Raw genomic sequence first — 57,671 nt, 5'->3', positions numbered from 1 at the left:
CGACCACCCGATTTCGTTCGCGTTGAAGGTCATGGGCAGATATCCGTTGTCGCGCAGCGCTGCGGTGAACTTGTCCAAAGTGGCCGCGCTGTCGGGCGTCGCCCCTTCCACCAGGTTCACCTTGCTGTTCCCCGGAACGTTCGGATCGGCGAGACGGGTGAGCACGTCGGTGAGGGCTTCCGGCGGAGGCAGAGGAGCGGTGGCCGGCGCAGCAACCTGGCTTGACGAGGCAGGTGGCAACGACGAGGTGACCGACGATCCAGTCTTCGGGTGAGGCGACGAACACGCCGCACTCCCGAGCGTCGCCACGGTGATGGCGGCGCTCAGCGCTACGCACAGTGGCCGGTTCATCCACTCGGTCGGCCGGCTAGGCGGCTCTGGCCGCTTCGCGGAGGAAGGGGGTCGCTAAGGTCGGGCCGATGGGTGGAACCGCGGTCGCACCGGCGGTTGGGGCTACGGCGGCGGCGCGGGCCGGGCCGGTGGCGAGGCTTTTTGCGGTCACGGCGGCCCTTTCGATCATCACGATTAGTGGCCGAGATTACCAGCGTGACGAAAATCTTAACTTTTCGTGGGTATTTGACTACGTACATGAGTCGGCAATCGCCGGTAGCTTTGAAGTATCCACCGCGCCAATTCGGAGCGGGAAAGGAGCGCAAGATGGGTAGCTCAGAGCGTTCTGAAGCTTTCGGATCCCCCCTCGGATCAGACGGGTCCAGCGGCGACGAGGCCGAGTTGGAGCAACTACGCCGCGAGGCCGCGATGTTGCGCGAGCAACTCGAGCAGACCGTAGGCTCGCATGGGGCCGCCCGCTCCGCGCGCGACGTGCATCAGCTCGAAGCGCGCATCGACTCCCTTGCGTCGCGGAACTCGAAGCTGATGGAGACCCTCAAAGAGGCCCGCCAGCAATTGCTGGCGCTGCGTGAGGAAGTCGATCGGCTGGGGCAGCCGCCCAGCGGCTACGGCGTCTTACTCGCCACCCACGAGGACGACACCGTCGACGTGTTCACGTCTGGTCGCAAGATGCGGCTGACCTGCTCGCCGAACATCGAAGTCCCGTTGCTGCGCAAGGGTCAGACGGTGCGCCTCAACGAGGCCCTGACCGTCGTGGAAGCCGGCACGTTCGAGTCGGTCGGCGAGATCTCCACGCTGCGTGAGCTCTTGGGCGACGGGCACCGGGCCCTGGTCGTCGGACATGCCGACGAAGAACGCATCGTGTGGCTCGCCGAGCCGCTGGTTGCCGAGAACCTGCCGGACGGCCACCCCGACGCGCTCAACGACGACACCCGGCCGCGCAAGCTGCGTCCGGGCGACTCGTTGCTGGTCGACACCAAGGCCGGGTATGCGTTCGAGCGCATTCCCAAGGCCGAGGTCGAGGACCTGGTGCTGGAAGAGGTGCCCGATGTCAGCTACCTGGACATCGGTGGCCTCACTCGCCAGATCGAGCAGATTCGCGACGCGGTGGAGCTGCCGTTCCTGCACAAGGAGCTGTACCGCGAGTACGCGCTGCGCCCACCCAAAGGTGTGCTGCTCTACGGTCCGCCCGGCTGCGGTAAGACGCTTATCGCCAAGGCCGTGGCGAATTCGCTGGCCAAGAAGATGGCCGAGGTGCGCGGCGACGACGCCCGCGAAGCCAAGTCCTACTTCTTGAACATCAAGGGTCCCGAGCTGCTCAACAAATTCGTCGGTGAGACCGAGCGGCACATCCGGCTGATCTTCCAGCGCGCCCGTGAGAAGGCGTCGGAAGGCACGCCGGTGATCGTGTTCTTCGACGAGATGGACTCGATTTTCCGGACCCGCGGCACCGGGGTGTCCTCGGACGTCGAGACGACCGTGGTTCCGCAGTTGCTCAGTGAGATCGACGGCGTGGAGGGACTCGAGAACGTCATCGTGATCGGCGCCTCCAACCGTGAGGACATGATCGACCCCGCCATCCTGCGGCCCGGACGCCTGGACGTGAAGATCAAGATCGAGCGGCCGGATGCCGAGGCGGCGCAAGACATTTTCTCGAAGTATCTGATTGAGTCGCTGCCGCTGCATGCGGACGACCTCGCCGAGTTCGACGGCGACCGCTCGGCATGCATCAAGGCGATGATCGAGAAGGTCGTCGAGCGGATGTACGCCGAGATCGATGACAACCGGTTCCTGGAGGTCACCTACGCCAACGGTGACAAGGAAGTCATGTACTTCAAGGACTTCAACTCCGGGGCGATGATCCAGAACGTCGTCGACCGCGCGAAGAAGAACGCGATCAAGTCCGTGCTGGAGACCGGTCAGCCCGGTCTGCGCATCCAGCACCTGCTGGACTCGATCGTCGACGAGTTCGCCGAGAACGAGGATCTGCCCAACACCACCAATCCCGATGACTGGGCGCGGATTTCGGGCAAGAAGGGGGAGCGGATCGTTTACATCCGCACCCTGGTCACCGGCAAGAGCTCAAGCGCGTCGCGGGCCATCGACACCGAATCAAACCTGGGTCAGTACCTGTAGGGGCCGGCAGCGCCGGTGGTCAGTCGGTCACCAGCGAATAGCTGTTGGTCAGGTTGTCCTGCAGCACGCTGGCGGCGCGCTGCGTTGTATCCACCCGCAATTCGTCGGTGAGCACGCGCGGTTGATAGGCCCAGCCGGCCGGCAGGTCGAGCCGGTCGGCAAGGCCCGGCAGGTCGGCGCGCGACAAAGTGGCGTCGGCGACCTGGCTCCAGGCCTGCATGACCCAGCGCTGGTTTTGGGGATCGATGAGTTCGTATACCTCTTGGCCGGCGTTGAAGACGAACACCGTGTGGCGGGAGACCCTGTTGGGGATGTAGGGCGCGGGGTTCATCGACGACAACAGGACGGTGGCCTGCTGGATCATCTCGATCCCGCCGAAAGATTTGGTGATCTGCGGGGCCTGGGCGATTTTCTCGATCGCGTTCATCAGCCAATACCGGGGACCGTTGAGCAGGGCTGCGGCCGCCCCGTGTTCGGTGGCGATGGCGTGGGCGTCCAGCGCCGACCACAGCTCCTGGGGACAGTCGTTCAGCGGGAAGGTGTTGTACACCGTCGCCTGCGGACCCGCCTCGCCAGGTGTTACCAGCAGCACCTCGCCATAGCGTTTCCCGGACAGGTCGAGTGCGTGCTTACCGACGGCGCGGCCGGATTCGGGGGCGGACACAGGGTGAAATTAGTCACTGGTGTGGGTGCCGTCAACACGACGGATGGTCACCCTGCGGCGCCGTGGTAGTGATTGCGCGCAACCAAGGTGGTGTCCAGGTCCTCGATCAACGGGTCGAGGAGCGTGGACCGTCGCGCGGCTGGAGCCGATCGGCCGGCTCGCCTGCGCCCCGCCGCGGGGGCCGCTCCGTCACCCGGCCTACGCTTGGGCCATGCAACGGATTATCGGGACGGAGGTCGAATACGGCATTTCATCGCCATCGGACCCGACAGCCAATCCGATCCTCACATCGACGCAGGCGGTTCTGGCTTACGCGGCAGCGGCGGGCATTCAGCGCGCCAAGCGCACCCGGTGGGACTACGAGGTGGAATCGCCGCTGCGGGATGCCCGCGGCTTCGACCTGAGCCGCTCGGCCGGCCCGCCCCCGGTGGTCGACGCCGACGAGGTCGGCGCGGCCAACATGATTTTGACCAACGGAGCGCGGCTGTACGTCGACCACGCGCACCCCGAATACTCCGCACCCGAGTGCACCGACCCGCTCGACGCGGTGATTTGGGACAAGGCCGGCGAGCGGGTGATGGAGGCCGCCGCACGCCACGTTGCCAGCGTGCCCGGAGCCGCGAAATTGCAGCTCTACAAGAACAACGTCGACGGCAAGGGCGCCTCCTACGGGTCACACGAAAACTACCTGATGTCGCGGCAGACACCGTTCTCGGCGATCATCGCCGGGCTGACCCCGTTTCTGGTCTCCCGGCAGGTGGTCACCGGCTCGGGCCGGGTCGGCATCGGGCCCTCGGGCGACGAGCCCGGGTTTCAGCTGTCGCAGCGCTCGGACTACATCGAGGTCGAGGTCGGACTCGAGACCACGCTCAAACGCGGCATCATCAACACCCGCGACGAACCACACGCCGATGCCGACCGGTACCGGCGGCTGCACGTCATCATCGGCGACGCCAACCTCGCCGAGACCTCGACCTATCTGAAACTGGGCACCACGGCGCTGGTGCTGGACCTGATCGAAGAGGGCCCGGCGCACGGCATAGATCTGAGCGACCTGGCGCTGGCGCGGCCGGTGCACGCGGTCCACGCAATCAGCCGCGACCCCTCGCTGCGCGCCGCGGTGGCCCTGGCCGACGGCCGCGAGCTGACCGGGCTTGCGCTGCAACGGGTTTACCACGATCGGGTGGCCAAGCTGGTTGACAGCCGCGACCCCGACCCGCGCGCGTCCGATGTCGTCGAGACCTGGGCGCACGTGCTCGACCAACTCGAGCGCGACCCGATGGAATGCGCCGAGATACTCGACTGGCCGGCCAAGCTGCGCCTGCTCGAAGGATTCCGGCAGCGCGAAAACCTGAGCTGGTCGGCGCCGCGGCTGCATCTGGTGGACCTGCAGTACTCCGACGTCCGGCTGGACAAGGGCCTGTACAACCGGCTCGTCGCGCGCGGTTCGATGAAGCGTTTGGTGACCGAACACCAGGTGCTCGAGGCGGTGGACAACCCGCCGACGGACACCCGTGCATACTTCCGCGGCGAATGCCTGCGCAGGTTCGGTGCCGACATCGCCGCGGCCAGCTGGGACTCCGTGATTTTCGACCTGGGCGGTGATTCCCTGGTCCGCATTCCAACGCTGGAGCCGCTGCGTGGTAGCAAGGCGCATGTCGGGGCGCTGCTGGACTCTGTAAACAGCGCCGCCGAACTGGTGGAACAACTCACCAGCTAGGTGCCGGTTAACCGCAGGATCGTCGGGGTCGACCGGTAGGCTAGGAAAGACCAACGGGCAGTGTGGCTTGATCGGTGAGTAAGCCATTCAAAGGGCCCACACAACGCAGGAGGCGGCGATGGCTCAGGAGCAGACCAAGCGTGGCGGTGGTGGCGGCGACGAAGACGACACCGCCAGCAGCACGGCCGCGGGCCAAGAGCGCCGGGAGAAGCTAGCCGAGGACACCGACGATCTGCTGGACGAGATCGACGACGTCCTCGAGGAGAACGCTGAGGACTTCGTTCGCGCGTATGTCCAAAAGGGCGGACAGTGACCTGGCCTTTCTCCAATCGCCTGTCCATCAATTCCGCACTACCGGGCCCGTCACTTCCGGGCAATTCCGCTATAGACCTCTCGTCGTTTGCTGACTTGTTGCGACGTCAGGCGCCGGAATTGCTGCCGGCAAGCCTGTCCGGCTCGCAATCGGGTGCCGCCACGGGGCAGCTGCCGCACGGCACCACCATCGTCGCGCTGAAGTACCCCGGTGGCGTGGTGCTCGCCGGCGATCGGCGTTCAACGCAGGGCAACATGATCGCCGGGCGCGATGTGAAGAAGGTGTACATCACCGACGACTACACCGCCACCGGCATCGCCGGTACCGCCGCCATCGCTGTGGAGTTCGCCCGCCTTTATGCGGTGGAACTCGAGCATTACGAGAAACTCGAAGGCGTGCCACTGACGTTCGCCGGCAAGGTGAACCGGCTGGCGATCATGGTGCGCGGAAATCTTGCGGCGGCGATGCAGGGTCTGATCGCCTTGCCGCTGCTGGTGGGCTACGACATCGACGCGCCCGACTCCGAAGGCGCCGGCCGCATCGTGTCTTTCGATGCCGCCGGCGGCTGGAACCTGGAAGAGGAGGGCTACCAGTCGGTGGGGTCGGGCTCGATCTTCGCGAAGTCGTCCATTAAGAAGTTGTACTCGCAGGTCACCGACGCCGATTCCGCGGTGCGTGTCGCGATCGAGGGGCTCTACGACGCGGCCGATGACGATTCCGCCACCGGCGGACCGGATCTGGTGCGGGGCATCTATCCCACCGCGGTCACCATCGGTGCCGAGGGCGCGCTGGAAGTGCCGGAGAGCCGCATCGCCGAATTGGCCCGCGAAGTGATCCAAAGCCGTTCGCGCGCTGACACTTTCGGTCCCGATGGTGGTGAGAAGTGAGCTTCCCCTATTTCATCTCACCCGAGCAGGCGATGCGCGAGCGCAGCGAGCTCGCGCGAAAGGGCATCGCTCGCGGCAAGAGCGTGGTCGCCCTGGTCTACGCCGGTGGCGTGCTCTTCGTCGCGGAGAATCCTTCACGGTCGTTGCAGAAGATCAGCGAACTCTACGATCGTGTCGGATTCGCGGCTGCCGGGAAGTTCAACGAATTCGACAACTTGCGCCGCGGCGGAATCCAATTCGCCGACACCCGCGGCTACGCCTACGACCGTCGCGACGTGACGGGCCGCCAACTGGCCTACGTCTATGCGCAGACGCTGGGCACCATCTTCACCGAGCAGGCCAAGCCCTACGAGGTGGAGTTGTGTGTGGCCGAGGTCGCGCACTACGGCGAGACCAAACCGCCTGAGCTGTATCGGATCACCTATGACGGGTCGATCGCCGACGAGCCGCATTTCGTCGTGATGGGTGGTACCACCGAGCCGATCACTACGGCGCTAAAGGAGTCGTACGCCGAGAACGCCGATCTGCGTGAGGCCACCCGCATCGCCGTGAAAGCGCTGCGGGCCGGGAGCGAGGTCTCGAATGGGGACCAGTCCACGCTGGACGTGGGAAGCCTGGAAGTTGCCATCCTGGATGTCAACCGGCCGCGACGGGCCTTCCGGCGGATCAATCGCGCGACCGTGGAAAACTTGCTGCGCGAGCTGGATTCCAACGGCTTGGGCGGCGACGGTGAGGCCTCGGATGCCAACGGCGGTCCTTCCGACTAGACACCGGCACACCTCGACGGCGACGCACGTTCGCCAATACCGGTGAGGCCGGTGGTGCCTAAGATGCCGGTGAGCTGCCTGTAGGCACGGCGCCGGCGCAAGGAGAGCGTGGTCAAACCGGCTCTGCGCGGCCCCGCTAAGGGTCGACGAAACACTTCGTCGGATTGATACGCGCGGCATGCTCACCGTCCAGGTCGGACAACCAGTACGCTCGATTACGTGCAGAGGCGAATCATGGGCATCGAGACCGAGTTCGGGGTCACCTGCACATTCCACGGCCATCGACGCCTCAGCCCGGACGAGGTGGCCCGCTACCTGTTCCGCCGTGTCGTGTCCTGGGGCCGAAGCTCCAATGTTTTTCTGCGCAACGGGGCCCGCCTGTACCTCGACGTCGGAAGCCACCCGGAGTACGCGACTGCCGAATGCGACAGCTTGGTGCAGCTGGTCACCCACGACCGCGCCGGGGAATGGGTGCTGGAAGACCTTTTGGTCGACGCCGAGCAGCGACTCGCTGACGAGGGCATCGGCGGCGACATCTACCTGTTCAAGAACAACACCGACTCGGCGGGCAACTCCTACGGCTGCCACGAGAACTACCTGATCGTGCGCGCCGGCGAGTTCTCGCGGATCTCGGATGTGCTGCTGCCCTTCCTGGTCACCCGCCAGCTGATCTGCGGCGCCGGCAAGGTGCTGCAGACCCCTAAAGCCGCGACCTTCTGCCTATCCCAACGCGCCGAGCACATTTGGGAGGGCGTTTCCTCGGCCACCACTCGCAGCCGGCCGATCATCAACACCCGCGACGAGCCGCACGCCGACGCCGAGAAGTACCGGCGCCTGCACGTGATCGTCGGCGACTCCAACATGTGCGAGACCACCACCATGCTCAAGGTCGGCACGGCCGCGCTGGTGTTGGAGATGATCGAGGCCGGCGTCCCGTTCCGGGACTTCTCGCTGGACAACCCCATCCGCGCGATCCGCGAGGTCAGCCACGACACCACCGGCCGTCGGCCCGTGCGGCTGGCGGGCGGGCGTCAAGCCAGCGCGCTGGACATCCAGCGCGAGTACTACAGCCGTGCCGTCGAGCATCTGCAGACCCGGGAACCCAACGCGCAGATCGAGCAGATCGTCGACCTGTGGGGCCGACAGCTCGACGCGGTCGAAAGCCAGGACTTCGCCAAGGTCGATACCGAGATCGACTGGGTGATCAAGCGCAAGCTCTTCCAGCGCTACCAGGACCGCTACAGCATGGAGCTGTCCGACCCGAAGATCGCCCAGCTGGACCTGGCCTACCACGACATCAAGCGCGGGCGCGGCGTGTTCGACCTGCTGCAGCGTAAGGGACTGGCCGCGCGCGTCACGACCGATGAGGACATCGCGGAGGCGGTCGACAATCCGCCGCAGACCACCCGGGCGCGGCTGCGTGGCGAGTTCATCAGTGCGGCCCAGGCGGCCGGCCGCGACTTCACCGTCGACTGGGTGCACCTCAAGCTCAACGACCAGGCCCAGCGCACCGTGTTGTGCAAGGACCCGTTCCGGGCCGTCGACGAGCGGGTCAAGCGCCTGATCGCGAGCATGTAGCCGCGCTTCGACTCATCCTGTCGACCCGACGCAGAAGTGGTGGCGGGAACAGCGCGACGCGGACGGCGGGTGAACGCGCCGGAGGAGGACCATCGAATAATCTGGAGCCGATGGCGACGTCAAAAGTCGAGCGGCTGGTAAATCTGGTCATCGCCCTGCTCTCCACCCGCGGCTACATCTCGGCGGAGAAGATCAGGTCGAGCGTGGCGGGTTATTCGGAGAGCGCCAGCGCCGAGGCCTTCTCCCGCATGTTCGAGCGGGACAAGAACGAGCTGCGCGACCTCGGCATCCCGCTCGAGGTCGGCCGCGCGTCGGCGTGGGACCCCACCGAGGGCTACCGGATCAATCGCGATGCCTACTCGCTCGCACCGGTCGACCTGACTCCCGACGAGGCCGCCGCGGTGGCCGTGGCGACGCAGCTGTGGGAGTCGCCCGAACTCATCACCGCGACTCAGGGCGCGCTGCTCAAGCTGCGCGCGGCCGGGGTCGACGTCGATCCGGACGCGCCGGTTGCCATCGCGTCGCCGGCCGGGGTCCCGGGGCTGCGGGGGTCGGAGGACGTCCTGGGAATCCTGTTGTCCGCCATCGACTCCCGGCAGGCCGTGCAGTTTCCGCACCGGCCGTCGCGAGCCGAGCCGTACGCCACCCGCACCGTCGAGCCCTGGGGCGTGGTCACCCAGAAGGGCCGCTGGTATCTGGTAGGCCACGACCGCGACCGTGACGCCACCCGCACCTTCCGGCTCTCCCGGATCGGACCGGACGTCACGCCGATCGGCCCGCCGGGCGCCGTGGCCGTGCCGAAAGACGTTGACTTGCGCAAGATCGTGGCCCAGACCGTCACCGAGGTCTCGGCGGCGCCGACCGTCGGGCAGGCCCGGGTGTGGGTGGCCGACGGGCGGGCCACCGCACTGCGGCGCGCCGGCAGGCCCGTCGACGCGCGCCAACTCGGGGGGCGCGACGGCGAGGTGATCGAACTCGACATCCGGTCGGCCGACCAGCTGGCACGCGACATCGCCGGCTACGGAGCCGACGCCCTGGTGCTCGAACCGCAGTCACTGCGCGAGGACGTGTTGGCCCGGCTGCGGGCGCATGCGGGCGCGGTCGGCGCCGCCACGGGACAACCGCCGAGCCGCGGGGGGGTGTCCGCATGACACCCGTCTCCACCCGCCTCATCCGGCTGCTGAACATGGTGCCGTATTTCCAGGCCAACCCCCGGGTCACCCGAGCCAAGGCCGCCGCCGACCTCGGCGTATCGGCCAAGCAGCTGGAAGAGGACCTCAACCAGCTGTGGATGTGCGGTCTGCCCGGTTACTTCCCGGGTGACCTCATCGATTTCGAGTTCTCCGGGGACACCATCGAGGTGACGTTCTCCGCGGGGATCGACCGCCCCCTCAAGCTCACCTCGCCGGAGGCCACCGGCCTGCTGGTCGCATTGCGGGCCCTGGCCGACATCCCCGGGGTCGTCGACCCGGAAGCCGCGCGCAGCGCCATCGCCAAGATCGAGGATGCGGCAGGCGCCGTCGGGCACGACGCCTCACCCGGGGCGTCGGCCGTAGACGAGCCCGCACCGGTGGAAAACCGGGCCACCGCCGCGGTGCGCGCGGCGGTCCAGTCCAGGCACGCGCTGGCCATCGACTACTACTCCGCCTCGCACGACACCCTGACCAGCCGGATCGTCGACCCCATCCGCGTCCTGCTGATCGGCGGCCACAGCTACCTGGAGGGGTGGTCGCGCGAGGCCGAGGGCGTACGACTGTTCCGCTTCGACCGGATCGTGGACGCCACCGCGCTCGATGAACCGGCCGCGCCGCCGGAGCCGGTGCTGCACGCACCGCCGGACACCTCGCTGTTCGACGGCGATCCATCGCTGCCGTCGGCCAACCTGCGGGTGGCCCCCGCGGCGTCCTGGATGTTCGAGTACTACCCCATGCGCGACCTGCGCGAATTGCCGGACGGATCCTGCGAGGCAGTGATGACCTACGCCTCCGAGGATTGGATGACGCGGCTGGTGCTCGGCTTCGGGCCCGACGTGCAGGTGCTGCAGCCTGCGTCCCTGGCACGCCGGATACGGGATGCCGCGGCGACCGCCGTCACGTCCTACGAAGCCCTGTGCTCATAAAAGTCCAGGCGACATGGGCCGTGGGGCGGCGCGCGCCCGGCACCACAGGGCACTACTGCGGTAGCATCGAGTGAACATCTGGAGGTAATCAAAGTGGGCAGTCTTAGTCCGTGGCACTGGGCGATCCTCGCGGTAGTGGTGATCTTGCTGTTCGGTGCCAAGAAGCTCCCCGATGCGGCGCGTTCATTGGGCAAGTCGATGCGGATCTTCAAGTCCGAGATCCGCGAAATGCAGACGGAAAACAAAGCGGAAACGTCGGCCTTGGGAACCCAAAGCGAGGCCTCCGCGGCGAACGCGACGCCTGTGCAGTCGCAGCGGGTCGACGCGCCGACGCCCAGCGAGCAGGGGCACACCGAAGCACGTCCGGCGTAGCCGCCATCACCGTCGCGCTGCCCGAGCGCCACTGACCGAGCATCGTGAAAGTCTTCAAGGTTTCAGCGCGCACTTCCGGCCTGCTGAGGCGTCTCAACTCCCGTAACCGGCGCAGCCGAACCAACCCGGATGCGACCATGTCGCTGGTCGACCATCTAACCGAGCTGCGCACCCGGCTGCTGATCTCGCTGGCCGCCATCCTGCTGACCACGATTTTCGGGTTCGCCTGGTATTCGCATTCGATCTTCGGGCTGGAAAGCCTGGGCGAGTGGTTACGCCATCCCTACTGTTCGCTGCCGCAGTCGGCGCGCGCGGAGATCAGCCCGGGCGGCCAATGCCGGCTCCTGGCCACCGCGCCGTTCGACCAGTTCATGCTGCGGCTCAAGGTCGGCCTGACGGCCGGGGTGGTGCTCGCCTGTCCGGTGTGGTTCTACCAGCTGTGGGCGTTCATCACGCCCGGGCTGTATCGGAAGGAACGCCGCTTCGCGGTCGCGTTCGTGATCCCCGCCGTGGTGCTGTTCGTCGTCGGCGCTGTGCTGGCCTACTTCGTACTGGCCAAGGCGCTGGGCTTCCTGCTGACCGTCGGCAGCGACGTCCAGGTGACCGCGCTGTCCGGCGACCGGTATTTCGGCTTCCTGATCAACCTGCTCGTCGTTTTCGGCGTCAGCTTCGAGTTTCCGCTGCTCATCGTCATGCTCAACGCCATCGGCGTCCTGCCCTACGCGCGGCTCAAGGCGTGGCGGCGCGGCCTGATCTTTGCGATGTTCGCGTTCGCGGCGATCTTCACCCCCGGGTCCGACCCGTTTTCGATGACCGCGCTCGGGTTGGCGCTGTCGGTCCTCTTGGAGTTCGCCATCCAGATCTCCCGTCTGCACGACAGACGGAAGGCCAAGCGTGAAGCCCAGGCCGTGATTCCCGACGACGAAGCATCGGTCATCGAACCACCCACCGCGATACCGGAGCCGTCGTTCACCGCCCGGCAACACGACGATGTCACCTGATCCGTCGCCGCCTCATAACGTCGCCGAGCTCGTGGAGCTCACCCGGTTCACCACCGAGCTGCCCTTCGCGCTCGACGGCTTTCAGCAGCGGGCGTGCGCGGCGCTCGAACGAGGGCACGGCGTACTGGTCTGCGCGCCGACCGGCGCCGGCAAGACCGTGGTTGGCGAATTCGCCGTGCACCTGGCGCTGGCCTCCGGCGGCAAGTGTTTCTACACCACGCCGCTGAAAGCGCTGAGCAACCAGAAGCACACCGACCTCACGGCGCGCTACGGCCGCGACCGCATCGGCCTGCTCACCGGCGACATGTCCGTCAACGCCGATGCGCCCGTGGTGGTCATGACCACCGAAGTGCTGCGCAACATGCTTTACGCGGATTCGCCTGCGCTGCATGGTCTTTCGTATGTCGTGATGGACGAGGTGCATTTTCTCGCCGACCGGATGCGGGGTCCGGTGTGGGAGGAGGTGATCCTGCACCTGCCCGACGAGGTTCGGGTGGTCAGCCTCTCGGCGACAGTGAGCAACGCCGAGGAATTCGGCGGCTGGATTCAGACTGTGCGCGGCGACACGACGGTCGTGGTCGACGAGCATCGGCCGGTGCCGCTGTGGCAACACGTGTTGGTGGGCAAGCGTCTGTTGGACCTGTTCGATTACGACAACCAGCAACCGGCCGCGGATCGTCAACCGCGCGTCAATCCCGAACTGCTGCGCCACATTGCGCACCGCCGCGAGGCGGACCGCATGACCGACTGGCAACCGCGGCGCCGAGGCTCGGGGCGGCCGTCGCGTCCCCGCTTCTACCGGACACCGGGGCGTCCCGACGTGATCGCCACCCTGGATGCCGAAGGCCTGCTGCCCGCGATCACTTTCGTGTTCTCCCGGGCCGGCTGCGACGCCGCCGTGCAGCAATGCCTGCGCTCATCCCTGCAGCTGACCACCCAGGAGGAGCGCGCCCAGATCGCCGAGGTGATCGAGCACCGGTGCGGCGACCTCGCCGACGCCGACCTGAGCGTGCTCGGCTACTACGAGTGGCGCGAGGGGCTGCTGCGTGGTCTGGCGGCCCACCATGCCGGCATGCTGCCCGTCTTCCGCCACACGGTCGAAGAGCTGTTCACCGCCGGACTGGTCAGGACGGTGTTCGCCACCGAGACCTTGGCTCTCGGGATTAACATGCCCGCACGCACCGTGGTGCTCGAGCGGCTGGTGAAGTTCAACGGCGAGCAGCACATGGCGCTGACGCCGGGGGAGTACACGCAGCTCACCGGGCGCGCCGGGCGGCGCGGCATCGACGTCGAGGGCCACGCGGTGGTGCTGTGGAATCCCACCGACGAAACCACCGAGCCGTCCGCGGTGGCCGGGCTGGCCTCCACCCGCACCTTCCCGCTGCGCAGCTCGTTCGCCCCGTCGTACAACATGACGATCAACCTGGTTCAGCAGATGGGCCCCGAGCAGGCACATCGGTTGTTGGAGCAGTCATTTGCGCAGTATCAGGCCGACCGTTCGGTCGTCGGGCTGGTTCGCGGCATCGAGCGGGGCACCGCGTTGCTCGACGAGATCGCCGCCGAGATCGGCGGACCCAAGGCCCCGATCCTCGAATACGCCCGGATGCGTGCACGCATCACCGAGATGGAGCGCGCGCAGTCCCGCGCGTCGCGGCTACAACGACGCCAAGCCGCCAGCGACGCGCTGGCCGCACTGCGCCGCGGCGACATCATCAACATCACCCACGGCCGTCGCGGCGGGCTGGCCGTCGTCCTGGAATCCGCCCGCGACAGCTCCGATCCGCGACCGCTGGTGCTAACGGAAAACCGGTGGGCGGGCAGGATTTCGTCGGCCGACTATTCGGGGGCGTCCGCACGCGTCGGTTCGATGGCACTGCCCAAGCGGGTCGAACACCGTCAGCCACGGGTCCGGCGCGACCTGGCGTCGGCGCTGCGATCCGCTGCCGCCGGGCTGACCGTCCCGGCCCGGCATCGCGGCGGCCGGGGGGACGGCGACGGCGCCTTCCACGACCCGGAGCTGGCGTCGTTGCGCGAACAGCTGCGCCGACACTCGTCGCACGGCACGCCCGGCCTGGAAGAGCAGGTCCGGCAGGCCGAGCGCTACCTGCGAATCGAACGCGACAACGCGCAGTTAGAGAAAAAGGTTGCGGCCGCGACCAATTCGTTGGCGCGGACGTTCGACCGGATCGTCGGGTTGCTCACCGAGCGCGGCTTCATCGAAGGACGCGACGGTGATCATCGCGTCACCGACGACGGCCGGTTGCTGGCCCGCATCTACAGCGAAAGCGATCTCCTGGTCGCCGAATGCCTGCGCACCGGCGCGTGGTCGGGGCTGAAGCCTGCCGAGCTGGCGGCGGTGGTCTCGGCGGTGCTGTACGAAACCCGGGGTAGCGAAGGGCCGGGCGCGGCCTTCGCGGCAGACGCGCCCACCCAGCAAGTGCGGCAGGCGCTGCAGCAGACGTCGCGGCTGTCGATGGCGTTGCGCGCCAACGAGCAAACGCACCGGATCGCACCGAGCCGCGAACCCGACGACGGCTTCGTCAACGTCATCTACCGCTGGGCCCGGACCGGAGATCTGGCCTCGGCGCTGGCGGCCGCCGACCCGGCCGGCACCGGATCACCCCTGCTCGCGGGGGATTTCGTGCGCTGGTGCCGTCAGGTTCTCGACTTGCTGGACCAGGTCCGCAACGCCGCTCCGGACCCCGAATTACGGGCCACCGCCAAGCGCGCTATCAATGACATTCGGCGCGGCGTCGTCGCAGTTGACGCCGGGTAGGCTTGGCCGGAGCTACCGTAAGCGCCGATAGCATGCCAAGACACAGAGGCTGAGGGAGAGAGATGAGCGGACCGCAGGGATCGGACCAGCAGTGGCAGCCGCCTGGCCAGGGTCAAGGTAGCGACCACTCGTCAGACCCGACCCAGGTGGGACCGACCTGGCAGGATCAGTCGAATCAGGAGACGTCGTGGCAGGCCCCCGCATACACGCCGCCCGCCGAATACCCGCGGTACCAACAGCCGACTGAGCAGTCCTACCCGCAGCAGTACCCCCCGCAGCAGCCGGGCTACGCGCAGTACGGGCAGCCCGGCCAATACGGCCAGCCCGGTCAGTACGCCCAGCCAGGGCAGTATGGCCAGCCGGGCCAGTACCCGCAGCCCGGCCAATACCCACAGCCTGGCCAGTACGGCCAGCCGGGCCAGTACCCGCAGTACCCCGGTTACGAGCAGCCGGGCAAGAAGCGGCCGGTCGGGCTTATCGCCGGCGTGGGGGGCGCAATCGCGTTTCTGCTCATCGCGGTCGTGCTGGTGCTGGGGTTCTGGCAGCCCGGGTTCTTCGTCACCACCAAGCTGGACGTCAGCAAGGCGCAGGCCGGGGTCCAGCAGGTCCTCAGCGACGAAACCAACGGCTACGGCGCGAAGAACGTCCAGAACGTCAAGTGCAACCATGGCCAGAACCCGACGGTCAAGAAGGGCGCCACATTCGACTGCGACGTCAGCATCGACGGCGCGCCCAAGCATGTCACCGTGACGTTCCAGGACAACAAGGGCACCTACGAGGTCGGCCGGCCGCAATAGTCGGCGGTCTCGTCAGTTGGGCAGCCCGTCCAGCGCTTTCTGCAAACGGCTGATCGACGAGCCGACACCCAGTTCGGTCGCCAGTTCGGCGGTGCGTTGCGGATCGGCGGCGACCAGCGGCAGTTCGTCGCTGGCCGTGGAGAAGGTCACCGGAGCGTCTGCGGCCACCCGCACCACTTTGCCGGCCGCCTCGATGTAATCCAGCGCGGCCAGCAACTTCTTGCGCACGCCCTTGGCCATCTTCGCCTTCGGGTCGTGCGCGGCGGCCAGGATCTGCTCCAGCGAGCCGTGCTGGGCCAGCAGCGTCGCCGCGGTCTTCTCACCCACTCCCGGGACGCCGGGCAATCCGTCGGACGGATCGCCACGCAGCAGTGCGAGTTCGGCGTAGCCGGGGCCGGCCCTGTCCACCGGCACGCCATAGTGTTCGGCCACCTCGTCGGGCCCGAACAACGTGGCCTTGCTCAGTCCGCGGCCGAGATACAGCACCCGAACCGGGACGGGATCGTCGGACACCACCTGCAGCAGGTCGCGGTCACCGCTGACCACCACCACCGGATCCTTGCGTTCCCGGGCCGCCAGGGTGCCCAGCACGTCGTCGGCCTCAAACCCCTCCGCACCCGCCGTCGGAATCCCGAATGCGTCAAGGAGTTCGGCGATCATGTCGATCTGGGGCGTCAGGTCGTCCGGCACTTCCTCGATGTCCGGCTCGTCCTGCGGCTCCACTTCGGCCACGCGGTGGGCCTTGTAGGACGGGACGAGGTCCACGCGGAACTGAGGCCGCCAATCGAGGTCCAGGCAGACGGCCAGCCGGCTTGGTCGCTGCTGGGTGATCACCACGGCCATGGAGTCGATGAATCCGCGAACGGCGTTCACGGGCCGGCCGTCGGGAGCGGTTATCGAGGACGGCACCCCGAAATACGAGCGGAACCACATGCTGGCGCCGTCGAGCAGCACCAGTGGTGATCGCAAGCGCGGCGAAGCCGCGCGCTGCGGGTCACCACTCATCGAGCCGAGCGGCGAGCGGGGTGCTGGCATGCCGGCTATGGTCTCACGCCGCCGCGAGGCGATGCGCAACTGAGCATTAGCCTGGCTGCCATGGAGTCTCACCGCTTCGACGCAGCAGTGTACGAACGCCGGCTGGCGACGGCCGCCGCCGCGGCTGCCAACGAGGGTCTGGCCGGGCTGGTCATCACGCCGGGCTATGACCTGCGCTACCTCGTCGGGTCGCGCGCACAGACATTGGAGCGGTTCACCGCGCTGGTGTTGCCCGCGTCGGGCGATCCGACGATGGTGGTGCCGCGCCTCGAGCTGGCCTCGCTCAAAGGGTCTGCCATCGCCGAACTCGGCCTGGCGGTGCGGGATTGGGTCGACGGCGAGGATCCATACGATCTGGTGGGCTCCGCGTTGGGCGGCGCCCCCGCCGCGACCGCCGTCACCGATGCCATGCCGGCATTGCATTTGCTGCCGCTGGCCGGTGTGCTGGGTGTGTTGCCGGTCCTGGCCACCGACGTGTTACGCACGCTGCGGATGGTCAAGGAGGAATGCGAGGTCGACGCGCTGCGCAAAGCCGGCGCGGCCATCGATCGGGTGCACGCCCGCGTTCCGGAGTTCCTGGTCCCCGGCCGCACCGAGGCCGACGTCGCCGCCGACATCGCGGATGCCATTGTGGCCGAAGGGCATTCGGAAGTGGCGTTCATCATCGTCGGGTCCGGCCCGCATGGCGCCGACCCGCACCACGGATATTCGGATCGCGAACTGCAGGTTGGAGACATAGTCGTCGTCGACATCGGCGGGTCCTATGAACCCGGCTACAATTCCGACTCGACGCGCACCTACAGCATCGGTGAGCCGAATCCCGAAGTAGCTCAACAATATTCGGTGCTACAACGCGCCCAGCGCGCGGCGTATGACGCGGTACGCCCCGGGGTGACGGCCGAACAGGTCGACGCTGCCGCCCGCGACGTGCTGGCCGCCGAAGGACTTGCTGAGTACTTTGTGCACCGCACTGGGCACGGTATCGGGCTGTCGGTGCACGAAGAGCCCTACATCGTCGCCGGAAACGATCTGCCCCTGACCGAGGGCATGGCCTTTTCGATCGAGCCGGGCATCTATTTTCCGGGCCGTTGGGGCGCTCGCATTGAGGACATCGTCGTCGTCACCCCTGATGGCGCCTTGGCGGTCAACAATCGGCCGCACGAACTGATCGTGGTGCCGGTGCCTTAACCGACGCGTCCCTTCGTCCGCGTAGGTTGGGGGTGGTGTCAATCCTGGACCTCCCGCTGCTGCCGCTTCGCATTGCACGCCACTTTGTTGACGCGATATTGCACTCCACCGCACCGGCACCGGCGTCAGCACCGGCATCGGCACCGGCACCGCCGGGTGAGCTCATCGTGGTCGACGGCATGCCCGAAGGGGTGCCGCCGGCCGCGCGGCGCCCCGAGCCCCGCCTTCCCGCGCCTGCGGGATGGCCGTTCGGCGAACAGTTCCCGCGCACGTGCGGCGCCGGCCGAGTGGCCGACGGTGCTTTGTTTTGGACCGACTTCCTCTACGACGACCATGGCGCGACGGGCATCCCGATCGGCGACCTGAAGATTCAGGCGCCGCCGCGCGGAACCTACGTCTATCCCGACGGGCCGGCGGCCGGCAACGGCGCCGACATCTTCCGCGTCGCCATGGGGCTCACCGAGACCCACACCTGGTGGCGGATCGACTGGAACACTTTGCTTGACGCGTCGGTGCCCATCGCGCTGTTCACCTTCGATACCGACCCGGCCCGAACGGCGGACGAGCAGTGGCCCGCTGGAGCCGGCGTGCGCTCGAAGGGCATCGACATGGCCCTGCTGGTGTCGGGAAGTGGCGCCGCGCTGATCGACCTGACGACCGAGGTCAGGACGCCGGTCGAGCACAGCGTCGACATGCAGTCGCGGTCGTTCGTGGCGCAGGTCCCGCGGTCGCTGGCCGAACCCACGAGCAGCTGGACGGTCCGCCTGGCCGCCGGGTTGGCCAACGCGGCCGGGGACAGGTTCGCCGACGTGCCCGCCCTGCACGGTGCGCTGCCCGGCCAAGCCAACGTCTACAACGTGGCGTTCCGCACCAACGAGCAGGAGTCGCCCCACCTGAATTTCTGGTCGGATGCCGCTCAGGCCGCCGCCCTGACACATGGCGACGTCTCCGAGTTCGCGCTGACTGTGCCGTGGGCTCAGCTGGCGGCCCGCGAAACCGCTCCCGAGCCGCTGATCACCGGTCCGTCCACCCGCTGGTACGTGTCGTCGATCGAACTCGGCCAGGGTCTGGAACAAGGTTGGGCCGCCAACGACATCTTGAGCACGAAGCCGCAATTCCTCGGCCGGGTGCAGCCGTATTCGATCTGTTTACCGTCGAGCTATGCACCGGGTCGCACGTTGCCGCTGACCCTGCTGCTGCACTCCCTGTCACTCGGGCAGAGCCAGTTCGCCGCGATCGATCCGCGACTGTTACATGAGGTGTGCGAGGGCCGCGACTCGGTGGTGGTCACGCCGTTGGCCCGGGGGCCGTCCACCTGGTACTTCGACAGCGGCGAACTCGACGTCTGGGAAGTATGGGCGCGGGTTGCCGAACAACTGGGCACCGATCCGAATCGCACTGTGATTTCGGGCTATTCGATGGGCGGGTATGCGACGTACAAGCTGGGATTGAGTTATCCGCAGGTGTTCTCGCAAGCGGTGGTGCTGGCGGGGCCACCGACGTGCGGCGTGCGGCTGCTGCCCCACGTCGACATTCCCGCCGACCTCGACCTGAACTCGCACTGTGCCCGCGAGGGTGACACCTGGAAGCTGCTGGTGAACGCCCGATGGCTGCCGTACGTCATCGCCCATGGGCTACTCGATGAGCTGGTGCCGTTCGCTTCGGCCGCCGAGCAGGTGCTGGAGCTCGACCGGTTGGGTTACCGCCACCGGTTCAGTGTCTACCCTCTCGAGGATCACATCGCCTGGGTGTTTCAGGACAAGTTCGAGGATCCGATTTCGCACATGGGAACCGCTCTGCGCCAAGCGGATCCGGGGCACATCACGTTCGCCTGGTATCCACAGCTGGTGCGCGCCGATCTGGGCATCGGGCCGCACCAGGTGTGGTGGTTGTCGGAGCTGGCCGCGGCCCCCGAGGTGACCGCGCGGCGCGGGGCCGTGGCCGAAGTCGACGCGCGCTCGTACGCGCGGCCAGACCCCACCCATACCGTCCGACACCATCGCGGCCTCATCCCACACTTCGAGCCGACGCCCGGGCTGTACAGCGAGCTGGATTGGCAAGTGGGACGGCCCGTTGGCCCGCTGCCGTATCTGACGTTGCGCCTCAACGGCGTTGCCAGCCTGAGGGTCGATATCGAGCGTGCCGGGTTGGCCGCGTTGCCGAAGTCGACCATTACGGTAGCCACCGATGTCGCCGCCCAGATCACGCTCGGGGGCTTGCCCACCACGGTCGACGTGCAGCTCGACGGGGAACCGGCGGGGGCAACCGTCTCGGTATCGCCCGGGAGGCACCGCATCACGGTGACCGCAGGCGGGGCTGTTGATGGATGAGTTGTCGCGCTAGGTGATCGGGGCTAGCTTGGCGGAGCGATCGCTGGGTGAATAGCGGTGACGGGCGGCCTGGGCGAAAATTCCGCCCGTGGCTCCCTTGGCTGTCGATCCGGAGGCGTTGTACGCCGCGGGTAGCGCGGTGGCGGCCGCCGGGGGTGGTCTGGCCGCGAATCTGACGGTCTTAGCCGCAGGCTTTTCGGCTCACACGGGCGTGGACCGCGCCGGCGAGGTGTTCGGCGTGGGATATCAAGACGCCGCCAAGTCGCTGCTGAAGGCGGCGGCTGCCGCCGGCAACGCGTGCCTTAAATGCGGGGCTCTCATCCAGCAGGGCGCCTCGAATTATTCGAAGGCCGAAGTGGCTTCGACGCTTGGTGGCGCTGGCGGCGTCTTGGAGGCACCGTCGCCGCCGACTGACGTCGCGGCGCCCGGGCCTCCTGGAACGATGGGGCCCGGCGAGCCGCCACCGCTGCTGTGGTCGATCGTGGAATCGCTGGTGCTCGAGTCATGGCCCGACGGCGATGTGGCGGGTCTGCGCGCGGCGGCGTCTCGTTGGCGCGACTTCGCCGCGGCCGCCAAAGGGGTCAAGAGAACTCTCAACGCATCGAAGACGCTGCTGGACACTCAACATTTGCCCGAAAGCGACAAGATCGATACCGCTCTGAATGAAATAGGCTCTGCCGCAGCGACTCTCGGTGAGAACTGCGATGAGCTGGCCAAGAAAATCGACACCTTTGCCAACAAGGTCGGCCACGCCCAACACGCGATCCGGGATCTGTTGCACCGACTCGGATCCCTCGGCGACCTCGGTCACGACATCATGCTCATCATCGACGGCGACGCGTGGGACGAGATCAAGAAGATCGCCAAGGACATCAACGACGTACTGGGGCATCTCGGACAGGAGGCCCGGGCCTGCGAGCAGGAGATCAGGCTGCTCATGCAAGCGGCCGATCGCGAGATCGTGACATGCGAGAAGTACGCGCGCCGAGGGCTCATTCAATTTTTGGGAGACGACGTCGGTAATCCGGTGGCGACCGCATTCGACACTTGGATAAATGTCCATGAGGGTGTTGTGAAGGGTGCGGTCGACATGGGATTAGGCCTGGCCGACCTGAGTCCGCATTGGTTCTTCGTCGATCCCCAAGGTGCGGCCGCCACTTGGACCGGCTTGGGGAAGAGCGCGTGGAAGGGGAGCCTGTTCAATGCTCCCCTTCATCCTCAGGAATTCGCGGACGCGAAGCTGCAAGAGTTGAAAGGCCTTGTGCATGCCGAGGATTGGAGCGGAGCTCGGCCGGGATTGGGCGCGGGCGAGAATCTGTTCGACGTTGCCACGCTGTTGCTACCCGGGGCCGGTGAAGCAGGCGCGGCCGCGGACGGTGCTGGGGCGGCCGCACGCGGCGCTGAGGCGGAAGCAGAGGCCGCTGGCGCTGCCGGCCGTACCGGCGGGATCGCCGGTGCCCGGGATGCGCTGACCGGCATCTCCAAGGCGAGCGCCGAACTGCCGAAAACCCTCGAAGGCGTCACGAAGGATTTGCCCGAGATCAAACCACCTACGAGCGGCGCTTCTGCGGCATTGCCACCCGGCAAGCCGATCGAGCCGCCGATCGAGTCGGCGCCTCGCCCCGCCGATGGAGCACCTGGTACGCCACAGGGGTCGGGGCCACCGGCGGCCGAGGTCCCGAGGCCTGTCGCCGTGGACGGGCCGCCCGACCCAGCAACTGCGCCGCCATCGAGACCGGCGGTCGATAGCGGTCCGCATGATCCGATTTCGGTGCCGGCGGAGGTTCCGCGTGAACCCGCTTCGGTGCCGGCTGGTGGTCCGCATGAACCCGCGGGTGGCCCGCATGAGGGGCCGCGTGAACCGGCGTCGGTGCCCGGCGAGGGGCCGCATGAACCGGCGTCGGCTCCGCGTCAGCCGCTGAGTGAACCTGTGGGCGGTCCACACGAGCCGGGGCCTGCAAGTGAACCCCCTGAGCCAGGCCCGATTCCGAAGGACCGTCCATATGAACCGGCCGCAATGCCCGCCGCCGGTGCACCTCCCGCGCCCTCAGATGCCGCGGCAGGAGAAAGAGCGCCGTCCGCGATTGCACATTCCGCTGAATTTGCGCCTGGGCATGTGACGACGCCGCACGGCGGACCACCCGTCCGGCCAGCACCCGTCGCTCCACACCCGTCCCCAACTGCGCCCTCGGCCAAATCGGCGTCTCACTCGCTACCGCCTGGCGGCCGCCCGGTCGGTATACCAGCCCCCGGCCGTAACCCGCACTTTCCTGGCGATGGTGGCCCTCCAAACGGTGGGCCGAAACCACCGCTTAATAAGTCCTCAAAGCTGGGGGATGGCGATCCACCGGCCGATCAACATCCCGTCGCCAATGGCGACTATCCATCAACCCCTCCCGGCCATCTCGACTCGGATGATCTAGGGGCGCTTGCCGACTACACTGGACCGGGCTATCTAGACTTAAATAATGCGTTGAGGGGCGGTGAAATGGACGCGTCCCAACAAGTTCGTATAGAGGCTGTCAAAACTGCGTTGGCCAAGCTGCCGCCCTATGAGGGCCCAGTAATCCGTGGGACAAATCTTCCGCCCGAGGTGCTTGCTCGCTATCGCCCTGGTGAAGTTATTACAGAGGATGCCTTCTTGAGTACCACGACGAACGCTGGAGTGGCACGATCGCCCACATTCGCTGGGAACGTCGAGTTCAGGATTTTATCCAAATCCGGACGCGATATTTCACCTTTTTCGCTATTTCCTGGAGAGCGGGAAGTTTTGTTTCCACCAGGCACTAAATTTTACGTCTCAAGTAAAAGAATAGATCCTTTGACAGGCAGAACAATAATCCGCATGATTGAACGCTGAGCTGATTAGCCAAGGCCGCCGAGAGAACGGAATCCTAGAATGAGTGAAAGAATTGCGGGCAAGACGTTTTCAACGCCCGAAGAAGCCGGCATCACTCCACCCACGCAAGAAGAGTTGGCGCGCGCGGAAAAAATCTTCGATGAGTTCGAGCAAAAGATAGATGCCATTGCTCCAGAAGATCGGGTTACAAACGTTTCACCGAAATTCTGGGATGATACTTCAGGAACCGAGTACGAACACCGCAGCCAAAGCCAAGATTAGCTAGCGGCTGGTAGTAATCCGAGCTAGGAGAACCGTGGCGAGTAGGGAAATTGCCGGAAAGATTTTCTTGACGCCGGAAGAGGCCGGCGTAACTGCACCGACTGAACAAGAGTTGGCGGTCGCACGGAGGATGCTTGATGAGTTCCAGGCAAAAGTAGACGCCGTGGCTCCTGAAGATCGACCGACGGAGATTTCGCCAAAGTTCTGGGACGACATTTCGGGTACCGAGTATGACCCACGACGGAAGAACAGCTAAAGGCCCGAAGTTTAGAGCCAGAGTTTGGTCGTCGTCGAGCCGACCGGTTGCTACTCGCCGCGGTCCAGAAGGTCCGAAGACCCCAGTACCCGCTCGATCTGAACCTCGATGACGACGCGCCGTGGATTGGGTCGTGGCGTGCGGTAGCGCTGGGCATATCGCAGCTCGGCGTCGCGCACCGCGTCGACGTCGTTGTTGACCTTGGACCGGCCCTCCAGCGACAGCCATCGCGCGCCGTCGACCTGGCTGAGCACGGCCAGCCCGCCACGATCGGCGTTGACCGCCTTCTGCGAACCCCCGGTGGTGATCACCCGCGCAATGTGAGTCTTGGGGTCGAAGGTGAAACCGACCGCCACCACGTGCGGCGAATTGTCGGCTCGCAGCGTGGTCAGCATGGCCAAATGCCGTTCCGACAGGAACGCCAACGCGTCGTCGGTGAGCCGGGTAGTGGTATTCGCCATCACCGCCAACGCTAGCGCAGGTGATAATCGCAGCCGTGGACGACACGGGCGCAGGACCAGTACTAATCCTGGGCGGCCGCAGCGAGATCGGGATCGAGCTGGCGCGACTCCTGGCGCCGGGCGCGACGGTCGTGCTGGCCGCCCGTCAGGCCGACCGGCTCACTGACCAGGTCGACGCGCTCAAAGCCGCCGGCGCTGCGGCGATCGATACGCGAGAATTCGACGCCGATAACCTCGCCTCGCACGGTCCGCTGATCGCCTCGATCGTCGCCGATCACGGGCCCATCGGCACCGCGGTGCTGGCGTTCGGAATCCTGGGCGATCAGGCCCGCGCCGAAACCGATGCCGCGCACGCGGTCGCCGTCGTGCACACCGACTACCTGGCCCAGGTCAGCTTGCTCACCCACCTCGCCAGCGCCATGCGCAAAGCCGGCAAGGGCCGATTGGTGGTGTTCTCCTCGATCGCGGGGGCACGCGTGCGCCGCGCCAACTACGTCTACGGCTCGGCCAAGGCCGGCCTCGACGGCTTCGCCAGCGGCCTGGCCGATGCGCTGCACGGCACCGGGGTTCGGCTGCTGATCGCCCGGCCGGGATTCGTCATCGGCCGCATGACTGAGGGCATGACGCCCGCGCCGCTGCCGAGCACGCCCGCGCAGGTGGCCGCCGCGACCGCGCGTGCGCTGGCGAAAGGCCGTCGCACCGTGTGGATTCCGCGGGTGTTGGGCCCGGCGGCGGCGGTGATGCGACTGCTGCCGCAGTTCGTCTGGCGCAGGTTGCCACGATGATCCGCGCCGCTAGCGTTGCAGAGCGAAGCGACGGGGAGCATCGCCCATGATCATCGTGGTCGGCATCGGCGCCGACGGCATGGCCGGACTAGGCGAGCCCTCGCGCGCCGAACTTCGAAGCGCCACAATTATTTACGGCTCACAACGGCAACTCGACCTGCTTGACGGCACGGTGTCCGCGCCCCGGCGGCAGTGGCCGTCACCGATGTTGCCCGCGTTGGAAGCGCTGCTCGATGAGAACAGGGGCGTCGTGCACGTGGTGGCCAGCGGCGATCCGCTGCTGCACGGCATCGGGGGCACCCTGATTCGCCTGCACGGCCGTGACAACGTCAGGGTGTTACCGCACGTGTCGTCGGTGACGCTGGCGTGCGCGCGGATGGGCTGGAACGTTCACGACACCGAGGTGATCAGTCTGGTCACCGCGCAGCCGCGCACCGCGGTCCGCCGCGGCGGCCAAGCGATCGTGCTGTCGCAAAGCAAATCGACCCCGCACGAGCTCGCCGCCCTTCTCACTGCCCACGGTCGCGGTGATTCGGAGTTCACCGTTCTCGAACGACTCGGCGCCCCAAACGAGCACCACCGCGAGGGCATCGCACGCGACTGGGCTGAGGACCGAGACCTTGACGACCTCAACGTGATTGCCGTGCGCTACCTGCCCGACGAACGCGTGTCACCCCTGCCCGACGACGCGTTCGCCCACGACGGGCAGATCACCAAGCAGGGCATCCGCACGGTGACGCTGGCGGCCCTGGCGCCACGGCCGGGGGAGCGGTTGTGGGACGTCGGCGCCGGCGCGGGCAGCATTAGTGTCGAGTGGTGCCTGAGTGGGCCGGGTTGCAGCGCAGTGGTATTCGAACGCGATGAAGGACGCCGGGGCAACATCGACGTCAACGCCGCAGCGTTCGGCGTCGGCATCGATGTGCGTGGCGACGCCCCCGAGGCGTTCGAGGGTGCCGAGCCGCCGTCGGCGATCTTCATCGGCGGCGGACTGACCCAGCCCGGCCTGCTCGACGCCTGCTGGGACAACCTGCCATCCGGCGGGCGGCTCGTCGTCAATGTGGTCACCACCGAGTCGGAAGCCGTTCTGATGCAGGCACATCAAAGCCTGGGTGGCCAGCTGCGACGTTTCCAGCACTACCACGGCGAACCGTTGGGCGCGTTCACCGGCTGGCGCCCGCAGTATCCGGTTACCCAGTGGACGGTGACCAAGTGACGGTGTATTTCATCGGGGCCGGCCCCGGCGCTGCCGACCTCATCACCGTGCGCGGCCAGCGACTCCTGCAAACGTGCCGGGTTTGCCTGTATGCCGGATCGATCATGCCCGACGACCTGCTTGCGTTGTGCCCGCCGGACGCGAAAGTCGTTGACACCGGCCCGCTGACGCTGGAACAGATCGTCGCCGAGATCAGCGAGGCGCACGCCGCCGGCCTGGACGTGGCGCGGCTGCATTCCGGTGATCCGTCGCTCTTCAGCGCGCTGGCCGAGCAGTGTCGACGGCTCGACGCCTTGGACATCGACTACGAAATCGTGCCCGGGGTACCGGCATTCGCGGCCGCGGCGGCCGCGCTGAAGCGCGAGCTCACCGTTCCCGGGGTGGCGCAGACGGTGACCCTGACCCGTGTGGCAACCCTGTCGACGGCCATGCCGCCCGGTGAAGACCTGACGACGCTGGCCCAATCCGGCGCGACCCTGGTCTTGCACCTGGCCGCCGCCCAGATCGACGCCGTCGTCCCGCAACTTCTCGAAGGCGGCTACCATCCCGAAACGCCGGCAGCCGTAGTGGCTTTCGCGAGCTGGGCGCAGGAACGGGTGCTGCGCGGCACACTCGCCGACATCGCCGGACAGATGCATCGGGCCAACATCACCAAAACCGCCGTCATCGTGGTCGGCGACGCGTTGACTGCCGGGGGATTTACCGACAGCTACCTGTACTCGCGCGGACGCGCCCGGGGGAGCAGGCATTAATGCGCGTCCTGCTGCTCGGGGGCACCGGCGAGGCGCGCGCCCTGGCGAAAGCTTTGCACCCGCGCATCGACATCATCAGCTCCCTGGCCGGCCGCGTTCCGGATCCGGCCCTGCCGGTCGGCCCCGTGCGCATCGGCGGCTTCGGCGGTGTCGACGGGTTACGACGCTGGCTGGACGACGAACGCATCGGCGCCGTCGTAGACGCCACCCACCCGTTCGCGGCGACCATGACGGCGCATGCCGCCGCCGCGTGCGGCGAACTGCGGATCCCGCATCTGATCCTGGCCCGCCCGGCCTGGGAACCTGGCACCGCCATCGTCGTCGAGTCGGACATTGCTGCCGCGCAAACCGTTGCTCGGCAAGGGTATTCGCGAGTATTTCTCACCACTGGGCGCTCGGGCGTGCGGGCCTTCGCCGACAGCGACGCATGGTTTCTCATCCGAGCGGTGACCGACCCGGACACGTCCGCACTGCCCCGTCATCACCGGGTAGTGCTGTCCCGCGGACCGTATCGCTACGACGACGAGTTGGCGCTGTTGCGCGCCCACCGCATCGATGCACTGGTCACCAAGAACAGCGGCGGGGACATGACCCGAGCGAAGCTGGATGCCGCTGCGGCGCTGGATGTTCCGGTGGTGATGGTGGCGCGGCCGCCGTTACCCGGGGGGGTGTTGATCGCCGGCACCGTGCACGAGGCCGCCGAATGGGTGGGCGCGCTAGCCGGTTAGGTGGCTGCGCTCACCGTCGGCCAGCAGCGCATCGCGGGCGCGCGCAACGCGGGAGCGGATGGTGCCCACCGGGCAGCCGCAGACTGCGGCCGCGTCGGCGTAGGGCAAGCCGAGCAGCTGGGTGAGCAAAAGCGCTTCGCGCTGTTCGGCGTTGAGGGCGGCGATCATCGCCGTCACCTCGACCAGGTCCTCGAATCCACGCGCGTGATGGTCCCCGCGCGCCACGTGTTCAGGATCGGCGCCCAGGGCGGCGCGGGGCCGCGACTGGAGGTGCCGTATGTGATCGGCCACCACGCGGCGTGCGATCGAGAGCAGCCAGGTCCGCGCACTGGAGCGCCCCGAGAATCGTTCGATGGCGCCAATGGCGCGCAGGAAAGTCTCTTGAGTCAGATCGTCGGCATTGCCCGTATCCGACAGGTAGGCGACGAACCGCCACACGTCTTGCTGGGTGGCTTTGATGAACGACTCGAGCGCTCGTGAGTTTCCGCGCGCGGCTGACAACGCGAGTTCGGTTACGGCCTCGTCGTCACTCGGCGCGGTCATGCCCAACCACCTTCGTTGTGCGGGTTTTCCGATTCTACGACGACCCGTCGTAGAGGATGCCGTGGGGTCGACGGCCGCGTGATTGATGGGCCTCAGATGGCCGCGTCGGCGACCACCGGCTGAGTCCGCCGCCCATGCCGGGACCTCGGCGTCGTCGGAAGCATCGGAGCCGTGCCGTCGGTGCGAGCCCACTCGTTCCCGCGCCACCAGCAATGCGAACGCCAGGCCCAACAGCAGGGGCATGTGGCTGGCGATTCGGGTGGCGGTGACCTCGCCGTTGAAGGCGTCGACGATCACATAACTCAGCAGCGCAAGGGAATAGACACCGGTGATTGCCGCCACCCCCGACGCGGAGGCCGGCCAGACGCCCGCGGCGACCATGGCCAGACCCAATGCCAGCAACCATGCCGTCGACTCGTGCATCAGGTGTTCGCCGGACATCGCGCCGTGCATGTGACCGGACACCATGCCGAAGTCGATGCCGCTGATCTGGGCGGCGGCAATCGCCACCTGGAAGAGGCCGACGGCGATCAGGCCCCACCGCCGGTAGTGCGTTCGTAGCCATCGCATCCGGGTCTGGTGTCCGGTCGGTTGCTCGCCGATGCTAGCCATGATTTTGTCGACCAGGTCAGGCCCGTCGCCGGGGGTCACCGAGGCCAGTCGGCGCGTCTGCACCGCCGCACCGATCAGCCAGGAGCGGCAGCCGCGGCAGGATTCGAGATGGGCATCGATTTGCTGCGCGAGCACCTGGGGACGCTCGCCGTCCAATCGAGCCGACAGCGCTTCGCGCGCGATCTCACACCGCATCCCTGCATCGTTGCGCATGGCACGGCGGCGCGCAAAGACTCGGGAGATTTAGCGTCAGAACGAAATCGCGGGGAACTAAACGGTGCCGACAACCGACCTCTGCTCGTAAGCATCGCCAGCCCACCCGCATGATTCACCGAAGAGGTATTCGTGTCTTTGCCTGAAGGCCCCCGACGATGACCGCCCCGATCTGGATCGCGTTCCCGCCCGAAGTGCACTCGACGTTGCTCAGCAGTGGTCCGGGACCTGGGGCGTTGCTTACCGCCGCGGCGACGTGGTCTTCAATGAGCGCCCAATACGCCGAGGCGGCCGAGGAGCTCAGCGCACTCCTGAGCGCCACGCAGGGTGGCGCGTGGGAAGGGCCGAGCGCTGAGCAGTACGTGGCGGCGCATGCCCCGTATCTGAGCTGGCTGCTGGAGAGCTCCACCAAAAGCACGACCGCCGCGGCGCTACATGAGACGGCGGCAGGCGCGTATACGGCGGCGCTGGCCGCGATGCCGACGATGCCCGAGCTCGTCGCCAATCACGCCGTGCATGCGGCGTTGGTTGCCACAAACTTCTTCGGGATCAACACCATCCCCATCGCCGTCAATGAGGCCGATTACGCCCGCATGTGGGTGCAGGCAGCCACGACGATGACCACCTACCAGGTCGTCAGCGAATCCGCCCTGGCGGCCGTTCCGGCGACGACGCCCGCGCCGCAGATAGTCACGCCGGGCGGCGAGGTCCAGGCGGCGGCAGCAGATACCGCTTCCGAGACTCCACCCACCACCTCATGGCAGGACGACCTAGCGAAGGCACTCTCGGACTTCACCCAAAACGTCCTCTGGCCACTCGGGAAGGAGATATACCCCGACGGCTGGCCCATTGACGCGGTTCCATTTGCCAATGGGGTGTCGTCTTTCTTCATGCAAATTCCCGGCATGAGTCCCGCGCTGGCCACAGCGTTGGGGTGGTTCATCTTTCACTCGTTGATGCTCGTCTGGCCCCTGGTGCAGGCGGCTCAGCTGGGAGTGATGGTTGCTCCGTTCATGATCGCGGCTGTTTCCGCTGCCGCTGCCGCAGGCGTGGCCGCGGCTGTCGCCGGTGCTGTGAGTGCCGCCGCCGTTGCGCCGGCGGTAAGCGTGCCGTTGGCGACGGCACCGCCGGCGCCGATGGCTACCACGCCGGCTCCGACGCCGACCATGCCCGCCGGTACCCCGGCACACGCGAGCAGCGCCACGGCTTCCAGCCCGGCGCCAAGTGTGGCCACCGCATCCGGTGGCGGACCGGTCGGCGGCGGTCCGGGCGTCGGCTTCGGTCCCGGCCTCACCGATGGCGTCGGCGCCGGCATGACCGACATGCAGTACGCGGTCGGCCTGGCGGGATTGTCGTCAAGCAGCAGTGCCAGCAGTCGCGCGCGAAGGAAGTCTCAGGAGCCCGGGCTCGACGACGCCGAAGCACCGGCCGCCGCCGCGGCCTCGACCGCTGCGCGGTTGCGCAGTCGTCGACGTCGCGGGGCAGAGGCCAAAGATCACGCCTACCGCTACGAGTACATGGACCTCGACCCCGCAGAATCCCTCCTGGCATCCGATGCGGGCGCGGGGCCGCTCGGATTCGCTGGTGCCGCAACCAAATCCGATGCCGCGCAAGCCACCGGCTTGGCGACGCTGACCCGCGACGGGTTGAGCGACGGACCCACCGTGCCGATGATGCCGAGCACCTGGGACCGCGACTAACCGGCGGTTTCAGGCCTGATAGCGCCGGGGCGTGAAGACGCGGTCGGTGGAATCGTGTGAGTACCACTGGGTTTGCGACGAGCCGACGATCAGCAGGCAGCGCATGTCGATCTCGGCGGCGTTGAGGTCGGCCAGCCTGACCACGCGGACGTCTTCGTCGGGGCGGGACACGCTGCGGCCGATCACCACGGGAGTGCCGGGTTCGCGGTGGGCCAGCAATATGTCACGCATCGCGCCGACTTGCCAGGTTCGCGTCTTGGAAGCCGGGTTGTAGATCGCCAGCACCAGGTCGACGGCAGCGGCGGCCTGCAGTCGGGCGGAGATCACTTCCCACGGCTTGAGGCGGTCGGACAGCGAGATCACCGCATAGTCGTGCCCCAGCGGGGCACCGACCCGACTGGCCACCGCCTGGGCGGCGGTCATTGCCGGGATGACGCGGACTTGCACCCCTGGCCATTCTTTGGCCTCTTCCAGCACCGCGGTCGCCATCGCGAACACGCCCGGGTCACCCGAGGAGACCACCGCCACGGTGCGGCCCTGTTCGGCCAGCGCGCAGGCCAGCCGGGCCCGTTCGGGCTCGTCGCGGTTGTCGCTGGGGTGGCGCTGCTGGCCGTCGCGGGCCGGCACGCGGTCCAGGTAGCCGCCGTAGCCGATCAGGTCGGTCGCCGCGGCAAGCTCCCGCCGGGTCTGTGGCGTCATCCAGTCCATGTCACCAGGGCCCAGCCCCACCACCGTGACGCTGCCGACGGCGGGCGTGTGCCGTCCACGCCGGCCGCCCGGCAATATCGCCAGCGAAAAGTACGGAACACCGGCCTCGTCGACGTCGGCGGCGGGCAGTATGCGTTGCGTGGCGGTGCTGGCCCGCTCCACGTAGAACGCGTCCTCAAGCTGTCCCGATGCCGAAAGCGCTTCGCGCACAGCGTGATACGAACGTCCAAGCTTGAGCACGACGGCCGCGTCGGCGTCGGCCAGCCGACGGGTCAGCTCGTCGGCCGGCAAGGTGCCCGGCAGCACCGACAGCACCTCGTCGCCGGCCACCAATGGCGTCGCGATGGCCGCCGAGGCCGCGCTCACCGAGGTCACGCCGGGCACGATGACCGCCTCGAACCGTTCGGTCAGCCGGGTGTGCAGGTGCATGTAGGAGCTGTAGAACAGCGGATCACCCTCGGCCAGCAGTGCCACATTGCGACCGGCGTCGAGGTGCGCCGCGATGCGCTCGGTGGCCTCGATGTAGAAGTCTTCGATCGCACCGGCATAGCCGCCGGGATGGTCGGTCGTCTCGGTAGTGACGGGGTAGACCAGGTGCTCTTCGATCTGCCCTGGCCGCAGATACGGTTCGGCGATCCCGCGGGCGATGCTGCGGCCGTGCCGGGCGCTGTGATAGGCCACCACGTCGGCCTCGCCGATCACCCGGGCAGCCTTGACGGTCACCAATTCCGGGTCCCCGGGCCCCAGCCCGACGCCCCACAAAGTGCCCCTGGAGGCGCCTTGCACGGTCATTCGCGGTCGCTCGCGATCGCGTTGACGGCCGCGGCGGCCATCGCGCTGCCCCCGCGCCGACCCCGCACCACCAGATACGACGTTCCGCGCGGGTTGTCGATGAGCTCCTGTTTGGATTGCGCCGACCCGACGAAACCCACCGGACCGCCCAGCACCCCGGCCGGCGGGGCGACTCCGTCGTCGATCAACTCGAGCAGCCGGAACAGGGCGGTAGGAGCGTTGCCGATCGCCAGCACCGCGCCGGGCAGCCGGTCCGCCCACAGCTCCACTGCGGCGGCCGAGCGAGTGGTCTGCCGACGTGCGGCCAGCTCGGCCGCCCGGGGATCGGCCACCAGGGACACCACCTGGTTGTCGGCCGGCAGCCGCGCGGCGGTGATCCCGGCGGCCACCATCGACGAATCGCACAGCACAGGAGCGCCGCCGCGCAGGGCCGTACGGACCCGTTCGACGACGTCGTCCGTGAACGCGATGCGCTCGGCGACGTCGACCTGGCCGCAGGTGTGGATCAACCGCACCACCACTTGTGCCACGTCGGCGGGGAATCGCGCCAGGTCGGCTTCGGCGCGAATCGTCGCGAACGACTGGCGATAGATCTCGGCCGCGTCGCGAATGTAGTCGAGCACTCGCCCACCCTAAAGCTTGCTGGCGTGACGACCCGCCGCGCCCGGCTAGAGCCTCCGATATCCGTCTGGTGTCGCCACCAGCACGTCACCGGCGAGGGGGCTGCCGCACGCCCGGTCGCAGCCGACGAAGTGTCGGTGCACTGTCGAGTCGGCGTCCAGCGATTGCGCGGCGTCGGCCCGCACGTCGGCGGCCGAGCGTGCGCAGCCGGGGCTGCCGGTGCAGGCGCTGACGGTCAGCCAGGGCGAGTTCTCGTCGAACACCAGGCCCAAGGGCGCCAGCACCCGCAGCGCGGTATCGGCCACTTCTTCATTGAGGTCACACACCAGCACCGAGCGCCACGGCGTGATCACCAACGGCGCCTCGATCGCAGCCAGATATTCCGCAACGCGTGCCGGCAGCACACCCAGCGGCACCGCGGCGCCCAGCGTCACCCGGCCGTCGTCTTGGCTGATCCAGCCCACCGGCGCCTTGGTGACGGCCGGGAAGGAGGTGGCGCGCTGTTCGGCGTTCGGTAGCAGCTGCGAGGCATCGTCCAATTCCTTGACGCGCCAAGCTGTCCCGCGGATGTCGACGAATCGCAGTGCGAGAGTGATCAGCGTTTCGATCACCTCGTCGCCCGCCAGCCGGACACCGGTGTCGCGCGCGGCCAGCAGCAGCGCGAAGCCGTCGGGAAACGCGTGCACGCCGACGTCGGCGCGCAGCCCCGACACGTCGGCACGCCCGTCGTCCAGGCTGAACCAGAACCGGCCGCCCAGCTCGGCGAGCCTGGGCTCGCCGCAGATCGCGGCGTCGAGTTCGCCGACCCAGTGCCGCACATCGAGATTGCCGCCGCAGCGCCCAGACAGTGGTGACGCCACGATGTTGCGGACCCGCTCATGCGTCATCGACGGCAACAGACCCGCGGTCGCCAGCGCCTCGGCGACCGCGGTAACTTCGGTCAGCCCGCGCAACTGCACGTTGCCCCGGGCGGTCAGCTCGAGCGTGCCCGAACCCAACTGACTGCTGGCGGCAGCCAACGCGGCCAGCTGGGCGGCCGTGATCATGCCGCCGGGCAGCCGGATCCGGGCCAAGGGTCCATCGGCCGCCTGGTGCACCTGCAGCGCACCCGGGCATGCGTCCGTGTCGCGCGTCCTGGTCACCCGTCCACGGTACGGCGCGCGTCGAAGACGGTGGCCGGGATTGCCTTCAGCCAGACGTAAACCCTTACTCAAGCCCCTGGTCGCGCCATAGCGTCCGCACGGTGAGCATCGCCACCGCGCTCGACGCTGCGTCGAGCAACCCGCGCAGCGCGCCAGCCGGTGGGCCAAGCGGATTATGGGCCCGCCGCAAGTGGGAAGTCGCGCGCGTCGTGTCGCCGCTGGCCCTGGTGGCGTTGTGGCAGCTAGGCAGCGCGCTCGGTGCGATCCCCGCCGATGTGCTTCCTGCTCCCTCCTTGATCGTCCAGGCCGGCGTGGAATTGACCCGCAATGGTCAGCTCGCTGACGCCCTGCACATCTCCACCGTCCGCGTTGTTGAGGGGCTGGTGCTGGGCGGGATCATCGGACTTGTGGCGGGCGCGGCGGTCGGGTTGTCCCGCTGGGTCGAATCGACTCTGGACCCGCCGATGCAGATGATCCGGGCGCTGCCACACCTTGGCCTGATCCCGCTGTTCATCCTTTGGTTCGGCATCGGCGAGCTGCCCAAGGTGTTGCTCGTGGCCCTCGGTGTGGTCTTCCCGCTGTACCTCAACACGTTTTCGGCGATCCGGCAGGTCGACCCCAAGATGCTGGAAACCGCTCAGGTGCTGGGCTTTTCGTTCTTTCAGCGGGTCGCCCGGATCATCGTGCCCAGCACGGCGCCGCAGGTGCTCGTCGGTTTCCGGCAGTCGCTCGCCATCGCGTGGTTGACGTTGATCGTCGCCGAGCAGATCAACGCCGATAAGGGAATTGGCTTCCTGATCAACAATGCCCGAGATTTTTTGCGGATCGACATCATCATCTTCGGGCTGACCATCTATGCGCTGCTGGGCATCATCACTGATGCGATCGTCCGGCTCATCGAACGTCGCACGCTGCGCTACCGACACTGAAAGGCCCGGTCTTGACACTCATCGCGGAATCGGACGCCGCTACCCGCGGCTCGGTCGGCATCGTCGGGGAACTGCGCCACGTCGACAAGTGGTACGGCAATCGGCAGGTGTTGAAAGACGTTTCGGTGCGGGTGCGTAGCGGTGAGATCGTCGCGCTGGTCGGGCGTAGCGGTTCGGGCAAATCGACGGTGCTGCGGGTACTCGCCGGTCTGTCGGACGACCACAGCGGGCAGCGTGTGGCGGCCGGCGCCCCGGCCCTCGCATTCCAGGAGCCGCGCCTGTTTCCATGGCGCGATGTGCGGACGAACGTCGGTTACGGCCTTAACCGCAGCCGCTTGCCGCGGGCGCAAGTCCGGGATCGCGCCGACCGGGCGCTGACCGACGTCGGGCTGGCCGACCACGCCGGCGCATGGCCGCTGACCCTGTCCGGCGGTCAGGCGCAACGGGTTTCGCTGGCCCGGGCGCTGGTCGCGGAACCTCAACTGCTGTTGCTCGACGAGCCGTTCGGCGCGCTGGACGCGCTGACCCGGTTGACCATGCACACCCTGCTGCTGGATCTGTGGCGGCGGCACCGCTTCGGGGTGTTGTTGATCACCCACGATGTCGACGAAGCGGTGGGCCTGGCCGATCGCGTGCTGGTGCTTGAGGAAGGCCTCGTCGTCCATACGCTGTTTATCGACGAGCCTCGCCGCGGACCTGGTGATCCGGGTCCCCACACGGAGCAACATCGCGCCGAGCTGCTGGATCGTCTTGGGGTGCGGCTTTGATGCGAGGATTCATCGCGCTGGTGGCCGCGCTCGGTCTGCTGCTGACCGGATGTGTTTCGCGCAGCGCCAGTTTGGGCCCCAAGCCGGCGCCGGCCGCGGTGCCCTTGTCGGAGCTGTCGGGTCTCACCCTGCAGGTGGGGGACCAGAAGGGTGGGACCGAAGCGTTGCTGCGCGCCGCGGGGCAGCTGGACAACCTGCCCTATCGAGTCGCGTTCTCGACGTTCACCTCCGGGCCGCCGCAAGTGGAGGCGGCCACCGCCGGCAAGATCGACTTCGCGATCACCGGTAACACGCCGCCGATCTTCGGGGCCGCCAGCAACGCGAAGATCAAGGCAGTCTCCGCGTACGGTGGCGGTGGGGCAGGCAATCGTGTTCTGGTGCATGCCGATTCGCCGATCACGTCGGTCTCCGAATTGCGTGGGAAAGCCGTCGCCGTCGCCAGGGGCAGCTCGTCGCACGCGAACCTGCTGGCCCAGCTGGACAAGGCCGGGCTCAAACCGGGCGAGGTGAAGTTCGTATTCCTGCAGCCCGCCGATGCGCTGTCCGCGTTCAGTCAGCACCGGGCCGACGCCTGGGCCATCTGGGATCCGTACACGGCCCAGGCCGAGCAGCAGATCCCGGTGCGTAGCATCGCCGAGGCGCAGGGCGTCACCAATGGCGATTGGGTCGGTGTCGCATCCGACCAGGCGCTGGACGACCCGAAACGCAACACCGCACTGTCCGACCTGCTGGTGCGTTTCGAGAAGGCCGTGCAGTGGGCCAGGGCTCATCCGCAGGAATGGGCTCAAAGCTATTCGGCAGCAGTCGGATTGGATCCCAAAGTGGCGACGGTCGCGGCGACGCGCAGCCTGCGGCTACCGACCGAACTCGGTGATGACGTGGTCGCGTCCGAACAGAAGCTGGCTGACTTGTTCGCGGCCGCCGGTCAGCTCGCATCGTCGCCCAGGTTTGCCAACTGGGTCGACCGTCGGTTCAACGAGGCGCTGCGACGCGGCCTCGCCAGCTGATCACGCCCGTCGTCCATGGATTGAACACGCCCTGGCGCGGGCATCCTGATGCCCGTGAGGACGGTGGAATATGCCCCGGGCCGCATGGCCGACGTCTTCGGCGAGCCTGCGCCGTTCACGATCTTGCTGTGGCATGGCGCGCAAACCGATGCCCGCGCCGCCGTCGGCCCACTGGCCGGGATGCTGGCCGAGCGTGGCGCCGTGGTGGTTGCACCGGACTGGAACTCCCATGCCGAAGACGGCGGGCGTGCGGATCTGCTGGCGTCCCTGGAGTTCGCCCGCAACCTCGCCACCGACGCAGAGCGCATCCTGCTGGCCGGGTGGTCGATGGGCGGTGCCGCGGCGGCGGGCGTGACGTTGCACGCGGGGCGACTCGACTTCGCTCCCGCGCACACGGTCTGCCTCGCCGGAGCTTTCATGGTCCCCGATCCCATCTTCGGTGCGCCGCTGACCGACGGGCTCAGCGGTGCCGATATCGGTTCGCCGTTCACCTTGCTGCACGGCATCGACGACGACGTCGTCCCCGTGGCCGCGAGCAGAGACTTCGCCGCCCGCCTGGAGCGGGTCGGCTGGCCGGTGGAGGTGGTCGAACTGCCCGCCGATCACGGCTCGATCGCCGGTGCCGACTACGACGCCCTCGCCGATCGCTACGAACCGGCGAAGGACGGACCGGCCCGGAGCGTGGCGCAACAGGTCGCCGACCGGATCGCGGCGGTGCTGGGCGGTTGAGCGGTCCCACTAGCCGCCACCGCGCCCGGTTGCGGTACGAATGATGGGTGGCTGAGCCGACCATCCTGCTGCTGTCGACATCCGATACGGACCTGATCAGCGCCCGTTCCAGCGGCAAGAACTATCGGTGGGCCAACCCGTCGCGGCTCTCGGAAGACGAACTGCCCGACCTGCTGGCCGGCGTCGACATCGTGGTGGTGCGGATCCTCGGCGGCTACCGGGCCTGGGAAAGCGGCATCGACACCGTGATCGCCAGTGGGGTGCCGACGGTTTTGGTCAGCGGCGAACAGGCCGCCGACGCCGAATTGACCGGTCTATCCACGCTGGCGGCCGGGATCGCGGTGCAGGGGCACATCTATCTGGCCCATGGCGGCGTGGACAACCTGCGCCAGCTGCACGCCTTCCTCTCGGACACCGTGTTGATGACCGGGTTCGGGTTCACCCCGCCGGTCGTGACGCCGACGTGGGGAGAGCTGCCGCGACCGAACTCCGCCGATACCGACGGCCCGACGATCGCCGTGCTGTACTACCGTGCGCAGCACCTGGCCGGCAACACCGGCTACGTCGAGGAGCTGTGCCGGGCCATCGAGGAGGCCGGCGCGCGGGCGATGCCGGTCTACTGCGCGTCGCTGCGCACCGCCGAACCCGAACTGCTGCAACGGCTCGGCGACGCCGACGCGATGGTGGTCACCGTCCTGGCGGCCGGGGGACTGAAGCCGGCCACGGTGTCCGCCGGCGGCGACGACGACAGCTGGAACGTCGAACACCTTGCCGCCCTGGATATTCCGATTCTGCAAGGGCTGTGCCTGACCAGCCCCCGCGCCCAGTGGCGCGCGAACGATGACGGGATGAGTCCGCTCGACGTGGCCAGTCAGGTGGCGGTGCCCGAGTTCGACGGCCGCATCATCACGGTCCCGTTCTCGTTCAAGGAGATTGACGAGGACGGGCTGATCTCCTATGTCGCCGACCCGGAACGTTGCGCCCGGGTCGCCGGACTGGCGGTGCGCCACGCGCGGCTGCGCCATGTCGCCCCGGCCGACAAGCGGGTGGCCCTGGTGTTCTCGGCCTATCCCACCAAGCACGCCCGCATCGGTAACGCGGTCGGGTTGGACACGCCGGCAAGCGCCGTCGCCCTGCTCCAGGCGATGCGCGATCGCGGCTACCGGGTAGGTGAACTGCCGGGCGTCGAGGCCAATGACGGCGACGCCCTGATCCACGCGCTGATCGAGCAGGGGGGCCAGGATCCCGACTGGCTCACCGAAGGGCAACTCGCCGGCAACCCGATCCGGGTGTCCGCCAAGGATTACCGCGAATGGTTCGTCACCCTGCCCGCCGAATTCACCGAGGCCGTCACCGAGCACTGGGGCCCGGCGCCGGGGAATCTCTTCGTGGACCGCAGCAACGATCCCGACGGCGAAATCGTCATCGCCGCAATGCAATCGGAGAACCTGGTGCTGATGGTGCAGCCACCCCGCGGCTTCGGGGAGAAGCCGGTCGCCATCTATCACGACCCGGACCTGCCGCCCAGCCACCACTACCTGGCCGCCTACCACTGGCTGGACGCCGGCTTCGGGTCGCACGCGGTGGTGCATCTGGGTAAGCACGGCAATCTGGAGTGGCTGCCCGGCAAGACGCTGGGCATGTCGGCGGCCTGCGGCCCTGACGCCGCGCTGGGCAACCTGCCGATGATCTACCCGTTCCTGGTCAACGATCCCGGTGAGGGCACACAAGCCAAAAGGCGCGCGCACGCCGTTCTCGTCGACCACCTCATCCCGCCGATGGCGCGCGCCGAATCCTACGGTGATATCGCGCGTTTGGAGCAGTTGCTCGATGAGCACGCCAACGTCGCCGCCCTGGATCCGAGCAAACTGCCGGCCATCCGCCAGCAGATCTGGACGCTGATGCGGGCAGCGAAGATGGACCACGACCTGGGTCTGACCGAGCGGCCCGCAGAAGACTCATTCGACGACATGCTGCTGCACGTCGATGGCTGGCTGTGCGAGATCAAGGACGTCCAGATTCGCGACGGCTTGCACATCCTGGGGCAACAGCCAACCGGTGAGGCCGAGCTGGACCTGGTGTTGGCGATCCTGCGCGCACGCCAGCTGTTCGGCGGCGAGCGCACCCTGCCCGGATTGCGGCAGGCGCTGGGGCTTGCCGAGGACGGCACCGACGACCGAACCACAGTCGACAAAACCGAGGTCGTGGCCCGCCAGCTCATCGCCGCTTTGCAGGCGACGGGCTGGGACGCCGATGCGGCCGAACGGATCACAGACAACGCCGACGTCGCGGCGGTGCTGCGATTCGCGGCCACCGAAGTGGTGCCAAGGCTCGCAGGCACCGCCGCCGAAATCGAGCAGGTCTTGCGCGCCCTCGATGGCCGCTTCATCCCGGCCGGCCCGTCCGGGTCACCGCTGCGCGGTCTGGTCAACGTGCTGCCCACCGGGCGCAACTTCTACTCCGTTGATCCCAAGGCCGTACCGTCCCGGCTGGCCTGGGAAGCCGGTGTCGCGCTTGCCGATTCACTGTTGGCCCGGTACCACGACGATCACGGACAGTGGCCGCAATCTGTCGGGCTGTCGGTATGGGGCACCTCGGCGATGCGCACCGCCGGCGACGACATCGCCGAAGTTCTTGCCCTGCTCGGTGTCCGGCCGGTATGGGACGACGCGTCGCGGCGCGTCGTCGACCTGGCGCCGATCCCGCTGGCCGAGCTAGGCCGTCCGCGCATCGACGTAACGGTGCGGATCTCGGGGTTTTTCCGCGACGCCTTCCCGCATGTCGTGACGATGCTCGACGACGCGGTGCGGCTGGTCGCCGACCTCGACGAGCCCGCCGAGGAGAACTACGTCCGTGCCCACGCTCAGGCCGATCTGGCTCAGCACGGCGATCAACGGCGCTCCACCACAAGGATTTTCGGTTCCAAGCCGGGCACGTATGGCGCCGGATTGCTGCAGCTGATCGACAGCCGCAACTGGCGCGACGACGCCGATCTCGCCGCCGTGTACACCGCGTGGGGCGGCTTCGCCTACGGCCGTGACCTGGACGGTCGCGAGGCTGTCGACGACATGAACCGGCAGTACCGGCGTATCGCGGTGGCCGCCAAGAACACCGACACCCGCGAACACGACATCGCCGACTCCGACGACTATTTCCAGTACCACGGCGGCATGGTGGCCACGGTGCGCGCGCTGACCGGCCAGGCCCCGGCCGCCTATATCGGCGACAACACCCGGCCCGATGCCATCCGCACCCGCACCCTGTCCGAGGAGACCACCCGCGTATTCCGCGCGCGCGTCGTCAATCCGCGCTGGATGTCGGCGATGCGGCGGCACGGATACAAGGGCGCGTTCGAGATGGCGGCGACGGTGGACTATCTGTTCGGCTATGACGCGACGGCCGGTGTGATGGCCGACTGGATGTACGAACAACTCACCGAGCGTTACGTGCTGGACCCGGAGAACCGCAAATTCATGTCGGAATCGAATCCTTGGGCCCTGCACGGCATGGCCGAGCGGCTGCTCGAGGCAGCCGGACGCGGCATGTGGGAGGCGCCGCAACCGGAGACCCTGGACGGGCTGCGGCAGGCGCTGCTGGAAACCGAGGGCGACCTGGAAGGCTAGGCTCCCGCGCGAGTGTGCGGCCCCACGCGAGTCTGCGGCCAGCCGCACACTCGACACCGAACGTGCGGCTGGCCGCACACTCGGCGCGAGGTGCGGCCTAAGCGGCGCTAGATGAAGTCCGACCCGCCATCGACATTGACCGTCGCGCCGGTGACATAGCCGTTGCGCCGCGACGCCAGATAGGCGGTCAGGGAGGCGACCTCTTCGGGAAGTCCGGCGCGGCCGAGGTCACAGGGTTGGTGAAAGTTGTTGTCGATCCAGGTCATGACGTCGATCGGATTGGTGGCGTCCAGGCCGTCGGCGGTGAGGATGTCGTTGAGCGCTTCGGTGAAGCTCGCGGTCACAATGGTCCCCGGACACACGCAGTTGACCAGAATGCCGTCCTTGGCAAGGCTTTTCGATAGGTTCTTGGTGACACTGGCCAACGCCGATTTCGATGCGGTGTAGGCGATGATCCGTGGGTTTTGACGCTGAATCGAATGCGCCGACAACGTCACGATGCGGGCCCAATCCGCGGAGCGCAGCAGCGGTAAGGCGGCGCGAATCGACCGGACGGCTGACATCGTGCCGAGGGTGAATGCCTCGTCCCACTGTCTGTCGTCCATCTGCTCGAAATAGCCGTCTCCCGGTCCGATCGTGTGGATCAGGCTGTTGACTCGCCCCCAACGTTGCGAGACGGCGGCGAAGCCGGCGGCGATGGACTCGGCCTCGGTCATATCCACACTGATGCCCACGGCATCCGGAGCGCCCGCTCGCCGCAGCGACGAGACGGCGGCATCGAGGGCGTTCTGGCCTCTGGCCATCACCGCCAAGCTGGCTCACTCCGCAAGGGTTTCGGCGATGGCCAGGCCCATACCCTTGCTGCCACCGGTGACCACGACCGTCGATCCGGCGAATCCCAAATCCATCGCTACTCTCCTTCGATCGGTTCTGCGACCCGCGCGCCCAGGCCGCGCAGGCAGAACTGCAGCATGCGGTCGCGCAGAACGGTGCGGTCGAAATCGCCCGTCGCCCAGTGTTGGTTGATGCCCGCCCAGACCACCCCGTGAATGAACTGGGCGTCCGTCATCGGTTCGATGTGGTGGAACGTCCCGCTCGCCAGACCGCGCTGCAGCGTCTCGCTGAGCGGCTTGAGCATCTCGGCGTACGCGGGCTGAACAAGCGCGGAGGACTGCGATTGAGCTTCCATCGACAGGCGACGCAAGTCGGCTCTGATGTTGTCATCGAATGCCAGGTCGAGTCGTCCATCGATCCACGCCGCGACCGCGTCGATCTCCGTGGCAGCGGGTGCCATCCGGCGACGCAGTCGCCGTTCCTCCGCGCGGGCCATGTCGAGAAAGAGCGCGGCCACCAATTCGTCCTTGGATTCGAAATGCCGATAGAACGCTCGCGTGCCCAGCGCGGCCCGTTCCAGCACCGCGCCGATGCTGAGCTTCCCAATTCCCTGCTCCCGCACAACCGTTGAAGCGGCGGCCAGGATCGCGCGGCGCACCGCTGCGTCCGGACCGAGTTTTTCGCGTCGCCGCGTGCGGGGAGTGCTCACGGATTCAGGCCGCCGCGTCGTAGGCGGTGGGATGGTTCGCGGATGGTCGATCGCTCCCGAGCGGCGCACTGCGGCACGGGTGGTGGTCCGGGCACGTCCATGGTCGCCTACTTTCGGTCGGTGCTCCGCGGTCTTAACTGAAAATAGCGTTTACGCTTAAGCTCCATGACTATCGCAGCCGAGTGCCGAGAATGTCGACGCCCGCAGCCGCGGCGGTAAGTTGTCCTGGTGACACCGACCTTCGCCGATCTCGCCAATACGCAGTACATCCTGCTGACCACGTTCACCAAGGACGGCAAGCCCAAGCCGACGCCCATCTGGGCCGCCCTGGACGAACAGCGCGGAGACCGGCTCCTGGTCATCACCCAGGAAAAGTCGTGGAAGGTCAAGCGAATCCGCAACACCCCGCGCGTCACCTTGGCCACCTGCACCATGAACGGCCGCCCGACCAGCGAGGCCGTCGAGGGAACGGCGGCCATTCTCGACAAGTCGGAGACGGCCGCCGTTTACGACGCGATCGGCAAGCGTTACGGCGTGGTGGGCAAGGTGTTCAACTTCTTCAGCAAGCTGCGCGGTGGCATGGACAACAACGTCGGCCTCGAACTGAAAATGGCGTAACCGGGAAGGCGCCGTGGCCACCGTTCTCATCCCGATCCCGGACCGCGACTTCGACCCGACCGAGGTCGCGGTCAGCTGGTCGGTGTTGACGCGAAACGGCCACCGGGTGGTTTTCGCGACCGAAACCGGCAGGCCCGGAGTGGCCGACGACATCATGGTGACGGGCCGCGGATTGGACATCTGGTCGGCGCTGCCGCTGCTGGGCGCCATCCCGCTGGTCGGTCTGACCCTGCGCGCCAATAAGGCCGGGCGCAGCGCCTATCGGGAAATGTTGCGCTCCAACGCATTTCAGCATCCGCTTACCTGGACGCAAGCCACCCTCGACGGCGTCGACGGGCTGTTGCTGCCGGGTGGGCACCGCGCCCGCGGGATGCGCAGCTACATCGACAGTGACATCCTGCACCGGCTGGTCGTCGAGGCTTTCGCCCGAGGGCTGGTGGTGGCCGCCATCTGCCATGGGGTGCTGCTCGCCGCGCGCAGCATCGATCCCACGAGCGGCCGGTCCGTCCTGTACGGACGCAAGACCACGGCGTTGACGTGGGCAATGGAGCGGTTGGCCTGGCGCCTCACTCGATTCACCCGGTTTTGGGATCGCGACTACTACCGGACCTATTCCGAAGAACCGGGCCAACCGGGCGGGTACATGTCCGTGCAGTCGGAAGTCACGCGCGCGCTTGAAGATCCCACCGATTTCCGCGACGTCGCCCGCGGATCACCACACTGGCAGCTGAAAACCTCGGGGGTGGCGCGCGATACGCCGACCGACTCGCGGCCCGCATTCGTCGTCGACGACGGCGATTATCTGTCGGCGCGCTGGCCCGGCGACACCCACACGTTCGCAACGGTGTTGTCGCACAAGCTGAACGCGGCGCACTGACCCGCTACGTCGCGGCGCCGGCTCCCAGATGCTCGCCGAAGAACGCGAACACCCGCCGCCACGCATCCTCGGTGGCGTCCGCGTCGTAGCCGAAGCCCGCTATGCGAAGCAGCGGCTGGGCGGGCAGCTCGTTGGCGAAGCTGTGCCCGACGCCCGGATAGGTCTTCACATCGGCGGTGATGTTCTTGGCCGCGATGGTCTTGTTCAGCTTCTCGGGCGCGCCCCGGCCCAGCGGGTCACGGGCGCCGAAGCTGGCCACCACCGGACATGCACCGTCGAGCGTCCTGTCGAGGTTGCGGGGTAGGGGGGCGCCATAGAACGGCGCGGCGGCACCAAAGCCCTTGGGCGACATGACAAGAGCGAACTGACCGCCCATGCAGAAGCCCGCGATGCCGACCTGGCCGGAACATTGCGGCATGGCCTTCAGGTGATCGCGGGCCGCCAGGATGTCATCGAGGGCACGGCCTCGTTGCGTCTGCAGCTCCTTCATGACGCGGGTGATGCAGCGGATGCGGCCGCCGCGGGCATACATGTTCGGGGTAACCGCCAGATAACCGGCCGCCGCGATGCGGTCATTGATCGACTGCTTGTCCCGGCCATAACCGAACGCGTCGTGGATCACCACCACACCCGGCCACGGACCCTGTCCCGGCGGGGTGCTCAGTAACGCATCGATCGGTCCGTCGGGGGTATCGATGTGAATCGTCGTCATAGCGTCATCTAACTGCAATCACGCCGGCTAGCACCATGGGAACTCGGGGGCGGTCCGCGGACGTTGGTCTGGCATGGTGTCGCGGCTGTTGGTGATCTACGCGGTCGTCGAACTCGCGGTGATCTTCGCGTTGGTATCGACGATCGGATGGGGCTGGACCCTGCTGGCGCTGTTGGCCACCTTCCTGCTCGGCTGGGGGATCGTGGCCCCGCTGGCGGGTTCGCACCTCATCCGCCGGATCGGGCAGCTGCGCTCGGGCCTGACCGGACAACGCGTTGCGGCCGCTGACGGTGCGCTGGTCAGCCTTGCCGCGCTCCTGGTGCTCGTGCCCGGCCTGGTGAGCGCCGCGGTGGGCATGTTGCTGCTCATCCCGCCGGTACGGTCGGCCGTCGGCCCCGGGTTGACCGCCATAGCGGTGCGCAAGTTGCAGCGGCAGATGCCGGGACTCAGTTACGCGAGCGCCTTCCGCGGGGCGCCATACCCGCCCTCGCCTCCCAGCGGGACCTACTCGGACGCCGGCCGCGGCCACGGCGACTACATCGACGGCGAGGTCATCGATGTCCGCCATATCGAGGCGCCGCAACGATACGACCGCCGCTGACGCGGTGCGGCCATCTGATCATCGTTATTGCCACTCGGACCGGTGCACGTAGTTTTGGGCTGTGACCGACAGTGACCGCTAGCCCGACGCCGGTAACCCTGCTGGTCAACGGCCGGGTTCACAGCCCGGCCCAACCCGACGCGACCGCGATGGCCGTCCGTGACGGGATCGTGGCATGGCTCGGCGCCGACGAGGTCGGCCGCCGCATGTTTCCCGGTGCCGATGTCGAAGACCTTCAGGGCCGTTTCGTGGCGCCGGGGTTCGTGGACAGCCACATCCATCTCACCGCCACCGGGCTGACGCTCAGCGGGCTGGACCTGCGTTCGGCAGCCTCGTACGCCCAGTGCCTGCAGATGGTCGCCGACTACGCCGTCGCGCACCAAGGCCAGCCGGTGTGGGGGCATGGCTGGGACGAAACGTCGTGGCCGGAGAGCGCCCCACCCAGCACCGGCGACCTGGACGCCGTCCTCGGTGACCGGCCCGCTTACCTGGCCCGCGTGGACGTGCACTCCGCGCTCGCGTCCACGGGATTGCGACGGCTGGTAGGGGACCTTGCAGCGGCGGCGGGTTTCAGCGCCGAGGGGCCGCTGGTCGGCGACGCACACCATCTGGTGCGAGCCGTTGCCCGTGATCGGCTGACGGCGGAGCAGCTCGCCGAAGCCCGTGCCGCGGCTCTGCGGGCCGCCGCCGCGGTGGGCATCGTCGCGGTGCACGAATGTGCGGGGCCCGAGATCGGCGGGATCGACGACTGGCTGCAGTTGCGGGCCCTCGACCATGGCGTCGAGGTGATCGGTTATTGGGGTGAGCCGGTGAGCAGCGCCACCCAGGCGCGCGAGCTGATGGCGGCGACCGGAGCCCACGGGCTGGCCGGCGACCTGTTCGTCGATGGGGCACTGGGGTCACGCACCGCCTGGCTGCACGAGCCGTACGCGGATGCGCCGCATCGCACCGGAACCTGCTACCTGGATTCCCACGCCGTCGAGGCGCACCTGCGGGCATGCACCCAGGCCGAAGTCACCGCCGGGTTCCACGTCATCGGGGACGCCGCGGTCGCGACGGTGGTCAGTGCCCTCGAGCGCGTCGTCGCCGACCTCGGGCCGGTCGCGGTAGCACGGTGCGGACACCGCCTCGAGCATGTCGAGATGGTCAGCGCCGATCAGGCCACCAAGCTGGGCCGCTGGGGCGTCATCGCCAGCGTGCAGCCCAATTTCGATGCGTTGTGGGGCGGCGCCGACGGCATGTACGCGCGGCGCCTCGGTGCCCGGCGAGGCAGTCGGCTCAACCCTTTTGCGCTGTTAGCATCCCAAGGCGTGCCCCTAGCGCTAGGTTCCGATGCTCCGGTCACGGATTTCGACCCGTGGGTGAGTGTGCGCGCGGCGGTCAACCACCGCACCCCGGGCAGCGGGGTCTCGGCGCGGGCCGCGTTCGCGGCCGCCACCCGCGGCGGCTGGCGGGCGGCCGGTGTCCGCGATGGCAACGCGGGCACCCTGGTGCCGGGAGCTCCGGCCTCGTATGTCATCTGGGATGCCGGGGACCTGGAGGTGCACGCCCCGCGTGACACCGTCCAGCGCTGGTCGACCGACCCGCGTGCGCGGGTTCCCGCGCTGCCACGAGTGGGCCCGGGCGACGCTCTGCCGCGGTGCCGGCGAACGGTGCATCGGGGCGCTGTCATCCATGGCTAGGGACCGGTCGGGCGGCGAGCAACCCGCGGACCGAACCGATGCGGTGGACGCGGACTCCCCGCAACGGCCGGATTCCGACCCGATCAGCGATGAGGCCGAGTCGGACTGCGACGACCAGCCGGCCGACGTCCGCGCCGAGCCCGAGGCGCACGGCAGGCACGAGCGGGACGAAAGTGCCGCACCGCTCGAGGAACGCGCGCCGCCCGGCGGTCGGCCGGGGACCGCGGCGCGGAGCGCGGTAACAAGGTTGCTCGCCGCGGTGATCGCGCGGCTGCCCGCCGCCCAGGCCGCGATGCTGCCCCGCCTGTCCCGGCTGAGTTGCGCCGTGGGGGGCGGCTTACTGTTCTGCGCGAGTTTCCCGTCCCTCAACTGGTGGTGGGGAGCCGTAGTGGCAGCCGCGCTGCTGGCATGGGTGCTGACGCACCCCGCGACCACGCCGGCGGGGGGCCTGGGTTACGGCTTCCTGTTCGGCCTGGCGTTCTACCTGCCACTACTGCCGTGGGTCGGGCTCCTGGTCGGCCCCATCCCGTGGATCGCGCTGGCCACCGTCTCGGCGCTGTTTCCCGCCCTGTTCGGCCTCTGCGCCGTCATCGTTCGCCGGTTGCCCGGCTGGCCCCTCTGGTTCGCGCTGCTGTGGGCGGCCCAGGAGTGGCTCAAGTCGATCGGTCCGTTCGGCGGCTTTCCCTGGGGATCGGTGGCATTCGGTCAGACGCACGGTCCGTTCCTGCCGCTGGTCCAGCTCGGCGGCGTTGCGCTGCTGTCGATGGCGATCATGCTGGTGGGCTTCAGCGCGACGGCCATCGCACTGGAGATCGCCAAGTGGTGGCGCTCGGGTCACCCGGCAACCCGCGCGGCCGCCGACGGACGCGCCGACGACACCAATCAGGCGCCGCCCGCAGTGGTGCTGCCCGGCGTCTGCATCTGCTTGGTGCTGTTCACGTCGGTCATCGTCTGGCCGCAGGTGCGCCACGCCGGCACCGGCTCGGGTGGCGAGCCATCGGTCACCGTCGCGGCCATACAGGGCAACGTGCCACGGCTGGGCTTCGAGTTCAACGAACAGCGGCGCGCGGTGCTGGACAACCACATCCAGGAAACCCTGCGGCTGGCCGAGGACGTGCGGTCCGGTACCGCCCCGCAACCGCAATTCGTGATCTGGCCGGAAGACTCGTCGGACATCGACCCGCTGGTCAACAACGACGCCGCCCTGGAGATCTCGCAGGCCGCGGCGGCCATCGGCGCTCCGATTCTGATCGGCAGCGTGCTCGACGTGCCGGGGCGCCCGCCGCAGGACCCGAACTACACCAACACCATGATCGTGTGGAATCCGGCCACCGGCCCGGCCGATCGCCACGACAAGGAAATCGTGCAGCCCTTCGGCGAGTACCTGCCGATGCCGTGGTTGTTCAAGCACCTGTCCGGCTACGCCGACCGCGCCGGAAGCTTCGTGCCCCGCCAGGGCTCCGATGTGGTGCACATCGCGGGGGTGCCCGTCGGCGTCGCCACCTGCTGGGAAGTGATCTTCGACCGGGTACCGAGGAAAGCGGTGCTCGGGGGTGCCCAGTTGTTGGCCGTGCCGGCCAACAACGCGACGTTCAACAAGAGAATGAGCGAGCAGCAGCTCGCATTCGCCAAGGTCCGGGCCGTCGAGCACGACCGCTACGTGGTGGTCGCCGGCACCACGGGGATCAGCGCGGTGTTGGCCCCCGACGGCGGGGAGCTGGCCCGCACCGAGTTCTTTCAGCCCGCCTACCTGGACATGCAGGTGCGCCTCAAGACCAGGCTGACCCCGGCGACCCGGTGGGGGCCGCTGCTGCAATGGGTCATGGCCCTGGCGGCCGGAGCGGTGATCCTGGTCGGGATACGGCACAATGGATGGTTCCCGCGTTCGATACGTCTCAGGCCCACACGCCAATCGAAAGGGGCCGGTGCAACCCCCGGCAAACCCCGCCCGACGAGCTCGACTGACGACACTGCGCCCGACCCCCGGGACCGCACGCCGGCAGACGACGGCGACTGACCACACCCCGTCCGACCAGGACGCCCGACACTGCATCGATTTCGGGCGACACAGAGGAGCTACATGACCACCGGCCAGCCGGCGCCACACGTCCCAGGCAATCGTCCCAGCCAGCGCGTCTTGGTGATCATCCCTACCTACAACGAGCTGGAGAACCTCCCGGTCATCCACCGGCGGCTCAAGGACGCTTGCCCGCACGTGCACCTGCTAGTCGTGGACGACAGCAGCCCCGACGGCACCGGCCAGCTCGCCGAGGAGCTGGCGGCGGCCGACGCCGGCCGCACCCACGTCATGCACCGCACCGCCAAGGACGGCCTGGGCGCGGCGTATCTGGCGGGTTTCGCGTGGGGGTTGAGCCGCGACTACTCCGTGCTGGTCGAAATGGACGCCGACGGCAGCCACGCGCCCGAACAGCTGCACCGGCTGCTCGACGCCGTCGACGCCGGGGCGGACCTGGCTATCGGGTCGCGCTACGTCGAGGGCGGAACGGTTCGCAACTGGCCGAAGCGGCGCTGGGCCCTGTCCTGGACGGCCAACACCTACGCCAGGCTGGCGCTCGGCATCGGCGTGCACGACATCACCGCCGGCTATCGGGCCTATCGTCGCGAGGTGCTCGCAGCGATCGATCTCGCCGGGGTGGACTCCAAGGGCTATTGCTTCCAGATCGATCTGACCTGGCGAACGATCTGCAACGGTTTCGCCATCGCCGAGGTGCCCATCACCTTCACGGAGCGCGAACTCGGCGTGTCCAAGATGAGCGGATCCAACATTCGCGAAGCCCTGGTCAAGGTCACCCGCTGGGGTATCCAGGGCCGGCGGTCGGGCGCGCGGACCAGCAGGGCCGGCAACCGCACCTAGGCAGGCCCGATTCGATTCGCGGTCAGCCCCGACGGCGGGTCTTGATGATCTCGAGGCGCTCCTTCAGCAATTCCTCGAGCTCCTCGACCGAGCGACGCTCCAGCAGCATGTCCCAGTGCGTGCGCGGCGGCTTCACCTTCTTCGGCTCGGGCAGGTCGCCCTCGATCAGAGTGCCTTCCAACCCGTTACGGCACAGCCAGGTGCCGGGGATCTCGGCGTCATCGGCGAACGGAACCTCGAACTCCTCGCCGTTCTCGGTGCGGTACTTCGCGAGCTGACGAGGCGCGAGGTCGTGATTGCGGTCGGTCTCGTAGCTCACGGCCCCGAGGCGACTGCCTCTCAGTACACGATCAGCCATGGCTGCCACTCCTTCAGGTCTTCTCGGAGCTCTGCGGCTCTAAGTCATCATTTAGCAAACGCTGCGGCGATCTGCGCAGTTCCCCGGCCAAAGCCGGCATATGCGACGCGACCATCAATGATACCGGGATCACCGGGAAAACCCGACTAAAGTCGGCTGGCGTGAGCCGCCGTAGCCACCCGCAGCCCTGTCGCTGGTGCGGCCGAGATGTCACGGATGCGGGGATGGGTCGCCGCCGCCAGTACTGCCGGCAGTCGTGCCGGCAGCGCGCGTACGAACAACGGGCGTCGTTGAACCGGAATGGCGCGGCGGCGGTGGCCGACGACGCGGTGGTGCTGACGGCAGAGGACGCTGCAGACCTGTCGGATCGCGTTTACCAGGTGCGGTGCGCGGCCGAGGACGTCGCCACGGCGGTCGACGAAGGCGCCGGGACCACCGAGCTACGCCGGTTATGCGACGCGCTGGTCCACGCCGCCCGGGCCGCCGACGGATGGCGCCGAGCGGGTGTGTGACCGCGTCGTCCGCCCCGGGCCGACCGACCCCGACGCCGCGCTGAACGGTCGGCGACATGTGCCTGACCACCGGCTATGGCCACCCGGGTACAGTCGCGCCATGAGCGTCGGGCCATGTCTGCAGCGCACCGCGGTCCAGCGGGCGCACCGGGCACCCGCGGTGACACTTTGTTTGCGCGGCGCGGCGCATCTGTCCAGGCCGGTCCTCCCGTAGCAGCCGGGAGCAGCGGACGTTTTGAAATTCAATCGGAGTTGGACATACTCACCAGCAATATTCTTGGGTCGGAGAGCAGCACGACGCTGGTCGAACGGGAAACGGCGTCGCCTCGTGCAGCAAATTCCGTCACTCGGCGAAAACCGCATCCGGCGGTGAAAGACGGCCGCATGTCGTTAGGTGAGGGTTAGGCGAGGTTTGTGATGGTTGATCAACTCCGGCATGCGACCGAAGCGCTGCGTAAAGCGCTGGTCCAGGTTGAGCGCCTGAAGCGCACCAACCGTGCGCTGCTGGAGCGGTCCAACGAGCCGATCGCGATCGTCGGTATGTCGTGCCGCTTCCCGGGTGGCGTGGACAGCCCGGAGGCGCTGTGGGAGATGGTGGCCGACGGCCGCGACGTGATCTCGGAGTTTCCCACCGACCGGGGTTGGGACGTGGCCAGCCTGTACGACCCGGACCCCGACGCGCGTCACAAGTGCTACGTCAAAACCGGGGGCTTCGTCGACGGCGTCGCGGATTTCGATCCGGCCTTCTTCGGCATCGCGCCGAGCGAGGCGCTCGCGATGGATCCGCAGCATCGGATGCTGCTCGAACTGTCGTGGGAAGCGTTGGAGCGGGCCGGGATTGACCCCAGCGGGCTGCGCGGCAGCGCCACCGGCGTCTTCGCCGGGCTCATCGTTCAGGGTTACGGCATGCTCGCCGAGGAGATCGAGGGCTACCGGCTGACCGGCATGACCTCCAGCGTCGCCTCGGGGCGGGTGTCCTACGTGCTGGGGCTGGAGGGCCCGGCGGTGTCGGTGGACACGGCGTGTTCGTCGTCGCTGGTGGCCTTGCACATGGCCGTGCAGTCGCTGCGCTCGGGGGAGTGCGACCTTGCCCTGGCCGGCGGCGCGACCGTGAACGCCACGCCGACGGTCTTCGTCGAGTTCAGCCGGCACCGCGGGTTGGCGCCCGACGGGCGGTGCAAGGCTTATGCGGGCGCGGCCGACGGCGTCGGCTGGTCCGAGGGCGGCGCCATCCTCGTGGTGGAGCGCCTGTCGGACGCTCAGCGGCTGGGGCATCCGGTGGTGGCCCTGGTGCGCGGCTCGGCGGTCAATCAGGACGGCGCCTCTAACGGGCTGACCGCGCCCAATGGCCCCTCGCAACAACGGGTGGTGCGTGCGGCGCTGGCCAATGCCGGGCTGTCCCCGGCGGACGTTGACGTGGTCGAGGGGCATGGCACCGGAACCACATTGGGTGACCCGATCGAGGCCCAGGCGTTGCTGGCCACCTACGGGCAGGATCGCAGCGAGCCGCTGTGGCTGGGGTCGATCAAGTCGAACATGGGCCACACGCAGGCCGCCGCCGGGGCGGCCGGCGTCATCAAGATGGTGCAGGCGATGCGTCACGAGACGCTGCCGGCGACGCTGCACGTGGACGCGCCGAGCCCGCATGTCGACTGGTCGGCGGGCTCGGTGTCGCTGCTGACCGAGGCGCAACCCTGGCGGGCCGAGCGCCCGCGTCGCGCGGGGGTTTCGTCGTTCGGCATCAGCGGCACCAACGCGCACGTCATCGTCGAAGCCGCTCCGGCTGAACCCGCGCGTGAGGCCGGACCGGCACGTCCGGTGGTTCCCTGGCCGTTGTCGGCGAAGTCCCCGTCGGCGTTGGCGGCGCAGGCGGCGCGGTTGGCCGAATACTTTCGCGCGCACAGTGATCTGGACCTCGCCGACATCGGGTGGTCATTGGCGGGCCGCGCGACCTTTGAGCACCGAGCCGTCGTGGTGGGCGGTGACCGCGACCGGTTGCTGGCCGGACTGGACGAGCTGGCCAACGACGACCCGACCGGATCGGTCATCCGGGGCATCGCGACGCCGGCGGGCAAAACTGTGTTCGTCTTTCCGGGCCAGGGCTCGCAATGGCTGGGCATGGCCATCGAATTGCTGGATACCGCACTAGTATTCGCACAACAGATCCGCGAATGCGAAGAGGCGTTCGCCGAGTTCGTCGACTGGTCGCTGATCGGTGTGCTGCGTGGCGCACCCGATGCGCCGGGACTGGACCGGGTCGATGTCGTGCAGCCGGTCCTCTTCGCCGTGATGGTGTCGCTGGCCGAACTGTGGAAGTCGGTCGGGGTCAACCCGGATGCGGTGATCGGCCATTCGCAGGGTGAAATCGCCGCCGCTTACGTCGCCGGTGCGCTGTCGCTGCACGACGCCGCGCGGGTGGTCACGTTGCGCAGCAAGCTGCTGACGTCGCTGGCCGGCCCCGGCGGGATGCTGTCCATCGCCTGCAGCACCGAACGGGCCCGGGAGTTGTTGTCGCCCTACGGCAATCGAGCCAGCATTGCCGCCGTCAACGGCCGGTCGGCCGTCGTGGTGTCGGGTGAGGTGGCCGCGCTCGACGAGCTCGTCGGCTTCTGCGCCGACCTCGAGCTGCGGACCCGGCGGATCGACGTGGACTACGCGTCGCATTCGGTGGAAGTCGAGGTGATCCGCGCGGATCTCGCGGAGGTGCTGTCCGGTATCCTGCCGCGCTCCTCGCGGATCGCGTTCTTTTCCACGGTGACCGGAAACCGTTTGGACACAGCCGGGTTGGACGCCGAGTACTGGTATCGCAACATCCGACAGACCGTGCAGTTCGACCAGGCGGTGCGCAGTGCCTGCGAGCACGGATACCGGACGTTCATCGAATCCAGTCCCCACCCGGCTCTGGTCGCGGGCATCGAGGACACCGTCACCAACCACGTCGGCGGCGGCACCGAAGCTATCGTCATTCCCACCCTGGGCCGCGATGACGGCGGACTCGACAGATTCCTCACTTCGGCCGCGACCGCCTTCGTCGCCGGAGTGAGCGTGCGCTGGCGCGGCGCGCTGGACGGCGCCGGCTTCGTCGAGCTGCCGACGTATGCCTTTGACCGGCGCCGGTTTTGGCTGTCTGGGAAGGGCATCTCGGCCGACGCTTCCGGACTGGGCCTGGGCACCAGCGAGCACCCGCTGCTGAGCGCGGTTGTCGAGCTCCCGGCTTCGGGCGGGGTGGTGCTGACGGGCCGCCTATCGCCGAGCCTGCAGGGCTGGCTGACCGATCACGCCGTGTCCGGCACGGTTGTGTTCCCCGGAGCCGGCTTCGTGGAGTTGGCGATCCGCGCCGGTGACGAAGTCGGTTGTCCGACGGTCGACGAACTGACGCTGCAGGCGCCGTTGATGTTGCCGGCCAAGGATTCCGGGTCGTCGTCGGTTGCCGTGCAAGTGGTCGTCGGACCCGCCGAAGAATCCGGCCAGCGCCCGGTGTCGATCTTCTCGCGCCCCGACACCGGTTCCGGTTGGATGTGCCACGCCGAAGGAACGCTGAGCACCGGCTCGGTCGAGCCGGGGGCGGATCTGTCGGCTTGGCCGCCGGCGGGAGCCGTCAAGGTCGATGCGGCCGACGGCTACGAGCAGTTGGCGGCGCGTGGCTACGGCTACGGCCCGGCCTTCAAGGGCCTGACCGCGGCCTGGGTGCGCGACGACGAGGTGTTCGCCGAGGTGCGGCTGCCCGATGCCGCCGGCGGTGTCAACGGATTCGGCGTCCATCCGGCGTTGCTGGATGCTGCCATGCACGCTTTGATTGTCAGCCAGAATGTCGCCGGCCAGACCGACGAGGTGGTGCTGCCGTTCTCGTGGCAGGGCGTGTCGTTGCACGCGGCGGGCGCCCCGGCGGTTCGTGTGCGCATCGCGCCGGCATCGACGTCGGAGGGCGCCGCGGCCTCCAACTCTGTTTCGATCGAGCTGGCCGACGGGCTCGGATTACCGGTGCTATCGGTGCGCGCGATGGTGGCGCGCCCGGTGAGCGAGCGGCAGCTGCGGGCGGCGGTGTCGGCCTCGGGTCCGGACCGGTTGTTCGAGCTGGCGTGGTCGCCCGCCACGACGCCGGCCGCCGCCACCGAGTCGCCCGGGCACCAGGTGTTCGAATCCGTTGCGGCCGGCGAAGATCCGGTCTCCGGATCGTACGAGCGCACGCATCATGCGCTGGCGGCCGTGCAGTCGTGGCTGACCGAGCATGACTCCGGGGTGCTGATCGTCGCGACCCGGGGCGCGATGGGGCTGGAGGGGGAGGACGTCCCCGATCTGGCCGGCGCGGCGGTGTGGGGGCTGGTGCGGTCGGCGCAGACCGAACACCCCGGCCGGATAGTACTGGTGGATTCCGATGCGGCGCTTGACGATAGCGTGATCGCGACCGTTCTGGCGGTCGGCGAGCCCGCGGTGTTGCTGCGCGACGGCACCGCCTACATCGCGCGGGTGCACGGCAGCCGGGCGGCCGACGGCATCATGACACCTCCGGCGGATGGGCCCTGGCGGCTCGGAATCAGCAGCGCGGGCACTTTCGAAAACCTGCAACTGGAGCCGGTCCCTAATGCGGGCGCCGCGCTTGAGCCGGGTCAGGTTCGGGTGGCCCTGCGCGCCATCGCCACCAACTTCCGCGACGTCATGATCACCCTGGGCATGTTCACCCACGACGCCCTGCTCGGTGGCGAAGGCGCCGGCGTGGTGGTCGAAGTCGGCCCGGGGGTGACCGAGTTCGCGGTCGGCGATTCGGTGTACGGCTTCTTCCCTGATGGCAGCGGCACGCTGGTGCCCGGCGACGTCCGCCTGCTCCAGCACAAGCCCGCCCACTGGTCCTACGCCGAAGCGGCCGGGATCTCGGCGGTTTTTACCACCGCCTATATGGCGTTCATCCACCTGGCCGACGTGAAGCCGGGGCAGCGGGTGCTGGTGCACGCCGCGGCGGGCGGCGTCGGGATGGCCGCGGTTCAGCTGGGCAGGCATCTGGGCCTGGAGGTGTTCGCGACGGCCAGCCGTGGCAAGTGGGACACGTTGCGGGCCATGGGTTTCGACGACGATCACATCTCCGACTCACGCAGCCTCGAGTTCGAGGAGAAGTTCCGGGCGGTCACCGGCGGCCGCGGCATGGATGTGGTGCTGGACTCGCTGGCCGGCGAATTCGTCGACGCCTCGCTGCGGCTGGTCGCTCCCGGCGGCATGTTCCTGGAGATGGGCAAGACCGACATCCGCGACCCGGGCGTGGTGGCCCAGGACTACCCGGGTGTCCGCTACCGCGCCTTCGACCTATTCGAGCCGGGCCGCCCGCGGATGCATCAATGGATGCAGGAGCTGGCCGGGCTGTTCGACGCCGGCGTGCTGGAACCGTTGCCGGTCACCACCTTTGACGTGCGGCGCGGCCGCGCCGCGCTGCGATACCTGAGCCAGGCCCGTCACATCGGCAAGGTCGTCATGACGGTGCCTTCTGGGCCAGGTACCGGGCTGAGTTCGGGCACGGTGCTGATCACCGGTGGAACGGGCATGGCGGGTTCGACATTGGCTCGTCACCTGGTGGCACACCACGGTGTCGAGGAGTTGGTGCTGCTGAGTCGGCGTGGTCCGGACGCGCCCGGGGCCGCCGAATTGACCGCCGAGCTGCAAACCGCGGGTGCCCGGGCGCGCGTGCTGGCATGCGACGCCGCCGACCGGGCAGCACTGGCGCAGGTGATCGACGACATTGCGGCGCAGCGGCCGCTGTCGGGTGTGATCCACGCGGCCGGCGTGCTGGACGACGCGATGGTCACCTCGCTGACGCCCGAGCGGGTCGACGCGGTGTTGCGGGCCAAGGTCGACGCCGCGTGGAATCTGCACGAGTTGACCCGCGAGCTGAATCTGTCCGCGTTCGTGATGTTTTCGTCGATGGCCGGGCTGGTCGGCTCGTCGGGCCAGGGCAACTACGGGGCGGCGAACGCTTTCCTGGATGGGCTGGCCGCGCACCGACGCGCGCACGGTTTGCCGGCGATCTCGTTGGCCTGGGGGCTGTGGGATCAGGCCAGCACCATGACCGGCGGGCTGGACGCCGCCGACCTCGCCCGGCTGGGCCGAGACGGGATCTTGGCGCTGTCCTCGGACGAGGCCATGGAGCTCTTCGACACCGCACTGATCGTCGACGAGCCGTTCCTGGCGCCGGCCCGCATCGATCTCGGCGCGCTGCGCGCCCACGCGGTCGCGGTGCCACCGATGTTCACCGATCTGGTCAACGCCCCGACGCGCCGCCGGGTCGACGACTCGCTGGCCGCCGCGAAATCGAAATCCGCTCTGGCGCATCGGTTGGACGGGCTCTCCGAACCCGAGCAGCAGGCCGTGCTCCTGGACCTGGTGCGTTCGCACATCGCCACCGTGCTGGGCAACACCACCGCCGAGGCCATCGACCCGGACAAGGCGTTCCAGGAGTTGGGCTTCGACTCACTGACCGCGGTCGAAATGCGGAACCGACTCAAAACCGCCACCGGCCTTGCGCTTTCGCCCACCCTGATCTTCGACTACCCGACGCCCAACGGCCTGGCCGGCTACATCCGCACCGAGCTCGCCGGAGTGCCGCAAGAGATCAAGCACGCCCCCATCGCCCGCGCCACCGACGATGATCCGATCGTGATCGTCGGCATGGCTTGCCGCTATCCGGGCGGGGTGAATTCCCCCGACGACCTGTGGGAGATGCTGACCGAGGGCCGAGACGTGCTCTCGGATTTCCCGACAGATCGTGGCTGGGACCTGGCCGGTGTGTACAACCCGGATCCCGACGTTCCGGGCACCTGCTATACCCGCACCGGCGGCTTCGTGGACGGTGTCGCGGACTTCGACCCCGCCTTCTTCGGAATCGCCCCCAGCGAGGCGTTGTCCATGGACCCCCAGCAACGCATGTTCCTCGAGCTGTCCTGGGAAGCGCTGGAGCGGGCGGGAATTGAGCCCGGTAAGTTGCGCGGCAGCGCCACCGGCATGTTCGCCGGCGTGTACACGCAGGGCTACGGGATGGGCGCCGCACCGACCGCGGAGGGCTTCCGGCTGACCGGCCAGTCGTCGAGCGTGGCGTCGGGCCGGGTGTCCTACGTGCTGGGGCTGGAGGGCCCGGCGGTGTCGGTGGACACGGCGTGTTCGTCGTCGTTGGTGGC

Annotated in this window: 43 protein-coding genes and 3 pseudogenes (2 of these 46 cut by a window edge); 33 read left to right on the top strand and 13 right to left on the bottom strand. The window is 67.9% G+C overall.

The annotated features are described in order from the left end of the window. Nucleotides 1-351, bottom strand: part of the annotated coding region (locus tag A5753_RS20645; RefSeq protein WP_067132606.1) for a hypothetical protein (this coding region is incomplete at its 3' end). 188 nt of the annotated region lie to the left of the window's left edge; 351 of its 539 annotated nt are in view. A gap of 306 nt (nucleotides 352-657) precedes the next feature. On the opposite strand from A5753_RS20645, the gene arc reads away from it, so the two are divergent. Further along, complete coding sequence (gene arc / locus A5753_RS20640) at nucleotides 658-2,487, top strand: proteasome ATPase (RefSeq protein WP_067132603.1); 1,830 nt, start codon at nucleotides 658-660, stop codon at nucleotides 2,485-2,487. Nucleotides 2,488-2,506: 19 nt separating this feature from the next. On the opposite strand, the gene A5753_RS20635 is transcribed toward arc, so the two are convergent. Further along, complete coding sequence (locus A5753_RS20635) at nucleotides 2,507-3,151, bottom strand: hypothetical protein (protein ID WP_067132497.1); 645 nt, start codon at nucleotides 3,149-3,151, stop codon at nucleotides 2,507-2,509. A 211-nt stretch (nucleotides 3,152-3,362) separates the two neighbouring features. Between A5753_RS20635 and dop the strand changes: the two genes are divergently transcribed. The 11 genes from dop to A5753_RS20580 all read left to right on the top strand — a co-directional run bounded on the left by dop (nucleotide 3,363) and on the right by A5753_RS20580 (nucleotide 15,481). Beyond that, nucleotides 3,363-4,871 carry a pup deamidase/depupylase gene (dop, locus tag A5753_RS20630; protein WP_067132496.1) on the top strand — a complete coding sequence of 503 codons (1,509 nt, stop codon included), beginning with the start codon at nucleotides 3,363-3,365 and terminating at the stop codon, nucleotides 4,869-4,871. 118 nt (nucleotides 4,872-4,989) lie between these two features. Then, on the top strand, nucleotides 4,990-5,184 hold the full coding sequence (locus A5753_RS20625; RefSeq protein WP_067132493.1) for a ubiquitin-like protein Pup: 195 nt from the start codon (nucleotides 4,990-4,992) through the stop codon (nucleotides 5,182-5,184). Further along, complete coding sequence (gene prcB, locus A5753_RS20620) at nucleotides 5,181-6,071, top strand: proteasome subunit beta (RefSeq protein WP_067132490.1); 891 nt, start codon at nucleotides 5,181-5,183, stop codon at nucleotides 6,069-6,071. Before A5753_RS20625 ends, prcB begins: the two co-directional genes overlap by 4 nt. Then, nucleotides 6,068-6,838, top strand: coding sequence for a proteasome subunit alpha (gene prcA, locus A5753_RS20615; RefSeq protein WP_067132483.1), 771 nt, complete (start codon nucleotides 6,068-6,070; stop codon nucleotides 6,836-6,838). Before prcB ends, prcA begins: the two co-directional genes overlap by 4 nt. Before the next feature lie 219 nt (nucleotides 6,839-7,057). Further along, a complete protein-coding gene (pafA, locus tag A5753_RS20610) occupies nucleotides 7,058-8,416 on the top strand; it encodes a Pup--protein ligase (RefSeq protein ID WP_156656176.1) in 1,359 nt (452 codons plus the stop codon). Between the two features lie 110 nt (nucleotides 8,417-8,526). Then, nucleotides 8,527-9,567, top strand: coding sequence for a YafY family protein (locus A5753_RS20605; protein ID WP_067132478.1), 1,041 nt, complete (start codon nucleotides 8,527-8,529; stop codon nucleotides 9,565-9,567). Continuing rightward, nucleotides 9,564-10,535, top strand: a complete 972-nt coding sequence (locus A5753_RS20600) for a YafY family protein (protein WP_067132475.1) — start codon at nucleotides 9,564-9,566, stop codon at nucleotides 10,533-10,535. The genes A5753_RS20605 and A5753_RS20600 overlap by 4 nt, the downstream gene beginning before the upstream one ends. Before the next feature lie 93 nt (nucleotides 10,536-10,628). Beyond that, nucleotides 10,629-10,907 carry a Sec-independent protein translocase subunit TatA gene (tatA, locus tag A5753_RS20595; protein WP_067132472.1) on the top strand — a complete coding sequence of 93 codons (279 nt, stop codon included), beginning with the start codon at nucleotides 10,629-10,631 and terminating at the stop codon, nucleotides 10,905-10,907. A gap of 44 nt (nucleotides 10,908-10,951) precedes the next feature. Further along, nucleotides 10,952-11,908 carry a twin-arginine translocase subunit TatC gene (gene tatC, locus A5753_RS20590; protein WP_156656175.1) on the top strand — a complete coding sequence of 319 codons (957 nt, stop codon included), beginning with the start codon at nucleotides 10,952-10,954 and terminating at the stop codon, nucleotides 11,906-11,908. Continuing rightward, complete coding sequence (locus A5753_RS20585; protein ID WP_067132467.1) at nucleotides 11,898-14,684, top strand: RNA helicase; 2,787 nt, start codon at nucleotides 11,898-11,900, stop codon at nucleotides 14,682-14,684. Before tatC ends, A5753_RS20585 begins: the two co-directional genes overlap by 11 nt. A gap of 62 nt (nucleotides 14,685-14,746) precedes the next feature. Next, nucleotides 14,747-15,481 carry a DUF4333 domain-containing protein gene (locus A5753_RS20580; RefSeq protein ID WP_067132464.1) on the top strand — a complete coding sequence of 245 codons (735 nt, stop codon included), beginning with the start codon at nucleotides 14,747-14,749 and terminating at the stop codon, nucleotides 15,479-15,481. Nucleotides 15,482-15,493: 12 nt separating this feature from the next. Here the strand turns inward: A5753_RS20580 and A5753_RS20575 are convergent, their stop codons facing one another. Then, on the bottom strand, nucleotides 15,494-16,450 hold the full coding sequence (locus A5753_RS20575; RefSeq protein ID WP_067132600.1) for a 5'-3' exonuclease: 957 nt from the start codon (nucleotides 16,448-16,450) through the stop codon (nucleotides 15,494-15,496). A gap of 126 nt (nucleotides 16,451-16,576) precedes the next feature. Between A5753_RS20575 and A5753_RS20570 the strand changes: the two genes are divergently transcribed. The 4 genes from A5753_RS20570 (at nucleotide 16,577) to A5753_RS24085 (ending at nucleotide 23,155) form a co-directional block, all read left to right on the top strand. Continuing rightward, nucleotides 16,577-17,704, top strand: a complete 1,128-nt coding sequence (locus A5753_RS20570) for a Xaa-Pro peptidase family protein (protein ID WP_067132461.1) — start codon at nucleotides 16,577-16,579, stop codon at nucleotides 17,702-17,704. Nucleotides 17,705-17,739: 35 nt separating this feature from the next. Further along, entirely contained in the window at nucleotides 17,740-20,034 is a 2,295-nt protein-coding gene (locus tag A5753_RS20565) for an alpha/beta hydrolase-fold protein (protein WP_067132597.1), read from the top strand. Nucleotides 20,035-20,122: 88 nt separating this feature from the next. Beyond that, a complete protein-coding gene (locus A5753_RS24970) occupies nucleotides 20,123-22,894 on the top strand; it encodes an ADP-ribosyltransferase (RefSeq protein ID WP_231990116.1) in 2,772 nt (923 codons plus the stop codon). Nucleotides 22,895-22,933: 39 nt separating this feature from the next. Further along, the gene (locus tag A5753_RS24085; RefSeq protein WP_082971409.1) at nucleotides 22,934-23,155 is read left to right on the top strand and encodes a hypothetical protein; all 222 of its coding nucleotides are present in this window, start codon (nucleotides 22,934-22,936) and stop codon (nucleotides 23,153-23,155) included. A 306-nt stretch (nucleotides 23,156-23,461) separates the two neighbouring features. Here A5753_RS24085 and A5753_RS20555 read toward each other — a convergent pair whose 3' ends face one another. Further along, on the bottom strand, nucleotides 23,462-23,872 hold the full coding sequence (locus A5753_RS20555; RefSeq protein ID WP_064954310.1) for a F420-dependent biliverdin reductase: 411 nt from the start codon (nucleotides 23,870-23,872) through the stop codon (nucleotides 23,462-23,464). A gap of 35 nt (nucleotides 23,873-23,907) precedes the next feature. On the opposite strand from A5753_RS20555, the gene A5753_RS20550 reads away from it, so the two are divergent. Genes A5753_RS20550 through A5753_RS20535 form a run of 4 tightly spaced genes read left to right on the top strand, consistent with a single transcriptional unit; the run spans nucleotide 23,908 to nucleotide 27,350 of the window. Then, entirely contained in the window at nucleotides 23,908-24,657 is a 750-nt protein-coding gene (locus tag A5753_RS20550) for an SDR family NAD(P)-dependent oxidoreductase (RefSeq protein ID WP_067132455.1), read from the top strand. 46 nt (nucleotides 24,658-24,703) lie between these two features. Continuing rightward, nucleotides 24,704-25,870, top strand: coding sequence for a bifunctional cobalt-precorrin-7 (C(5))-methyltransferase/cobalt-precorrin-6B (C(15))-methyltransferase (locus A5753_RS20545; protein ID WP_067132452.1), 1,167 nt, complete (start codon nucleotides 24,704-24,706; stop codon nucleotides 25,868-25,870). Then, nucleotides 25,867-26,622: a precorrin-4 C(11)-methyltransferase gene (gene cobM, locus A5753_RS20540; protein ID WP_067132591.1), complete on the top strand. Its 756-nt coding sequence runs from the start codon at nucleotides 25,867-25,869 to the stop codon at nucleotides 26,620-26,622. The genes A5753_RS20545 and cobM overlap by 4 nt, the downstream gene beginning before the upstream one ends. Then, a complete protein-coding gene (locus A5753_RS20535; RefSeq protein WP_067132448.1) occupies nucleotides 26,622-27,350 on the top strand; it encodes a cobalt-precorrin-6A reductase in 729 nt (242 codons plus the stop codon). The genes cobM and A5753_RS20535 overlap by 1 nt, the downstream gene beginning before the upstream one ends. Here A5753_RS20535 and sigC read toward each other — a convergent pair. After that, nucleotides 27,339-27,893, bottom strand: coding sequence for an RNA polymerase sigma factor SigC (sigC, locus tag A5753_RS24965; protein WP_231990125.1), 555 nt, complete (start codon nucleotides 27,891-27,893; stop codon nucleotides 27,339-27,341). The genes A5753_RS20535 and sigC overlap by 12 nt on opposite strands. A gap of 114 nt (nucleotides 27,894-28,007) precedes the next feature. Next, nucleotides 28,008-28,700: pseudogene (locus A5753_RS24960) on the bottom strand (DUF2275 domain-containing protein); the annotation flags it as partial. Between the two features lie 176 nt (nucleotides 28,701-28,876). Here A5753_RS24960 and A5753_RS20525 point away from each other — a divergent pair. Beyond that, a complete protein-coding gene (locus A5753_RS20525; protein WP_067132441.1) occupies nucleotides 28,877-30,418 on the top strand; it encodes a PPE family protein in 1,542 nt (513 codons plus the stop codon). 9 nt (nucleotides 30,419-30,427) lie between these two features. Here the strand turns inward: A5753_RS20525 and A5753_RS20520 are convergent, their stop codons facing one another. From A5753_RS20520 to cobG, 3 genes are read right to left on the bottom strand one after another with little or no spacing between them, the layout of a single operon-like run. Next, nucleotides 30,428-31,918, bottom strand: coding sequence for a precorrin-2 C(20)-methyltransferase (locus A5753_RS20520; protein ID WP_067132437.1), 1,491 nt, complete (start codon nucleotides 31,916-31,918; stop codon nucleotides 30,428-30,430). After that, nucleotides 31,915-32,541 carry a precorrin-8X methylmutase gene (locus A5753_RS20515; protein WP_067132434.1) on the bottom strand — a complete coding sequence of 209 codons (627 nt, stop codon included), beginning with the start codon at nucleotides 32,539-32,541 and terminating at the stop codon, nucleotides 31,915-31,917. Before A5753_RS20515 ends, A5753_RS20520 begins: the two co-directional genes overlap by 4 nt. Nucleotides 32,542-32,586: 45 nt before the next feature. After that, complete coding sequence (gene cobG / locus A5753_RS20510; RefSeq protein ID WP_067132429.1) at nucleotides 32,587-33,681, bottom strand: precorrin-3B synthase; 1,095 nt, start codon at nucleotides 33,679-33,681, stop codon at nucleotides 32,587-32,589. Between the two features lie 101 nt (nucleotides 33,682-33,782). Between cobG and A5753_RS20505 the strand changes: the two genes are divergently transcribed. From A5753_RS20505 to cobN, 5 genes are read left to right on the top strand one after another with little or no spacing between them, the layout of a single operon-like run. After that, nucleotides 33,783-34,610, top strand: a complete 828-nt coding sequence (locus A5753_RS20505; RefSeq protein ID WP_067132423.1) for an ABC transporter permease — start codon at nucleotides 33,783-33,785, stop codon at nucleotides 34,608-34,610. Between the two features lie 11 nt (nucleotides 34,611-34,621). Beyond that, the gene (locus A5753_RS20500) at nucleotides 34,622-35,377 is read left to right on the top strand and encodes an ABC transporter ATP-binding protein (protein WP_067132421.1); all 756 of its coding nucleotides are present in this window, start codon (nucleotides 34,622-34,624) and stop codon (nucleotides 35,375-35,377) included. Next, entirely contained in the window at nucleotides 35,374-36,384 is a 1,011-nt protein-coding gene (locus A5753_RS20495; RefSeq protein WP_082971406.1) for an ABC transporter substrate-binding protein, read from the top strand. The genes A5753_RS20500 and A5753_RS20495 overlap by 4 nt, the downstream gene beginning before the upstream one ends. Before the next feature lie 54 nt (nucleotides 36,385-36,438). Continuing rightward, nucleotides 36,439-37,113: a S9 family peptidase gene (locus A5753_RS20490; RefSeq protein ID WP_156656174.1), complete on the top strand. Its 675-nt coding sequence runs from the start codon at nucleotides 36,439-36,441 to the stop codon at nucleotides 37,111-37,113. A 47-nt stretch (nucleotides 37,114-37,160) separates the two neighbouring features. Then, nucleotides 37,161-40,736, top strand: coding sequence for a cobaltochelatase subunit CobN (cobN, locus tag A5753_RS20485; protein ID WP_067132403.1), 3,576 nt, complete (start codon nucleotides 37,161-37,163; stop codon nucleotides 40,734-40,736). Between the two features lie 107 nt (nucleotides 40,737-40,843). Here cobN and A5753_RS20480 read toward each other — a convergent pair. Next, nucleotides 40,844-41,644: pseudogene (locus A5753_RS20480) on the bottom strand (SDR family NAD(P)-dependent oxidoreductase). Between the two features lie 2 nt (nucleotides 41,645-41,646). Beyond that, the gene (locus A5753_RS20475; protein ID WP_067132402.1) at nucleotides 41,647-42,279 is read right to left on the bottom strand and encodes a TetR/AcrR family transcriptional regulator; all 633 of its coding nucleotides are present in this window, start codon (nucleotides 42,277-42,279) and stop codon (nucleotides 41,647-41,649) included. Nucleotides 42,280-42,507: 228 nt separating this feature from the next. Here A5753_RS20475 and A5753_RS20470 point away from each other — a divergent pair, with 228 nt between their 5' ends. Then, on the top strand, nucleotides 42,508-42,897 hold the full coding sequence (locus tag A5753_RS20470; RefSeq protein WP_067132399.1) for a PPOX class F420-dependent oxidoreductase: 390 nt from the start codon (nucleotides 42,508-42,510) through the stop codon (nucleotides 42,895-42,897). A 13-nt stretch (nucleotides 42,898-42,910) separates the two neighbouring features. After that, nucleotides 42,911-43,774 carry a type 1 glutamine amidotransferase domain-containing protein gene (locus A5753_RS20465; protein WP_067132397.1) on the top strand — a complete coding sequence of 288 codons (864 nt, stop codon included), beginning with the start codon at nucleotides 42,911-42,913 and terminating at the stop codon, nucleotides 43,772-43,774. Nucleotides 43,775-43,778: 4 nt separating this feature from the next. On the opposite strand, the gene A5753_RS20460 is transcribed toward A5753_RS20465, so the two are convergent. Then, complete coding sequence (locus A5753_RS20460) at nucleotides 43,779-44,486, bottom strand: dienelactone hydrolase family protein (RefSeq protein WP_067132396.1); 708 nt, start codon at nucleotides 44,484-44,486, stop codon at nucleotides 43,779-43,781. 73 nt (nucleotides 44,487-44,559) lie between these two features. Between A5753_RS20460 and A5753_RS20455 the strand changes: the two genes are divergently transcribed. The 3 genes and pseudogenes from A5753_RS20455 to lnt all read left to right on the top strand — a co-directional run. Further along, nucleotides 44,560-45,087, top strand: a complete 528-nt coding sequence (locus A5753_RS20455) for an FxsA family protein (protein ID WP_067132393.1) — start codon at nucleotides 44,560-44,562, stop codon at nucleotides 45,085-45,087. A gap of 149 nt (nucleotides 45,088-45,236) precedes the next feature. Beyond that, on the top strand, nucleotides 45,237-46,769 hold the full coding sequence (locus A5753_RS20450; RefSeq protein ID WP_067132585.1) for an amidohydrolase: 1,533 nt from the start codon (nucleotides 45,237-45,239) through the stop codon (nucleotides 46,767-46,769). Between the two features lie 292 nt (nucleotides 46,770-47,061). After that, nucleotides 47,062-49,652: pseudogene (gene lnt / locus A5753_RS20445) on the top strand (apolipoprotein N-acyltransferase); the annotation flags it as partial. Nucleotides 49,653-49,666: 14 nt separating this feature from the next. Here the strand turns inward: lnt and A5753_RS20435 are convergent. Further along, entirely contained in the window at nucleotides 49,667-50,002 is a 336-nt protein-coding gene (locus A5753_RS20435; RefSeq protein ID WP_007770897.1) for an RNA polymerase-binding protein RbpA, read from the bottom strand. Nucleotides 50,003-50,163: 161 nt separating this feature from the next. Here A5753_RS20435 and A5753_RS20430 point away from each other — a divergent pair, with 161 nt between their 5' ends. Together A5753_RS20430 and A5753_RS20425 are read left to right on the top strand one after the other, a co-directional pair. Beyond that, nucleotides 50,164-50,514 carry a hypothetical protein gene (locus tag A5753_RS20430; RefSeq protein ID WP_082971405.1) on the top strand — a complete coding sequence of 117 codons (351 nt, stop codon included), beginning with the start codon at nucleotides 50,164-50,166 and terminating at the stop codon, nucleotides 50,512-50,514. A 417-nt stretch (nucleotides 50,515-50,931) separates the two neighbouring features. Continuing rightward, nucleotides 50,932-57,671, top strand: partial view of a type I polyketide synthase gene (locus A5753_RS20425; RefSeq protein WP_067132382.1) — the 5' portion only. The gene runs 11,899 nt beyond the window's last position; 6,740 of the gene's 18,639 nt are visible here — the first part of the coding sequence; the start codon lies at nucleotides 50,932-50,934; its stop codon lies beyond the right edge, outside the window.

The organism is Mycobacterium sp. 852002-51971_SCH5477799-a (assembly GCF_001667145.1).
Classification (GTDB): domain Bacteria; phylum Actinomycetota; class Actinomycetes; order Mycobacteriales; family Mycobacteriaceae; genus Mycobacterium.
The sequence above is the reverse complement of the archived record's forward strand: the minus strand, read 5'-3'. Positions and strand labels throughout refer to the sequence as shown.

Coding starts and splice junctions, on each gene's coding strand:
- arc (WP_067132603.1), top strand. CDS start 658: ATGGGTAGCTCAGAGCGTTCTGAAGCTTTCGGATCCCCCCTCGGATCA.
- dop (WP_067132496.1), top strand. CDS start 3,363: ATGCAACGGATTATCGGGACGGAGGTCGAATACGGCATTTCATCGCCA.
- A5753_RS20625 (WP_067132493.1), top strand. CDS start 4,990: ATGGCTCAGGAGCAGACCAAGCGTGGCGGTGGTGGCGGCGACGAAGAC.
- A5753_RS20605 (WP_067132478.1), top strand. CDS start 8,527: ATGGCGACGTCAAAAGTCGAGCGGCTGGTAAATCTGGTCATCGCCCTG.
- A5753_RS20600 (WP_067132475.1), top strand. CDS start 9,564: ATGACACCCGTCTCCACCCGCCTCATCCGGCTGCTGAACATGGTGCCG.
- A5753_RS20585 (WP_067132467.1), top strand. CDS start 11,898: ATGTCACCTGATCCGTCGCCGCCTCATAACGTCGCCGAGCTCGTGGAG.
- A5753_RS20580 (WP_067132464.1), top strand. CDS start 14,747: ATGAGCGGACCGCAGGGATCGGACCAGCAGTGGCAGCCGCCTGGCCAG.
- A5753_RS20570 (WP_067132461.1), top strand. CDS start 16,577: ATGGAGTCTCACCGCTTCGACGCAGCAGTGTACGAACGCCGGCTGGCG.
- A5753_RS24085 (WP_082971409.1), top strand. CDS start 22,934: ATGAGTGAAAGAATTGCGGGCAAGACGTTTTCAACGCCCGAAGAAGCC.
- A5753_RS20555 (WP_064954310.1), bottom strand. CDS start 23,872: ATGGCGAATACCACTACCCGGCTCACCGACGACGCGTTGGCGTTCCTG.
- A5753_RS20545 (WP_067132452.1), top strand. CDS start 24,704: ATGATCATCGTGGTCGGCATCGGCGCCGACGGCATGGCCGGACTAGGC.
- A5753_RS20535 (WP_067132448.1), top strand. CDS start 26,622: ATGCGCGTCCTGCTGCTCGGGGGCACCGGCGAGGCGCGCGCCCTGGCG.
- sigC (WP_231990125.1), bottom strand. CDS start 27,893: ATGACCGCGCCGAGTGACGACGAGGCCGTAACCGAACTCGCGTTGTCA.
- A5753_RS20525 (WP_067132441.1), top strand. CDS start 28,877: ATGACCGCCCCGATCTGGATCGCGTTCCCGCCCGAAGTGCACTCGACG.
- A5753_RS20520 (WP_067132437.1), bottom strand. CDS start 31,918: ATGACCGTGCAAGGCGCCTCCAGGGGCACTTTGTGGGGCGTCGGGCTG.
- A5753_RS20460 (WP_067132396.1), bottom strand. CDS start 44,486: ATGACGACGATTCACATCGATACCCCCGACGGACCGATCGATGCGTTA.
- A5753_RS20455 (WP_067132393.1), top strand. CDS start 44,560: ATGGTGTCGCGGCTGTTGGTGATCTACGCGGTCGTCGAACTCGCGGTG.
- A5753_RS20450 (WP_067132585.1), top strand. CDS start 45,237: ATGGCCGTCCGTGACGGGATCGTGGCATGGCTCGGCGCCGACGAGGTC.
- A5753_RS20435 (WP_007770897.1), bottom strand. CDS start 50,002: ATGGCTGATCGTGTACTGAGAGGCAGTCGCCTCGGGGCCGTGAGCTAC.